The organism is Amycolatopsis sp. NPDC051373 (genome assembly GCF_040689465.1).
GTDB lineage: Bacteria > Actinomycetota > Actinomycetes > Mycobacteriales > Pseudonocardiaceae > Amycolatopsis.
This window is the reverse complement of sequence record NZ_JBFBAE010000002.1, coordinates 286,883-342,145: the sequence shown is the minus strand read 5'-3', so window position 1 is coordinate 342,145 and position 55,263 is coordinate 286,883. Positions and strand designations below refer to the sequence as shown.

At 71.3% G+C, this 55,263-nt stretch carries 58 protein-coding genes and 1 pseudogene (2 of these 59 only partly in view); 35 read left to right on the top strand and 24 right to left on the bottom strand.

The features are described 5' to 3' along the window. Window positions 1–221, bottom strand: the start of a protein-coding gene (locus AB0383_RS05265; protein WP_366185320.1) for a Na+/H+ antiporter NhaA. It extends 1,744 nt beyond the left edge of the window; 221 of the gene's 1,965 nt are visible here — the first part of the coding sequence; its start codon is at window positions 219–221; the stop codon falls past the left edge of the window. A gap of 101 nt (window positions 222–322) precedes the next feature. Here AB0383_RS05265 and AB0383_RS05260 point away from each other — a divergent pair, with 101 nt between their 5' ends. Further along, complete coding sequence (locus tag AB0383_RS05260; RefSeq protein WP_364182430.1) at window positions 323–835, top strand: CGNR zinc finger domain-containing protein; 513 nt, start codon at window positions 323–325, stop codon at window positions 833–835. A 39-nt stretch (window positions 836–874) separates the two neighbouring features. Here AB0383_RS05260 and AB0383_RS05255 read toward each other — a convergent pair whose 3' ends face one another. Further along, the gene (locus tag AB0383_RS05255) at window positions 875–3,208 is read right to left on the bottom strand and encodes an FtsX-like permease family protein (RefSeq protein ID WP_366185317.1); all 2,334 of its coding nucleotides are present in this window, start codon (window positions 3,206–3,208) and stop codon (window positions 875–877) included. Next, window positions 3,205–3,912, bottom strand: a complete 708-nt coding sequence (locus AB0383_RS05250) for an ABC transporter ATP-binding protein (RefSeq protein WP_366185315.1) — start codon at window positions 3,910–3,912, stop codon at window positions 3,205–3,207. Before AB0383_RS05250 ends, AB0383_RS05255 begins: the two co-directional genes overlap by 4 nt. Window positions 3,913–4,041: 129 nt before the next feature. Between AB0383_RS05250 and AB0383_RS05245 the strand changes: the two genes are divergently transcribed. Both AB0383_RS05245 and AB0383_RS05240 read left to right on the top strand, forming a co-directional pair. After that, complete coding sequence (locus tag AB0383_RS05245) at window positions 4,042–4,839, top strand: sensor histidine kinase (protein ID WP_366185313.1); 798 nt, start codon at window positions 4,042–4,044, stop codon at window positions 4,837–4,839. Then, window positions 4,836–5,519, top strand: coding sequence for a response regulator transcription factor (locus tag AB0383_RS05240; RefSeq protein ID WP_366185311.1), 684 nt, complete (start codon window positions 4,836–4,838; stop codon window positions 5,517–5,519). Before AB0383_RS05245 ends, AB0383_RS05240 begins: the two co-directional genes overlap by 4 nt. On the opposite strand, the gene AB0383_RS05235 is transcribed toward AB0383_RS05240, so the two are convergent. From AB0383_RS05235 to AB0383_RS05215, 5 genes are all read right to left on the bottom strand, one after another. After that, a complete protein-coding gene (locus AB0383_RS05235) occupies window positions 5,516–5,755 on the bottom strand; it encodes a hypothetical protein (protein ID WP_364182416.1) in 240 nt (79 codons plus the stop codon). The two genes, AB0383_RS05240 and AB0383_RS05235, sit on opposite strands and share 4 nt — an antisense overlap. A gap of 122 nt (window positions 5,756–5,877) precedes the next feature. Next, complete coding sequence (locus tag AB0383_RS05230; RefSeq protein ID WP_366185309.1) at window positions 5,878–6,411, bottom strand: LLM class flavin-dependent oxidoreductase; 534 nt, start codon at window positions 6,409–6,411, stop codon at window positions 5,878–5,880. An 89-nt stretch (window positions 6,412–6,500) separates the two neighbouring features. Next, complete coding sequence (locus AB0383_RS05225) at window positions 6,501–7,199, bottom strand: cupin domain-containing protein (RefSeq protein WP_366185307.1); 699 nt, start codon at window positions 7,197–7,199, stop codon at window positions 6,501–6,503. A gap of 67 nt (window positions 7,200–7,266) precedes the next feature. Continuing rightward, window positions 7,267–7,953 (bottom strand): GntR family transcriptional regulator, encoded by a 687-nt coding sequence (locus AB0383_RS05220; protein WP_366185305.1) that lies wholly within the window; start codon window positions 7,951–7,953, stop codon window positions 7,267–7,269. Between the two features lie 11 nt (window positions 7,954–7,964). Then, window positions 7,965–8,465, bottom strand: a complete 501-nt coding sequence (locus AB0383_RS05215; protein ID WP_364182408.1) for a VOC family protein — start codon at window positions 8,463–8,465, stop codon at window positions 7,965–7,967. A gap of 105 nt (window positions 8,466–8,570) precedes the next feature. Between AB0383_RS05215 and AB0383_RS05210 the strand changes: the two genes are divergently transcribed. From AB0383_RS05210 to AB0383_RS05200, 3 genes are all read left to right on the top strand, one after another. Then, window positions 8,571–10,733: a thiamine pyrophosphate-dependent enzyme gene (locus AB0383_RS05210; RefSeq protein ID WP_364182405.1), complete on the top strand. Its 2,163-nt coding sequence runs from the start codon at window positions 8,571–8,573 to the stop codon at window positions 10,731–10,733. A gap of 34 nt (window positions 10,734–10,767) precedes the next feature. Then, a complete protein-coding gene (locus AB0383_RS05205) occupies window positions 10,768–12,033 on the top strand; it encodes a dihydrolipoamide acetyltransferase family protein (RefSeq protein ID WP_366185302.1) in 1,266 nt (421 codons plus the stop codon). A gap of 77 nt (window positions 12,034–12,110) precedes the next feature. Continuing rightward, a complete protein-coding gene (locus AB0383_RS05200; protein ID WP_366185300.1) occupies window positions 12,111–12,422 on the top strand; it encodes a hypothetical protein in 312 nt (103 codons plus the stop codon). A 457-nt stretch (window positions 12,423–12,879) separates the two neighbouring features. On the opposite strand, the gene AB0383_RS05195 is transcribed toward AB0383_RS05200, so the two are convergent. Together AB0383_RS05195 and AB0383_RS05190 are read right to left on the bottom strand one after the other, a co-directional pair. Then, complete coding sequence (locus tag AB0383_RS05195) at window positions 12,880–13,968, bottom strand: winged helix DNA-binding domain-containing protein (protein WP_366185298.1); 1,089 nt, start codon at window positions 13,966–13,968, stop codon at window positions 12,880–12,882. Further along, window positions 13,965–14,501 carry a DinB family protein gene (locus AB0383_RS05190; protein ID WP_364182397.1) on the bottom strand — a complete coding sequence of 179 codons (537 nt, stop codon included), beginning with the start codon at window positions 14,499–14,501 and terminating at the stop codon, window positions 13,965–13,967. Before AB0383_RS05190 ends, AB0383_RS05195 begins: the two co-directional genes overlap by 4 nt. Before the next feature lie 61 nt (window positions 14,502–14,562). Here AB0383_RS05190 and AB0383_RS05185 point away from each other — a divergent pair, with 61 nt between their 5' ends. Next, window positions 14,563–15,576 (top strand): WYL domain-containing protein, encoded by a 1,014-nt coding sequence (locus tag AB0383_RS05185; RefSeq protein ID WP_366185296.1) that lies wholly within the window; start codon window positions 14,563–14,565, stop codon window positions 15,574–15,576. 176 nt (window positions 15,577–15,752) lie between these two features. Here AB0383_RS05185 and AB0383_RS05180 read toward each other — a convergent pair whose 3' ends face one another. Next, entirely contained in the window at window positions 15,753–16,634 is an 882-nt protein-coding gene (locus AB0383_RS05180; RefSeq protein WP_366185294.1) for an SDR family oxidoreductase, read from the bottom strand. Between the two features lie 107 nt (window positions 16,635–16,741). On the opposite strand from AB0383_RS05180, the gene AB0383_RS05175 reads away from it, so the two are divergent. After that, the gene (locus AB0383_RS05175; RefSeq protein WP_366185292.1) at window positions 16,742–17,338 is read left to right on the top strand and encodes a TetR/AcrR family transcriptional regulator; all 597 of its coding nucleotides are present in this window, start codon (window positions 16,742–16,744) and stop codon (window positions 17,336–17,338) included. A gap of 163 nt (window positions 17,339–17,501) precedes the next feature. On the opposite strand, the gene AB0383_RS05170 is transcribed toward AB0383_RS05175, so the two are convergent. Then, a complete protein-coding gene (locus AB0383_RS05170) occupies window positions 17,502–18,359 on the bottom strand; it encodes a lysozyme (protein WP_364182386.1) in 858 nt (285 codons plus the stop codon). 234 nt (window positions 18,360–18,593) lie between these two features. Here AB0383_RS05170 and AB0383_RS05165 point away from each other — a divergent pair, with 234 nt between their 5' ends. Continuing rightward, on the top strand, window positions 18,594–19,481 hold the full coding sequence (locus AB0383_RS05165; RefSeq protein WP_364182383.1) for an RNA polymerase sigma-70 factor: 888 nt from the start codon (window positions 18,594–18,596) through the stop codon (window positions 19,479–19,481). A 105-nt stretch (window positions 19,482–19,586) separates the two neighbouring features. Here AB0383_RS05165 and AB0383_RS05160 read toward each other — a convergent pair whose 3' ends face one another. From AB0383_RS05160 to AB0383_RS05150, 3 genes are all read right to left on the bottom strand, one after another. Next, window positions 19,587–21,977 carry an excinuclease ABC subunit UvrA gene (locus AB0383_RS05160; RefSeq protein WP_364182380.1) on the bottom strand — a complete coding sequence of 797 codons (2,391 nt, stop codon included), beginning with the start codon at window positions 21,975–21,977 and terminating at the stop codon, window positions 19,587–19,589. 136 nt (window positions 21,978–22,113) lie between these two features. Further along, window positions 22,114–22,464, bottom strand: a complete 351-nt coding sequence (locus tag AB0383_RS05155) for a VOC family protein (RefSeq protein WP_364182377.1) — start codon at window positions 22,462–22,464, stop codon at window positions 22,114–22,116. Window positions 22,465–22,623: 159 nt separating this feature from the next. Beyond that, the gene (locus AB0383_RS05150) at window positions 22,624–23,082 is read right to left on the bottom strand and encodes an FCD domain-containing protein (RefSeq protein ID WP_366185288.1); all 459 of its coding nucleotides are present in this window, start codon (window positions 23,080–23,082) and stop codon (window positions 22,624–22,626) included. Window positions 23,083–23,160: 78 nt separating this feature from the next. On the opposite strand from AB0383_RS05150, the gene AB0383_RS05145 reads away from it, so the two are divergent. Further along, a complete protein-coding gene (locus tag AB0383_RS05145) occupies window positions 23,161–23,904 on the top strand; it encodes a hypothetical protein (protein ID WP_366185286.1) in 744 nt (247 codons plus the stop codon). A 99-nt stretch (window positions 23,905–24,003) separates the two neighbouring features. After that, window positions 24,004–24,636, top strand: coding sequence for an SDR family oxidoreductase (locus AB0383_RS05140; RefSeq protein ID WP_366185530.1), 633 nt, complete (start codon window positions 24,004–24,006; stop codon window positions 24,634–24,636). Here AB0383_RS05140 and AB0383_RS05135 read toward each other — a convergent pair. Beyond that, on the bottom strand, window positions 24,611–25,150 hold the full coding sequence (locus tag AB0383_RS05135; protein ID WP_366185284.1) for a GNAT family N-acetyltransferase: 540 nt from the start codon (window positions 25,148–25,150) through the stop codon (window positions 24,611–24,613). The two genes, AB0383_RS05140 and AB0383_RS05135, sit on opposite strands and share 26 nt — an antisense overlap. A 109-nt stretch (window positions 25,151–25,259) precedes the next feature. On the opposite strand from AB0383_RS05135, the gene AB0383_RS05130 reads away from it, so the two are divergent. The 3 genes from AB0383_RS05130 to AB0383_RS05120 are packed head-to-tail and all read left to right on the top strand — an operon-like array spanning window position 25,260 to window position 28,108. Then, window positions 25,260–25,901, top strand: a complete 642-nt coding sequence (locus tag AB0383_RS05130; protein WP_366185282.1) for a GntR family transcriptional regulator — start codon at window positions 25,260–25,262, stop codon at window positions 25,899–25,901. 15 nt (window positions 25,902–25,916) lie between these two features. Next, complete coding sequence (locus AB0383_RS05125) at window positions 25,917–26,819, top strand: isocitrate lyase/PEP mutase family protein (RefSeq protein WP_366185280.1); 903 nt, start codon at window positions 25,917–25,919, stop codon at window positions 26,817–26,819. After that, window positions 26,816–28,108 carry an amidohydrolase family protein gene (locus AB0383_RS05120; RefSeq protein WP_366185278.1) on the top strand — a complete coding sequence of 431 codons (1,293 nt, stop codon included), beginning with the start codon at window positions 26,816–26,818 and terminating at the stop codon, window positions 28,106–28,108. The genes AB0383_RS05125 and AB0383_RS05120 overlap by 4 nt, the downstream gene beginning before the upstream one ends. A 95-nt stretch (window positions 28,109–28,203) precedes the next feature. Here the strand turns inward: AB0383_RS05120 and AB0383_RS05115 are convergent, their stop codons facing one another. Then, window positions 28,204–29,826, bottom strand: a complete 1,623-nt coding sequence (locus tag AB0383_RS05115) for an AMP-binding protein (protein WP_366185276.1) — start codon at window positions 29,824–29,826, stop codon at window positions 28,204–28,206. Window positions 29,827–29,935: 109 nt separating this feature from the next. On the opposite strand from AB0383_RS05115, the gene AB0383_RS05110 reads away from it, so the two are divergent. The 10 genes from AB0383_RS05110 to AB0383_RS05065 all read left to right on the top strand — a co-directional run bounded on the left by AB0383_RS05110 (window position 29,936) and on the right by AB0383_RS05065 (window position 39,375). After that, on the top strand, window positions 29,936–30,910 hold the full coding sequence (locus AB0383_RS05110) for an NADPH:quinone oxidoreductase family protein (protein WP_366185274.1): 975 nt from the start codon (window positions 29,936–29,938) through the stop codon (window positions 30,908–30,910). Between the two features lie 295 nt (window positions 30,911–31,205). Next, window positions 31,206–31,934, top strand: coding sequence for a DsbA family protein (locus tag AB0383_RS05105; RefSeq protein WP_366185272.1), 729 nt, complete (start codon window positions 31,206–31,208; stop codon window positions 31,932–31,934). A 106-nt stretch (window positions 31,935–32,040) separates the two neighbouring features. Further along, entirely contained in the window at window positions 32,041–32,619 is a 579-nt protein-coding gene (locus AB0383_RS05100) for a TetR/AcrR family transcriptional regulator (protein WP_366185270.1), read from the top strand. A 137-nt stretch (window positions 32,620–32,756) separates the two neighbouring features. Further along, window positions 32,757–33,935 (top strand): thiolase family protein, encoded by a 1,179-nt coding sequence (locus tag AB0383_RS05095; protein ID WP_366185268.1) that lies wholly within the window; start codon window positions 32,757–32,759, stop codon window positions 33,933–33,935. A gap of 45 nt (window positions 33,936–33,980) precedes the next feature. After that, entirely contained in the window at window positions 33,981–34,715 is a 735-nt protein-coding gene (locus tag AB0383_RS05090) for an SDR family oxidoreductase (RefSeq protein WP_364182340.1), read from the top strand. A gap of 61 nt (window positions 34,716–34,776) precedes the next feature. Next, entirely contained in the window at window positions 34,777–35,934 is a 1,158-nt protein-coding gene (locus AB0383_RS05085; RefSeq protein WP_364182337.1) for an acyl-CoA dehydrogenase family protein, read from the top strand. A 74-nt stretch (window positions 35,935–36,008) separates the two neighbouring features. Next, window positions 36,009–36,431: a nuclear transport factor 2 family protein gene (locus AB0383_RS05080; protein ID WP_364182334.1), complete on the top strand. Its 423-nt coding sequence runs from the start codon at window positions 36,009–36,011 to the stop codon at window positions 36,429–36,431. Between the two features lie 3 nt (window positions 36,432–36,434). Continuing rightward, a complete protein-coding gene (locus tag AB0383_RS05075) occupies window positions 36,435–37,730 on the top strand; it encodes a chloride channel protein (protein ID WP_366185265.1) in 1,296 nt (431 codons plus the stop codon). Window positions 37,731–37,744: 14 nt separating this feature from the next. After that, complete coding sequence (locus AB0383_RS05070) at window positions 37,745–38,323, top strand: TetR/AcrR family transcriptional regulator (RefSeq protein WP_366185263.1); 579 nt, start codon at window positions 37,745–37,747, stop codon at window positions 38,321–38,323. A gap of 626 nt (window positions 38,324–38,949) precedes the next feature. Then, entirely contained in the window at window positions 38,950–39,375 is a 426-nt protein-coding gene (locus AB0383_RS05065) for a hypothetical protein (RefSeq protein WP_366185261.1), read from the top strand. Here AB0383_RS05065 and AB0383_RS05060 read toward each other — a convergent pair. Continuing rightward, window positions 39,341–40,624 carry an MFS transporter gene (locus AB0383_RS05060; RefSeq protein ID WP_366185259.1) on the bottom strand — a complete coding sequence of 428 codons (1,284 nt, stop codon included), beginning with the start codon at window positions 40,622–40,624 and terminating at the stop codon, window positions 39,341–39,343. The two genes, AB0383_RS05065 and AB0383_RS05060, sit on opposite strands and share 35 nt — an antisense overlap. A gap of 228 nt (window positions 40,625–40,852) precedes the next feature. On the opposite strand from AB0383_RS05060, the gene AB0383_RS05055 reads away from it, so the two are divergent. The 4 genes from AB0383_RS05055 (at window position 40,853) to AB0383_RS05040 (ending at window position 45,490) form a co-directional block, all read left to right on the top strand. After that, window positions 40,853–41,746 carry a LysR substrate-binding domain-containing protein gene (locus tag AB0383_RS05055; protein ID WP_366185257.1) on the top strand — a complete coding sequence of 298 codons (894 nt, stop codon included), beginning with the start codon at window positions 40,853–40,855 and terminating at the stop codon, window positions 41,744–41,746. 74 nt (window positions 41,747–41,820) lie between these two features. After that, window positions 41,821–43,152 carry an MmgE/PrpD family protein gene (locus tag AB0383_RS05050; protein WP_364190724.1) on the top strand — a complete coding sequence of 444 codons (1,332 nt, stop codon included), beginning with the start codon at window positions 41,821–41,823 and terminating at the stop codon, window positions 43,150–43,152. After that, a complete protein-coding gene (locus AB0383_RS05045; RefSeq protein WP_366185254.1) occupies window positions 43,149–43,745 on the top strand; it encodes an MmgE/PrpD family protein in 597 nt (198 codons plus the stop codon). The genes AB0383_RS05050 and AB0383_RS05045 overlap by 4 nt, the downstream gene beginning before the upstream one ends. 536 nt (window positions 43,746–44,281) lie before the next feature. Next, window positions 44,282–45,490: a hypothetical protein gene (locus AB0383_RS05040; protein WP_364185986.1), complete on the top strand. Its 1,209-nt coding sequence runs from the start codon at window positions 44,282–44,284 to the stop codon at window positions 45,488–45,490. Between the two features lie 4 nt (window positions 45,491–45,494). Here the strand turns inward: AB0383_RS05040 and AB0383_RS05035 are convergent, their stop codons facing one another. The 4 genes from AB0383_RS05035 to AB0383_RS05020 form a co-directional block, all read right to left on the bottom strand. Next, window positions 45,495–46,220, bottom strand: coding sequence for an alpha/beta fold hydrolase (locus AB0383_RS05035; protein ID WP_220239446.1), 726 nt, complete (start codon window positions 46,218–46,220; stop codon window positions 45,495–45,497). A 102-nt stretch (window positions 46,221–46,322) separates the two neighbouring features. Further along, on the bottom strand, window positions 46,323–46,883 hold the full coding sequence (locus tag AB0383_RS05030; protein ID WP_364185985.1) for a helix-turn-helix domain-containing protein: 561 nt from the start codon (window positions 46,881–46,883) through the stop codon (window positions 46,323–46,325). Between the two features lie 2 nt (window positions 46,884–46,885). Continuing rightward, window positions 46,886–47,227 (bottom strand): hypothetical protein, encoded by a 342-nt coding sequence (locus tag AB0383_RS05025; RefSeq protein WP_364185983.1) that lies wholly within the window; start codon window positions 47,225–47,227, stop codon window positions 46,886–46,888. 102 nt (window positions 47,228–47,329) lie between these two features. After that, on the bottom strand, window positions 47,330–48,121 hold the full coding sequence (locus tag AB0383_RS05020) for a serine protease (protein ID WP_364185982.1): 792 nt from the start codon (window positions 48,119–48,121) through the stop codon (window positions 47,330–47,332). A gap of 137 nt (window positions 48,122–48,258) precedes the next feature. On the opposite strand from AB0383_RS05020, the pseudogene AB0383_RS05015 reads away from it, so the two are divergent. Both AB0383_RS05015 and AB0383_RS05010 read left to right on the top strand, forming a co-directional pair. Then, a pseudogene (locus AB0383_RS05015) lies at window positions 48,259–48,864 on the top strand (extracellular solute-binding protein); the annotation flags it as partial. 54 nt (window positions 48,865–48,918) lie between these two features. Further along, the gene (locus tag AB0383_RS05010; RefSeq protein WP_366185250.1) at window positions 48,919–49,497 is read left to right on the top strand and encodes a hypothetical protein; all 579 of its coding nucleotides are present in this window, start codon (window positions 48,919–48,921) and stop codon (window positions 49,495–49,497) included. A gap of 37 nt (window positions 49,498–49,534) precedes the next feature. Here the strand turns inward: AB0383_RS05010 and AB0383_RS05005 are convergent, their stop codons facing one another. Next, window positions 49,535–50,317 carry a methyltransferase domain-containing protein gene (locus AB0383_RS05005; RefSeq protein ID WP_366185248.1) on the bottom strand — a complete coding sequence of 261 codons (783 nt, stop codon included), beginning with the start codon at window positions 50,315–50,317 and terminating at the stop codon, window positions 49,535–49,537. A 9-nt stretch (window positions 50,318–50,326) separates the two neighbouring features. Continuing rightward, window positions 50,327–50,947: a hypothetical protein gene (locus AB0383_RS05000; protein ID WP_366185246.1), complete on the bottom strand. Its 621-nt coding sequence runs from the start codon at window positions 50,945–50,947 to the stop codon at window positions 50,327–50,329. Between the two features lie 138 nt (window positions 50,948–51,085). On the opposite strand from AB0383_RS05000, the gene AB0383_RS04995 reads away from it, so the two are divergent. The 5 genes in view from AB0383_RS04995 to AB0383_RS04975 are tightly spaced (at most 19 nt apart) and all read left to right on the top strand, a layout consistent with a single transcriptional unit that may run on beyond the window. After that, a complete protein-coding gene (locus AB0383_RS04995; protein ID WP_366185244.1) occupies window positions 51,086–51,805 on the top strand; it encodes an SDR family oxidoreductase in 720 nt (239 codons plus the stop codon). Window positions 51,806–51,824: 19 nt separating this feature from the next. Next, entirely contained in the window at window positions 51,825–53,126 is a 1,302-nt protein-coding gene (locus AB0383_RS04990) for an MFS transporter (RefSeq protein ID WP_364185973.1), read from the top strand. 8 nt (window positions 53,127–53,134) lie between these two features. Beyond that, window positions 53,135–54,283 carry a C45 family peptidase gene (locus AB0383_RS04985; RefSeq protein ID WP_366185241.1) on the top strand — a complete coding sequence of 383 codons (1,149 nt, stop codon included), beginning with the start codon at window positions 53,135–53,137 and terminating at the stop codon, window positions 54,281–54,283. Next, the gene (locus AB0383_RS04980; protein ID WP_366185239.1) at window positions 54,280–55,113 is read left to right on the top strand and encodes a polysaccharide deacetylase; all 834 of its coding nucleotides are present in this window, start codon (window positions 54,280–54,282) and stop codon (window positions 55,111–55,113) included. Before AB0383_RS04985 ends, AB0383_RS04980 begins: the two co-directional genes overlap by 4 nt. 3 nt (window positions 55,114–55,116) lie before the next feature. Then, window positions 55,117–55,263 carry the beginning of an SDR family oxidoreductase gene (locus AB0383_RS04975; RefSeq protein WP_366185237.1) on the top strand. Its footprint extends 555 nt past the window's final position, so the window shows 147 of its 702 coding nt (coding positions 1–147); the start codon lies at window positions 55,117–55,119; the stop codon falls past the right edge of the window.

Genomic DNA, 55,263 nt, shown 5'->3' with positions numbered 1-55,263 from the left:
ACGGCGTCGTACGCGCCGGGCGCCAGGTTCGCCCAGGCCAGGGCCGCCACGATCGCCGCGACGAGGATCCCGGCGCTGCCGGACTCGGTCCGCAGGAACGTCCGCAGCGGGCTCGACGACGGCCCGGACATCGACATCCGGCCCATCGCCATCTCGGACTGGCTCATCTCCGACATCGACATGGCTTCGCTGGTCCGCGGGTGCATCGGCGTCACGTTCATGTCTAACCCTTAAAGTCGCTAGTGGTAGTTAGAACTCAAACATGGTAGAACTAACCTGTCAAGAGGGAATTTGAGGGTTAGGTAAATCGGAGGGCAGTGCGGTGGAGAGAGCGGTACAGAAAGACGAGACCCTGGTCCTCGATCTGCTGAACACCACAGCACTCGTCGACGGCGCACCACACGACGACCTGGAGGCCGCGGACGATGGGTTGCGCTGGCTGTCCGCCCACGGGCAACCCGCGACGGAGGGGGAGTGGCGCACCCTGCTCGACCTGCGCGCGACCCTGCAGGACGTGGTGCGCGGCGACGCGGAACCGTCGTCGGTCGGGCGGTTCGTCGAGGGGGTCGGCTACCTCGCAACCCTCGGCGCGGACGGCATCGGCTGGACCCTGGACGCCCCCGCGGGCCACGCCGCCGCGGCGCGCGCGGTCCTCACCTGGGACGGCCTGCGCGAGTCCGGCCGCCTGCGCCCGTGCGCCAACCCGGAGTGCCGACTGTTCCTCATCGACCACAGCAAGGCCAACACCGCCCGCTGGTGCTCGATGGCCACGTGCGGCAACCGCCTCAAGGCGCGCCGGCACTACCGCCGCACCCAACAGTCCGAAGTGGACTGAAGCGGGCCCTCCCCCGGCGACCGGGCCCGCTCCAGGGCTTCATTCGTTGTGCAGCACCGTCGCGATCGGCAGGCGAGCCGCGCGCCCGGCGGGGATGAGCGCACCCAGCACGGCGATGACGATCCCGGCCAGCCCCAGCGCGACGAGCAACGGCGCGCGGTAGACGTCGATGACGAACCCGAACACGTCCGACTGGGCGGCGCGCAGCATGGCCGGCCCGACCAGCCGGTGCACGAGGAAGCCGAGCGGCAGCCCGAGCAGCCCGCCGACCACGCCCAGCACCCCCATCGAGGTGACCATCATGACCGTCACCTGGCGCGGCGTCATCCCGATCGCCTTGAGCATCCCCAGGTCGCGGCGGCGTTCGTGAGCGTTGAGCACCACGGTGTTGAACACGCCCAGCGCCGCGACGATCGCGAGCACCAGCGTCAGGATCGACGCGCTGCCGACCAGGAGCACGGCCTGCGAAGACGTGCCGTCGCGCGGGGGAGCGGCCTCCAGCCCGGGGTCGCGGGCGTGCACCGCGTTCACGAGCGTCTCGTGGTCGGCGCCGGGAGCAAGCTGCACGTCGTAGGTCTCCGCGCGGGTGCCCGGCGCGAGCACGTCGAGGGTCGCCCAGTCGGCGTAGATCGCCTGGTCGTTGTTGGTCAGCGTGACCCCGACGAACGTCAGCTGCGTGCGGTTTCCGCCCAGCTCCACCGTGATCGTGTCGCCGAGGGCGACCCCGCGCTGGTTGAGGAACCGTGACGGCGCGGCGGCTTCCCCGGCGCGGGCCGCCCACCGGCCGTCGAGGATCTCCGGTCCCAGCGCCGCCGAATCCCCGCGGGAGAAGATGACCGAGGGGTTCTCCTGGCTGCCGAGCAGATGCACGGTGCGCGTCGCCGAAGCGGCGACCCGGGCGGAACCGGGCAGCGACCGCAGCATCGCCTCGTCGGCGGGGTCGGTGAGTGCCGCGTCCGGGTGCGGGCCAGGTACGTCGGCGGGCAGAGTGAGACCGTCGGTCAGGCCGGCGAGGAACTCGACGCGATCGGGGTGCGCGGGCCGCATCGCGGTGTTGTACGCGTTGACCGACAGCGTCACGCCGATCGACAACGTCACCGTCATGACCCCGAGCACGATCGCCGCCAGCGTCAGCACACTGCGTGCCGGGCGGGCGAACGGGACGCCGAGGCCGAGGCTCACCGAGCGTGGCAGCCGGGTGCCGGCGAGCCGGCGCTGGACCGTGAGCGCGCGGCCGAACCGGGGCCCGCTGCCCGCGCTGATCGCCGCGGTCGCCGGCAGTCGGCGGGCCCGCAGTGCGGAAACCAGTGCCGCCAGCACGACAACCAGCGGCAAGCCCACCAGCGCGACGGCGTCGACCCACGAGTCGATCCCGGCGTCGCCCGCGCCGAACGCGCTGAACGCATCGGCGAGCACTGGCTTGGCGACGAGATTGCCGCCGATCGTCCCGACGACGCAGCCGAGGGTGGCGGGTACGAGCACCATCAGCAGATACACGGCCATCACCTGGTTCGGCGTGAACCCGAGCGACTTGAGCACCCCGATGTCGCGGAAACCGGACACCACGGCGCCGCTCACCACGTTGGCGACGATCAGCACGGCCACCGCGAGCCCGAGGATGCCGAACGGGACCAGAAAGGGCACGTACGGGCCGACGTCGGAGTCGAGCCGTTCCTCGACGGTCAGGTAGGACTGCTCGCCGAGCACGGACCTCGCCGGCAACCCGGCTGTCACCGCAGTCAGGCCCGCGTCGACCTCCGCCGCCGTGGCGGCGTGGGTGAAGCGGTAGAGCACCTGCGCGGTGGTCGGCTGCAGCGCTGTCAGCTGCGCCGGTGTCACCCACGCGTCGGCGGAGGCGCTCACCGAATACGCGAACCCGACGACGGTGAGCACCGGCTTGCCCGGGATCTCGATCCGCGAACCCAGCGGCACGAGGTCGTCGGAGCCGCGCGGGAACTTCAGCACGATCTCCCCGGGCGCGGTGGCCCACCGGCCCGCCCACACGTCCAGCCGGTCGACGGCACCTTCGGGGTCCGCGCGCCCGACCGTGGTCAGGCTGCCCGTCCGCGCCGCGACGCTCTTCGCGGTATCCAGCGTGACCTGCCCGAACGGCCCCGCCGACGCCTCGACGCGCGGCCGGGCGGAGGTGGCGGCGAGCTGCTCGCCCGACACCCGCGTGGTGTCGTAGGCGACGACGAGGTGCGCGCCGTTCTGCTCCGCGTGCGCCCGCTGGAACGGCCCCGACGCCGACACCAGCAGCCCGAGTGCGAGCACGATCGTGCCGGTCGACACCGCGACCACGACGGCGATCACGGCCGTCTGCACCCGCCGGCGCCGGACGGCGGCGCGTGCCACCCGCCACACCGCGCTCACGACGAGCGCTCCAGACCCGAGGTCGCGGCGATCCGGCCGTCGACGACCTGGACCACACGCGTGGCGCACTGCTTCACGAGCCGCTCGTCGTGCGTGACGAGCAGCAGCGTCTGCCCGATCTGGTTGAGGTCGAGCAGCAGGTCCATCACCTGCTCGCCGGAGCGGCTGTCGAGCGCGCCCGTGGGTTCGTCGGCCAGCAGCAGGGCGGGCCGGTTCATCAGCGCCCGCGCCACGGCCACGCGCTGGCGTTCGCCGCCGCTGAGCTGCGCGGGGTAGATGTTGCGGCGCCCGGCGATGCCGAGCTCGTCGAGCAGCTCCAGCGCACGGGCGCGGGCCTGCGCGGCCGAAGTCCCGGTCAACTGCGCGGCGAGAGCGACGTTGTCGAGCGCCGGGAGGTCGTCGAGCAGGTTGAAGAACTGGAAGATCATGCCGATGCGCCTGCGGCGGAACAGCGCGAGCCCCGTCTCGCTCAGCTTGCCGAGGTCTTCGCCGTTGACCACGACGGACCCGGACGTCGGACGGTCCAGCCCGGCCACCATGTTCAGCAGCGTCGACTTCCCGCTGCCCGACGGCCCCATCACCGCGACCGCCTCACCCGCGCGGATCCCCAGCGAGACCCCGTCCAGGGCCACCGAATCGCTGTACTCCTTGCGCACGGCGGTCAGCTGCACCACCGGGTTCGCTCTGCTCTCGTCACTGGTCACGGCACGCAATCCTGAAGCAGCGTCGCCGCCGTGGCATCAGTCCGGGGAGGTAACCGCCGAACGTGGTCATCCTGGGGATGTAGCCGCCGGGTTGATGCGGCGGGCGCGGCGGCCTGGGAGAGTCAGGGCGTGTGGGAACTCGGGGTCGCGGCATTGGCGTGCCTGGTCGCGGTGGTGCTGGGCGTGCGGCTGGTTCGCGCGCGGCGCGCGGCCGCCCGTGCGCTGCAGCAGCGCAGATGGCTGCTGGAGCGCGAACGGGAAAGCGCCGCGCAGCAGGCGGTCGACGCCGAACGCGCGCGGATCGCCCGGGAGCTGCACGACATCGTGAGCCACAACGTGAGTGTGATGCTCGTGCAGGCCGGCGCCGCGCGCCTGGTGGTCGAGACCGAGCCCGCGCAGGCGGCCGAGGCGCTGCGGGAGGTCGAGACCGCCGGCCGCGACACGATGACGGAGCTGCGGAACCTGCTCGGCCTGCTCGCGCCGCCCGCCGACGGCGAGGAGCCGCCCGACCTCGCGCCGCAGCCCAGCCTCGCGCGGCTGAGCCCGCTCGTCGACCGGATCGCGTTCGCCGGGCTGCCGGTAGAGGTGCGTGTGTCGGGCGAGCCGCGGTCGCTGCCGTCCGGAGTGGACTTGACGGCGTACCGGATCATCCAGGAGGCCCTGACCAACGCGCTCAAGCACGGTGACGGGGGGAAGGCCGAGGTGACGGTGCGCTACACCGACCACTACCTGCGGGTCGAGGTGGTGAACAGCGGGCCGAGCGTGCTCACGGGCGGTTCGGCCGCCGCGTCCTCCTCGCAGGGGGAAGGGCGCGGCTTGCTCGGGCTGCGGGAACGCGTCGCGGCCTTCGGCGGTGACCTCGACGCGCGGCGCCGCCTCGGGGGCGGATTCCGCGTGCGCGCGCGGATCCCGCTGGAGCGCCCGTGACCGCCCCGCGCGTCGTCATCGCCGACGACCAAGGCCTGGTCCGCACGGGCTTTCGCATGATCCTCACGGCCGGCGGCATCGACGTGGTCGGTGAAGCGGCCGACGGGGTGGCCGCGGTGGAGCTGGTGCGGGAGCTGCACCCGGACGTCGTGCTCATGGACATCCGCATGCCCGCCATGGACGGTCTCGAAGCCGCGCGCCGCGTCCTGGCCGACGACGCGGGCTGCAAGGTGCTGATGCTGACGACGTTCGACCTCGACAGCTACGTCTACCAAGCCCTCGCCGCCGGCGCGAGCGGCTTCCTGCTGAAGGACGTGACGCCCGAACACCTCGTGGCCGCCGTCCGGCTCGTCGACACCGGCGACGCGCTGCTGGCGCCCTCGATCACGCGGCGGCTCGTGGAACGGTTCGCGGCGGCCGCCGCTCCGGCTCCGGCCGCGGCAGTTCCGCCGACGCACCGCGACCTGTCCGCGCTGACCCCGCGCGAGCTCGAGGTCCTGACGCTGCTGGGCCGGGGCCGGTCCAACACCGAGCTGGCCGCCGACCTCACCCTGAGCGAGGCGACGATCAAAACCCACGTCGCGCGCATCTTCGCGAAGCTGTCCCTGCGCGACCGCGCCCAAGCGGTGGTGCTGGCCTACGAAACCGGCCTGGTCTCGCCCGGGGACTCGCCGGTTTAGCCCTCGACCGCCTGCCGGACCGCCGGCACGACGTCTCGCGCGAAGCGCAGCACCTGGTCGATCGTCTGGTGCTCCGGCCAGAAGACGAACGTCGTGAAGGGCAGGTCGGTGGCCGAGCGCGTCAAGAACTCGGCCCACTGTGCCGCGTCGCCGCGCACGGGTTCGGCGCCGGCGGCGACATCGAGGGTGCCGGGCGCGTCGGTGATCGTGCCGACGACCTGGCAGATCCGCCGCACGTCCGACGGCTGCCGGCCGGCGGCCGCCGCGGCCTCGTCCAGGATCGCGTGGGCCGGACCCCACTTCTCGTAGGGCAGGTAGGACGGGATCGGCGCGGCCTAGCCGTCGGCGACTCGGCCGGTCAGGGCCAGCGCCTTCGGTCCCGCGCACCGGTCCAGAGCTCGATCGGGTGCGCGGGCCGGGGCCCGGGCACGAGACCGTCCACTGTGTAGTGAACGCCGCGGTGGTGGAGGGGCCGGCGGTCGGCGCGCCAGATCGCCCGCATGAGCTCGAAGGCCTCCTCGAGCGCGGCGTTGGCCTCGGCTCGCGAGCGCCGTTCGACGCCGAGGCGCTCGATCGCGTCCCAGTAACCGCCCGCGCCGACGGCGAGCTCGAAGCGCCCGGCGGACGTGAGGTCGAGCGAGGCGGCCGCCTTGGCGAGCATCGCGGGCGGGCGCAGCGGCAGGTTCGTCACGTCGGGGAACACGTGGATGCGGCGGGTGGCGGCCAGCAGAGCGCCCGCGAGCACGAAGGTGTCGAGGTACTCCGGCACGTACGGGTGGTCCTGGATGCCCAGGAACTCCAGCCCGTGCTCCTCCGCGGCCACCGCCAGCTCGCGATGCGCGCCGACGTCGAGGGTCGGCACGAGCGAGAACCCGAAAGCCAGGCGAGTCATGACGGTACCTTCCGGTCGAGGTGGTCACGAATTCTGACTATCATCGATAGTGACCACTGTCGAGACGGAGCATTCCGCGGGGAGGGGCTTTACTTCGGCGAGCCGAACGGCGCGTGCACCATCCAGACGCCGACGGCGGGCTCGTCACCCGCGTTGAACAGCCGGTGCGGGGTGGCCGAGTCGAAGTAGACGGAGTCGCCTGGGCCGATCTCGGTGGTGTCGAACCCGACGGTGACGCCGAGGCAGCCGCTGAGGACGTACCCGAACTCGTGTCCGGGGTGCGTCTGGCGCCGGCCCTCGGGGCACGACGCGCCGCCGACGTCGTAGGTGATCTTGAGGAAGTCGGCGCCGGGCACGTCACGCGGCGTGAGCCGCTCCCACGTGATGCCGCCTTCGAGCTTGAGCGTGCCGCGGGTCTCGCCCAGCTGCACCAGCGGCGCGCTGATCAGCTTCTGCGGCACCGAGAACTCGCCGGCCGCCACGGCTGCGCCGTTGCTCGAAGACAGGGCCGGCCGGCCGCGCTTCGGCTCCGGAGCCTCGGCCCGCTCGCCGGCGGGGTCGAACAGCTCGTCCACGGTCAGGTTCAGGTGCTGCACCAGCGCGTACAGCGACGCGACCGAGGGCCGGGCCTTGCCGTTCTCGATCTGGCTCACCAGGCTCACCGACACGCCCGCCTTGCGCGCGAGCTCGCGGGCGCTGATGCCCACCTCGGTGCGCGCCTGCCGCAGCCGCCCCCCTACCCCCGCGAGAACATCCGCCTGATCGCCTGCCGCCTGTGACGGTCGCACAGCATCGCCTCCCTCGAGGTCGAGGCGGTCACCTTCGTTCAATCTTGGTGGACACCAGGCCGGGTGTTCAGTGACCGTTAAACTCGCTTCGGGACGGGACGGGAACCGCGAACACCTCCGGGTGCTTCACCAGCTCCACGCGCGTCCGCCGGATGTGCAGCTCCAGGATGCGCTCGGCCGACGCGTGATCGCGTTGGCGCAGCGCCTCGATGAGCAGCCGGTGCTCCGCGCGGATGATCCAGCTGCGGCGTTCCCCGGCCAGCCGCGTGAAGGCCCGGCGGTAGTGCTGCGTGGTGTCCCACAAGCGGTTGAGGATCGCGGCGAGGTCGTGGGCGTCGTGGTGGCGATAGACCGTCCAGTGCAGCTGCCGGTCGAGCACGAGGAACTCCTCGACGTCGTCGGTCCGCTCGATGCGGTCCTCGAGCGCCTCCAGCTCGTCGATGTCCTCATCGGACAGCCGGGGCGCGGATTCGGCCAGCAGCAAAGGTTCCAGCCGCTCGCGCATCTTGTACGACAGCTCGCACTCGCGCACGTCCATGGACGTGACCCACGCGCCGGAATTGGCGCGCAGGGTCACCAGCCCTCGGGACTCCAGGATGCGCAGGGCTTCGCGGACCGGCAGGCGGCTGGTGCGCAGCTCCTCGGCCAGCTCGTCCTGGATGATGCGCGTGCCCGGGGCGAGGCGGCCGTCGAGGATCCGCGCTCGCAGCTCGTCGGCGACGCGCTGGCTCGCCACGCCCGCGGGTACGGCCACGCCGGTTCCTCTCAATCGAACGCCTCCGGACGGTGGTCGAAGGCCTTTCCGTTCGGATAGGACACTAGCTCACACTGCAGGCCCCACGGTGACAGGAAGTACACCCACCGCTGCCCTTCGCTCGCGCCGCTGCTGGTGGTCGGCTCGCCGAGTACACGCAGGCCGCGGCGGTGCAGGTCGGCGACCGCGGCGTCGAGATCCTCCACGTACAGCGCGATGTGGTGCCCGCCGACGTCGGAGTTGCGCGGCGGCACGGGGTTGCGCTCCGGCGCCTCGTACTGGAACACCTCGAAGATCGCCTTGCCGCCGAGCCGGTAGAAGTGCAGGCGCCGCATCACCGCTTTGTCGTCGACGCCGAGGTGCTCGCTCATCCAGCTGTCGTCGTGCTCGTACGGCCCGAGCCGGTACAGGTATTCGCAGCCCAGCACCTCGGTGAAGAACTCGTGGGCCTGGTCGAGGTCCGGCACTGTGAGGCCGAAGTGGTCGACGCCCGTCACTCCGGGGATCGGCATGAGCACACCTCCAATGGATCCATTCGCTTGCTTTTCATGGCTACTTGACGGCATAGTCTCCGTCAACCCTTTCGCAATGGATCCATTCGAAGATGAGGAGCCCTGATGGCCACTCACGAGTCACTGGTCGCCGGCGCGCCCTGGATCCGCCTGCGCGCCACACCGGAGGACTGGGACGAAGCCGCACCGGACCTGCTGCTGAGCCTGCTCGGGCGAGCGCAGTGGATCCGGTCGTTCGAGGAGTACGTGCTGGAGCTCGCAGGTCAGGGTCTCGTGCACGGCCCGGCGCACTCGAGCATCGGCCAGGAGGGCGGCGCCGTCGGCTCGATCTTCCCGCTGCGCAGCGACGACTTCGTGAACGGCTCGCACCGCGGCCACCACCAGTTCCTCGCCAAGGCCTTCGGCCACGTCGCCCCGGAGCCCACCGGGCTGCCGGCGATCGACGACGAGGTGCGCACGGTGCTGCGCCGCACGCTGGCCGAGATCTGCGGCCTGGCCGAGGGCTACGGCAGCGGGCGTGGCGGGTCGATGCACCTGCAGTGGCGCGAGGCCGGCGCGATGGGCACCAACGCGATCGTCGGCGGGGGAGTGCCGCAAGCCGCGGGCTTCGCGTGGAACCAGCGTCACACCGGCACCGACGCGGTCACCGTCACCTACTTCGGCGACGGTGCCGTGAACATCGGCTCGGTGCTCGAGACGTTCAACCTCGCCGCCGCGTGGAAGCTGCCCGTCTGCTTCTTCATCGAGAACAACCAGTACGCGGTGTCCACGCCCGTCGACACGGTCACGGCCGAGACCCGGCTCTCCGCGCGCGGCCTCGGGTTCCACATCCCGAGCTGGCAGGTGGACGGAATGGATCCACTCGCCGTGCACCTGGCGATGAGCGAGGCCGTGGCCCACATGCGCGCGGGCAACGGCCCGACCATCGTCGAGGCCGAGGTCTACCGCTACTTCCACCAGAACGGCCCGTACCCGGGCAGTGCCTTCGGCTACCGCACGAAGGAAGAAGAGAAGTCCTGGCGCGACCGCGACCCGATCGACCTGCTGCGCCGCCACGTCGTGCGCCGCGGGCTCGCCGACGACGACCAGCTCAAGGCGTTCGACGAAGAGATCACCCGGACGCTGCACGAGATCGGCGACAGCTTCGTCGAAGACGGGCCGGACGGCAAGCGCCGCATCAAGGACTCCGCGTGGCCGGACCCGACCTTCGTCGACGTCGGGGTGCGTGGCGATCTGTCCGAACTGGACGGAAGCCGATACGAGGAAGCCGAGTCCTTCAGCGGGGCGTTGAAGGAGCGCCGGTTCATCGACGCCGTCAGCGATGTCCTCGCCCGGCGGCTGGAGACCGACGAGCGTGTGGTCGTGCTCGGCGAGGACGTCGACCGGCTCAAGGGCGGCACCAACGGCGCCACGAAGAGGGCCATCGAAACGGCACCCGAGCGCGTGCTGGGCACCCCGATCAGCGAGAACGCGTTCACCGGTCTCGCCGGCGGCATGGCCATCGACGGCCGCTCGCGCCCGGTCGTCGAGTTCATGTACGCCGACTTCATGTGGGTCGCCGCCGACCAGTTGTTCAACCAGGTCGCCAAGGCGCGGCACATGTTCGGCGGGGCCGGCAGCGTGCCGTTCGTGCTGCGCAGCAAGCTCGCCGCGGGCACCGGCTACGGCTCGCAGCACTCGATGGACCCGGCCGGGATCCTCACCTCCGCACCCGGGCTGCGGGTCGTGGCGCCGTCGAACCCGTTCGACTACGTCGGCCTGATGAACACCGCGCTGGCCTGCGACGACCCGGTCGTGGTGCTGGAACACGTGGACCTCTACGCCACCACGGGCACCGCGCCGGTCGACGACTTCGACTACCGCATCCCCGTCGGCAAGGCCGCGCTGCGCCGCACCGGCGACGACCTCACCGTGATCAGCTACCTGTCCATGGTCGGGCACTGCCTCGAGGCCCTGGACGAGACCGGTGTGAGCGCCGACCTGATCGACCTGCGCTGGCTCGACCGCGCGAGCCTCGACTGGGACACGATCGAACGCAGCGTCCGCAAGACCAACCGGGTGCTGATCGTCGAGCAAGGCGCCATCGGCACTTCGTACGGCGGGAAGCTCGCCGACGAGATCCAGCGCCGCCTGTTCGACTGGCTCGACGCGCCGATCGAGCGCGTCACCGGCGGCGAGGCGTCGCCCAGCATCAGCAAGGTCCTCGAACGCGCGGCGATCGCGCGGACCGAGGAAGTGACCGCGGCGCTGCGGCGCCTGTCCGACTGACCGCAACTGCGACCGGCAGCGAGGAGTTCCAACGATGGCAACGCTGTTGCGGGTGCCCGAAGTCGCCACGGGGTCGACCGAGGCCGTGCTGAGCGAGTGGCTGGTGCCCGAGAACGAGGCGTTCGACGCCGGCACGGCGCTGGCCGTGCTGGAGACGGACAAAGCGGCCGTGGAGGTCGAGGCCGAAGCCGGCTCGACCGTGCTACGGCAGCTGGTGGACCGCGGGACGACGGTGGAGGTCGGCACGCCGATCGCCGTGCTGGGTGCCGTGGGGGAGGACGTGAGCGGGCTGCTGGCGGAGCTGGGTGCTTCGGCTTCGCCGAACGGTTCGGCTCAGTCCGAGCCGGCCCGGTCCGGGCCGGCACCGGCGGCGTCGAACGGTTCGCGCGAGCGGATTTTCGCGAGTCCCCTGGCGCGCAAGATGTTGAAGGAAGCCGGGATCGGGCTCGAGGAGGTGGCCGGGACCGGGCCGAACGGGCGCATCGTGCGCAAGGACGTGGCGGACGCGATCGCGCGTGCGGACCGGCCGGCACCGGCGACGCCACAGCCTGAACCGACCCCGGCACGCGAAATGCCCGTGGCCGAACCGGCCCCCGCCCGCCGTGAACCCGCGGCAGGCGCGGCGTTCACCGAGATCCCGCACACCCGGATCCGCCGCGCCATCGCGAGCCGGCTCACGGTGAGCAAGCAGACCGTGCCGCACTTCTCGGTGCGGCGCACCGCGCGGATCGACGCGCTGCTGGCTCTGCGCAAGCAGCTCAACGAGGTGTCGCCGGCGCGCATCTCGGTCAACGACCTGATCATCCGGGCCGTGGCCGTCGCGCACACCGAGGTGCCCGACGCCAACGTCATCTGGACCGAGGACGCGCTGCGCAAGTACGACTCGGTCGACGTCGGCGTCGCGATCGCGTCCGAACGGGGCCTGGTCACTCCGGTCGTACGCGGGGTCGAGAAGCTGGCGCCGAGCGCGATTTCGCGCCAGGTCAAGGGTTTCGCGACCCAGGCCGACGAGGGCAAGCTCAAGCAGCAGGACCTCGAAGGCGGCTCGATCGCGGTGAGCAACCTCGGCATGTACGGCGTGGACGACTTCACGGCCATCATCAACCCGCCGCAGTCGTCGATCCTCGCGGTGGGCGCCGGGAAACCCGGTGCGGTCGTGGAGGACGGCGAGCTGACCGTGGCGACGCAGCTCGCGCTCACGCTGGCGGTCGACCACCGCGCGATCGACGGGGCGCTGGCGGCCTCCTGGCTGGGCGTGCTGGTCGACGCGCTCGAACAGCCGCTGCGGCTGGTCGCCTGACCCGGCCCGGTTCCGCCCGCCCGACGTTCCGGCGGGCGGAACCGGGCTCCGGCCACTGGTACTCGCAGACGCCGGGCGTGTTCCTGCACCACGCGGGCCACACCCACCGCAACCACCGCACGATCAGCCCGGCGGCGCCGCGCGTGACGCTGCAGGAAGTGGCCGCGGCCAGGGAATACCCGGGCGGGTTCTCCATCCTGCGCCTGCACACCCACGGCTACGCGCTGAACTTCTACAAGTCCCGCAGCGGGCTCGCCCGCCAGTGGAGCGAGCGCAGCCGCCAGGAGATCATGGGGTACTGGCCGCAGTTCGCCTTCGGCACCACCGTGGGCGACCGCAATACCGTGGTCAAGCGCGACCTGACCGGGCTGAAGCGGCCGCACCACTGACGGGGCCGGTGCCAATGCCGGGGTTCCGGCGGTGGCATTGTCCTGTGTGGATTGTCGGTCAGTGTCGGCCGGACTGCCGTGGCCGCTGTCGCCACCGTGGTCGCCACCGCTGCCGTAGTACCGGTCGCCGGTCGCCTGCGCCCGGGCGTCCCGATCGTCGCCCGGCTCGGTCCCGGTGCCCCGCGTCGATCGCCGGCCATTGCGGCCGTCGTGGTCCGGTCCTCGGGATGCGGACTGTCCTCAGTGGACACGAAAGCGGCCGGCTTGGCCGCGGGCTCCGGCGGCCCTGCCCCCGCGACCGCCGTCACGATCCCGGCGGCCGCCACTGTCGCCGCGGCCACCCCGGCGACCCGGCGGCGGGTCCGCTGCGTGCTGTTCTGCGGTGAGTTCGTCCTGCCCTCAGTCGTCACGCCGCCCCGGGCCGGTCACCATCGTCCGGTGGTCCTGGTACCCCGGGTCACCAGCTTTCGACCCGGACACCCCGGTGCTCCCCATCGGACAGGAACAGCGCCACCGCCTCACCTTCGTCGCAGACGGCCGCGCGCTCCGCGCGAGTCAGCCGACGCAGCGGCGCCACCACCACCACCGTGCCCTCCTCGACGGTCCACGTCGCCGTGACGTGGCCGTCCACGAGGAGGACGCGGGAGCCCGCGACGGAGAGGTTGCGGTGGGCGTCGTCGACGATGCGGGTGCGGTCGGAGTAGCCGAGCAGCGCGTTGTCGAACGCGGGAAGGAAGCGGACGGGCGCCGGGGTGTCCGGGGCGGGGCGCGGGGCGTCGGGGAGGTCCAGCAGTTCGCGGCCACGGTCGTCGCGGAAGGACACCAGTTCGTCGCGCACCGAAGCGACGGCGGCGGGCAGCCCGGCGAGGCCGGACCACGCGCGCAGGTCGGCGGTGGCGGCGGGGCCGTAGGCGGCGAGGTAGCGGCGGACCAGCTCGGCGCCGACGACGTCGTCCGGGCGAGCCGGGACTTCGCGGCCCAGCCAGGCGGACAGCGGCAGGTACCGCACGCCCGCCTTCTGCCGCCACACCCCGCGCGGCGGCAGCTGCACCGCGGGCACGAGCGCGGCGACCAGCATCTCGCCCAGCGCGCGTGGTCCCGGCGCCGGCCAGCGGTCCGCCACGGCCCGCGCGAGCTCGGGCATGGACCGCGGTTCGCCGTCGGCGAGGACCGCGCGGCCCGCCGCGGCGAGCTCCGTGAGGTCGACGCCGTCGAGCTCGCGCCGGTAGACGCCGAGCACGCGCTGGCGCAGCATCGCGTCGTGGCGGGTGCGCCAGGCGAGGGCGTCGTCGGCGGTGACGAGGTGGACGGTGCGGCGCATGAGATGGGTCCGGACCACCTGCCGTCCGACGAGGAGGTCCGAGAGCTCCGCCGGCTCGAAGGCCCGCAACCGCGACCACAAACCCGTGAACGGTTCCTGCGGCTCCTGCGCCTGCAGCCCGCACAGGTGCGCGACGGCGTCGAGCGCGGGCAGGTCGGCGCGCTCCAGCAGGAGCTGGCGGGCGAGCGTCGCGCGGTTGAGCGCGCGACCGTCCAGCACCGTCACGACGCCTCGAGCGTTTCGCGCAGCAGGTCGGCGTGGCCCGCGTGTTGCGCGGTCTCGACGATCACGTGCAGCAGGACCCCGCGCACACTGCGCTCGGCTCCGGCCTCGTGCCACGGCGCTTCCGGCAACGGGTGCGCCGCCGCCAGGTCGGGCACGGCGGCGACGATCTCCTCGGTCCGCGCCGCGACCTCGTCGTAGCGCTTCAAGATGCCGGCGAGCGTGTCGCCGGGCTGCATGCTGAATTCCGCCTGGTGCTCGATCGCCCAGTTCGGATACTCGCGCGCGGTCCCGGCCGCGAAATCGGCCCAGGTCACGTCGTCGGGCAGCTCGTAGCTCATCGCCGACGCGCCTTCGACCGCGAAGCGCAGCCACTGCTCTTCCATCGACGCGACGTGCTTGACGAGCCCGCCGAGGCACAGCTCGCTGACGGTGGGGCGCTCGCCCAGCTGCTCGTCGGTGAGGTCGCGGACGCTCGTCTTCAGCGTCTCCCGAGCGCGGGCCAGCTGCGCGAGGAGTTCGGTCTTTTCGGTCATGACGTCATCGTCGCAAGGGAAGCGGACAGGATGTGGCCGCTTCTTCCATCATGATGAAACCGTGCCGAAGACCTCCGCCCGCCTCCTGGCGTTGCTCTCGCTGCTGCAGGCGCGCCGCGACTGGCCGGGTGCGGCGCTGGCCGAGCGGCTCGCCATCAGCCCGCGCACTGTCCGCCGTGACGTCGATCGCTTGCGGGAGCTGGGATATCCGATCGTCGCGACCAAGGGACCCGACGGCGGCTACCGCCTCGACGCCGGCGCGCAGCTGCCGCCGCTGCTGTTCGACGACGAGCAGGCCGTCGCGCTCGCCGTCGCCCTGCAGCTGGCGACCACCGCCGGCGCGGGCATCGAGGAAGCGGCCGCGCGGGCGCTGACGACGGTGCGCCAGGTGATGCCCGCCCGGCTGCGGCACCGGATCGACAGCGTCCGCGTGACCGCGCTGGCCCGGCCGGGGCCGCAAGTCGGCAGCGAGGTACTAGCGGCGCTGGGCACCGCCGTCCACGCGAGCGAGGTGCTGCGCTTCGACTACCCACCCGGCCCCGCGCCGCGGCGCGTCGAGCCGCACCACCTCGTCGCCCGCGGCGGCCTCTGGTACCTCGTGGCCTGGGACCTCGACCGCGGCGACTGGCGCGTCTTCCGCGCCGACCGCCTCACGCCCCGCACTCCGACCGGCCCGCGGTTCACCCCGCGCGAGCTGCCCGGCGGCAGCGTCGCCGCCTTCGTGACCAGCCGGTTCCAGGGCTCCGGCAGCGGCTGGCCCTGCCGCGGCTCGGTGATCCTCGACCTGCCCGCCGCGGCAGTGTCGCGCTACGCCGGGGACGCCGTCGTCGAGGAGGCCGGCCCGGACCGGTGCCGGCTGGAGCTGGGCTCGTGGTCGTGGGTTTCGCTGGCCGCCGCGTTCGGGCGGTTCGACGCGGACCTGGAGGTCGTCGGCCCGCCCGAGCTGGCGGAGGCGTTCGAGGTGTTGGCGAACCGCTTTCACCGTCATTGCACGAACTCCCCCCGGGGCGCTGAACTCGGTTTTCTTGCCGTTGGGGATGCAGCGGCCGCGATCATGACGCCTACCGATCCTTAAAGGACACCCCGCTGCGGTCGACAATCGATCAACGACAACGACAGCGACAACGAACGTGAACGGCCGCCATCACCCATGAGGAACGCGGCTTCCGGCAACACGGCGGCGCCTGAGAAACAGGTCATGGCTCTGATGCGGAGGGGCGTCGGATCGTTGGCTCCTCCGGTTGCAGGTCGTCAGGCGAAGTAGTGCCCTTCTTCGATGTCATCGATGAGGCCGGGGTGCGTCGGTGTCCACCCGAGCAGTTGCTGGGTGATCGTGCTCGATGCGGGCATGTCGGTGCCCAGGAGTGCCCCGAGGGGCATGCCGAACTCCTCTGCGGGGCGGGATTGCGCGGGCACGCCGACGCCGCGCCCGATCGCTTCGGCGATATCGCGAAAGGCGACTCCCTCGTCGCCCACGGCGTGCAGGACCGATCCCGCGGGTGCCTTCTCGATCGCGAGCCGGTACAGGGTCGCGGCGTCCTTGACGTGCACGGCGGGCCAGCGGTTCATCCCGTCGCCCACGTACGCGGAGACTCCGGTTGTCCTTGCCCGGGTGGTCAGCTGGGGGATGAAGCCGTGCTGCTCGCCCGTGCCATGTGCGGATCGCGGGATCATGACAAGGCTCACGCGGACTCCGCGATCGGCGGCGGCGAGGGCGGCCTGCATGTTCTTGATGCGCGCGGCGATGGGCCCCTCTGGCACCAGTTCGTCGTTCTCGGTGGCGGCTCGGCGCGGCACGGTGATGGTCGCGCCGGTGACGAGCAGCGGCTTGCCGGTGCCTTCGAGCGCGTTCGTGAACACGTCGATGGCGGCGGCGTCGGCCGGGGCGCCGCCGACCTGCCCGAGCTCGTGAGCGTAGGCGAGGTGGATGACGCCGTCGCTCTCTTCCGCCGCATCTCGGAGGATTTTGAGGTCGTCGAGGCCACCGCGGCGGGACTCGGCGCCCAGCTGCTCGATCGCGGCTGCGGCGGTGTCGGAACGAGCCAGGCCGACGACCTCGTGGCCGGCGTCGATGAGTTCGGGGACAACTGAGGATCCGATCCAGCCGGAGGCCCCGGTGACGAAGATGCGCACGTGATGCTCCCTGCAAGTGATGCGACTGTGTCGCATCAAGGCTAGCGATGCGACACAGTCGCGTCAAGGATCTGATGCGATGCCGTCGCATCGTTTATCGTGTGAGCATGAGCAGATGGGCGCCGGATGCGCGTGAGCGACTCGAGGATGCCGCGCTCGAGCTGTTCTCCGCTCAGGGATACGAGAACACGACGGTGGCGCAGATCGCCGAGCGTGCCGGCCTGAATCGCGCGACCTTCTTCCGGCACTTCGCCGACAAACGCGAGATCCTCTTCGGTCAAGAGGACGAGCTCGCCATTCTCTTGACCGACGCGATCCGCTCCGCACCGGCGGAAGCCGATGTGCCCGCTTGTCTCCTGTCCGCCTTGCACGCGGCGGACGCGAGGATGACAGCTGATCAGCGCCCTAGGGCCGTTCAGCGGCGCCGGATTGCCGACGCGAACATGGACGTGCGGGAGCGGGGACTGCTGAAGATCGCACGAACCACGGCAGCGGCGGCCGCCGCACTCACCGACCGCGGCGTCGACGAGCTGACCGCGCGCCTCGCCGCCGAGATGCTGATCCTTGCATTCAGCGTCGGCCTCCGCGAATGGATCAACACCAGCGACCACGCGAAACCGTTCTCGTCACACGCCGCGACAGCCCTCGAAGCAATCCGCGACCGCGCTGGACTGCTTCGAGACCCGGCGACGGCGAAAACGTGACTCTGCTTGGGTCTCGAGGGCGGCGAGTTCGGTGGGCCGGCCACGCCGACCGAAATCTCTGAGAGCCCGACGGCGCGGAGCCGCCTCAACCACGATCTCCGGCGCCTCCACAAGGAGGGCAGAGTTCGGATCGTGTGACCTCAGGCCCGCTTTCACGCCGGGGTCAGGCCGCGGCGGCGGCCGGCCCGCTCGCCAGCGCCTGAACCCGGTTGAACGGCCCGTTGTAGTAGTTCTGGTCGCCCGGCAGGCCGCCGGTGCGGGAGAACTGCCAGATGCTCTGCTTGTCCCAGCCCGCCGGCAGCTCGCCGATCTGCGGGGCGTAGCGCGCGAGCCACAGCGGATCCGTGTCGCCGAAGCGGTTCGTGTTGCCGGTGCAGCGTTTCCACCATGTGGTGGAGGTGTAGATCAGCGCGCTGCGGCCTTCCTTCGCGAGGTAGGTGCGCGTGAAGTCGGCGATCCAGTTGGTCATGTCGGCCGGGCTCTTGCCGTAACAGGCATCGCCGTACGGGTTGTACTCGATGTCGAGCGCGCCGGGCAGCGTTTTGCCGTCTCCGCGCCAGGCCCCGCCGTGCGCGATGAAGTACTCCGCCTGCTCCGCACCGCCGGACACGTCGGGCCGCGCGAAGTGGTAGGCGCCGCGGATGATCCCGGCGGCGTGCGCCCCGTCGTACTGCCCGCCGAACTGCGGGTTGACGAACCCCGTGCCCTCCGTCGCCTTGACGTAGGTGAACCGCGCGCCCGACCCGCTCGCCGCCTTCCAGTCGACGGCGCCCGTGTGGCCGCTCACGTCGTGGCCGAGCGTCTGGTCGACGTCGGCCCGGGCCAGGTCAGGACCCCCGTGCACCCCTTCGTGCGCCGCGATCTGCGCGCCGGCGTAGGTGTCCCCGGCGAGTGAGTAGTCGGCTGCCGGAGCGGCCGACGCGGGCGCCGTCAGCAGCCCTCCCGGCACCAGCACTCCGGCGACGATCAGCAAAGACCGCCGCCACCGGCCGCCACGGTCGTTTCCCGGCACTGTTCGCATTCCGGCTCCGATCCTGTCACGGGCAGGTCCGGTGATCATCGTGCCTCCGGTGTGGACACTTCGCGAGCCTTCTGTCACTCGATCGTGGAATGCTCCACTGTGGACAGACAGCCGGTCCGGCAAAGCAGCACCACGTCACAGCGGTCATCGCGGTGGATGATCACCGGCCGGCCCCGGCCTCGGCGTAAGCTGGCCGCGTCAGTCGCACACGTCGTCGGAAGGGCTGCCGGGGGTATGGAAGAGAGCGCAAGCGCCACTCTCGACGATGCGGCCGAGGTCTTCGCGCAGGTGCGCCCGCGGCTGTTCGGCATCGCGTACCGCATGCTCGGCAGCGCGGCCGACGCGGAGGACGTGCTGCAGGAGGTGTGGCTGCGCTGGCAGAAGGCAGACCGCTCGGTGGTCGAGAACCCGGCTGCCTACCTCGCGACCACGACCACGCGCCTGGCCATCAACGCCACGCGCACCGCCTACGCGCGGCGCGAGACCTACGTCGGGCCCTGGCTGCCCGAGCCCGTCGACACGACGGCCGACCCGCAGCTCGGCGCCGAGCGCGCCGCCGCGCTGGAGGTCGCCGTGCTGATGCTGCTGGAGAAGCTCACGCCGACCGAGCGTGCCGCGTACGTGCTGCGGGAGGCGTTCGACTACCCGTACTCGCAGATCGCCGAGATCATCCAGACCACCGAGGTCACGGCGCGCCAGTACGTGAGCCGCGCCCGCAAGCACCTCGCTGCGGAGAAGCGCAAGCCCGTGAGCGAGGAGGAGCGCAAGAAGCTGCTCACCGCGTTCCTCGCCGCCGCGCAGGCCGGGGACCTGCCGGCGCTGGAGCAGCTCTTCGCCGCCGACGTGGTGAGCTACTCCGACGGCGGCGGCGTCGCCCGGGCCGCACGCTCGGCGATCTTCGGCCCGGCCACGCTCGCGAAGGTCATCCGTGCGTACCAGCCGTTCTTCTGGACGGATGCCGACATCGTCTTCACGCAGGTCAACGGCGAGCTCGCCGCGGTGCTCAGCCGCAACGGCGCCGTGTACGGCGTCATCAGCTTCACCTCCACGGAAGACGGCATCGACAAGATCCTCTGGATGCTCAACCCCGGCAAGCTCACCGCCGCCCTGCCCACGGACTGACGCGCTGCCGTGCGGCGGATTGTCCTCGGTCGCTGACCCGGATCGATCTGGCCGCGCACCGGCTCAGGACCCCCGCGCTGTCGAAGGGTTCCTGAGCCGCGTCGATCACGCGCCGACGTAGTCCGCCAGGTGCTCGCCGGTCAGTGTCGCGCGCTTCGCGACGAGGTCGGCCGGCGTGCCCTCGAACACGACGCGCCCGCCGTCGTGGCCGGCGCCGGGGCCGAGGTCGATGATCCAGTCGGCGTGGGCCATCACGGCCTGGTGGTGCTCGATGACGATCACGGACTTGCCGGCCTCGACGAGCCGGTCCAGCAGGCCCAGCAGCTGTTCGACGTCGGCCAGGTGCAGGCCGGCGGTCGGCTCGTCGAGGACGTAGACGCCGCCGTCGGCGCCCATTTTCGTGGCCAGCTTGATCCGCTGGCGCTCGCCGCCCGAGAGCGTGGTGAGGGGCTGGCCGAGTGTGAGGTAGCCGAGCCCGACATCGGCCAGGCGCCGCAGGATCTTGTGCGCCGCCGGGAGCTTCGCCTCGCCGTCGCCGAAGAACTCCTCGGCCTCGGCCACCGACATCGTGAGCACCTCGCTGATGTCGCGCCCGCCCAGGTGGTACTCCAGCACCTCGGCCTGGAACCGCTTGCCCTCGCACACCTCGCACGGCGTGGCGACGCCGGCCATCATCGCGAGGTCGGTGTAGACGACGCCCGCGCCGTTGCAGTTCGGGCACGCGCCCTCGGAGTTGGCGCTAAACAGGGCCGGCTTCACGCCGTTGGCCTTCGCGAACGCCTTGCGGATCGGCTCCAGCAGGCCGGTGTAGGTGGCCGGGTTGCTGCGCCGCGAGCCGCGGATCGCACCCTGGTCCACGGTCACCACGTCGTCGCCGCCCGAGACCGAGCCGTGGATGAGTGAGCTCTTGCCCGAACCCGCCACGCCCGTGACGACCACGAGCACGCCGAGCGGGATGTCGACGTCGACGTCTTGCAGGTTGTGCGTGTTCGCGCCGCGCACCTCGAGCGCGCCCGACGGCGTGCGCACCGACGGCTTCAGCTTGGCGCGGTCGTCGAGGTGGCGCCCGGTGCGGGTGCCGGACTTGCGCAGGCCCTCGATGCTGCCCTCGTACACGACCTCGCCGCCGCCGCTGCCCGCGTCGGGGCCGAGGTCGACGACGTGGTCGCCGATTGCGATCGTCTCCGGCTTGTGCTCCACGACGAGCACCGTGTTGCCCTTGTCCCGCAGTTGCCGCAGCAGGCCGTTCATCCGCTGGATGTCGTGGGGGTGCAGGCCGATGCTCGGCTCGTCGAACACGTAGGTCACGTCGGTCAGCGACGACCCGAGGTGGCGGATCATCTTGGTGCGCTGCGCCTCGCCGCCCGAGAGCGTGCCCGACGGCCGGTCGAGCGAGAGGTAGCCCAGCCCGATCTCGACGAACGAGTCGAGCGTGTGCCGCAGCGAGGTCAGCAGGGGAGCGACCGACGGTTCCTTCAGCCCGCTCACCCACTCGGCGAGGTCGCTGATCTGCAGGGCGCACGCGTCGGCGATGGAGAGCTCGCCGATCTTCGACGAGCGCGCCTCCGCCGACAGGCGCGTCCCGTCGCACTCGGGACAGATCGTGAAGGTGACCGCTCGCTCGACGAACGCGCGGATGTGCGGCTGCATCGCGTCGACGTCCTTGGACAGGAACGACTTCTGGATCGCGGGCACGAGGCCCGAGTAGGTGAGGTTGATGCCCTCGACCTTGATCTTCGTCGGTTCCTTGTACACCAGGTCGTTCAGCTGTTTTTTCGTGAACTTCTTGATCGGCTTGTCCGGGTCGAAGAAGCCGCTGCCGCGGAAGATGCGGCCGTACCAGCCCTCCATGCTGTAGCCGGGGATGGTGATGGCGCCTTCGTTGAGCGACTTGTTCTCGTCGTAGAGCGCGGTGAGGTCGATGTCGTTGACCTTGCCGCGGCCTTCGCAGCGCGGGCACATGCCGCCGGTGATGCTGAAGGTGCGGCGCTCCTTCACCGTCCGCCCCGCGCGTTCGAACGTCACCGCACCGCCGCCGCTGATCGAGGCGACGTTGAAGGAAAACGCTTGCGGCGAACCGATATACGGCTTGCCGAGGCGGCTGAAGAGGATCCGCAGCATCGCGTTGGCGTCGGTCGCGGTGCCCACAGTGGACCGCGGGTCGGCGCCCATCCGCTCCTGGTCCACGATGATCGCCGTGGTGAGGCCTTCGAGCACGTCGACTTCGGGCCGGGCGAGCGTGGGCATGAAGCCCTGCACGAAGGCGCTGTAGGTCTCGTTGATCAGCCGCTGCGACTCCGCGGCGATCGTGCCGAAGACCAGCGAGCTCTTGCCCGAGCCGGACACGCCGGTGAACACGGTCAGGCGGCGTTTCGGGAGCTCGACGCTGACGTCCTTGAGGTTGTTCACGCGCGCGCCGTGCACACGGATCACGTCGTGGCTGTCGGCGCCCTGCGGCGCGGACGAGGGCCTGGCCTTCGCCGTGGCCTTGGTCATCGGGTCTCCCTCTGCTGGGACGGGGGCCGCGCGTGCGGCGTCGACGGGTCGGTGGAGCGGCTGGCGTCGATTCAACCAGCTCGGCCGGGGTGCTCGTGCCCGGTCGGGTGCGCGCTCACCCGGAGCGGGCGGCGGCTCAGCGGTCCTGGAGCAGGCCCAGCACGTTGCCGTCGGGATCGGTGATGGTGGCGACGAGCCGCCCGCCGCCGACGTTCTTCGGCTCCTCCCGCACCACGGCGCCCGCCGCGGTCACCTCGGCCAGCTTCGCCTCGATGTCGTCGACGTGCCAGTAGGCCACGGGCGAGGGCGTGGCCTGCGGACCGCCGTTCGGCACGAGCCCGATGTGCTGGCCGGCGGTGTCGAAGCCGACGTAGTACTCGCTGTCGGCCTGCGGCGCGATCCCGAGCAGTGCGGTGTAGACCTCCTTGGCCTTGCTCAGATCGGAGACGGAGTGCAGCACGGTCTTGATGCCCTGAGTGGCGGACATGGTGGCTCCCGGGGTTCGTAGGTTCGAGCGGTTCGAGTGCGTGTCTTCGACGCTAACCGCGGAGCCCGCGTGAGCGCTTCTCGATTCCTGCTCGGTTCAGCCCCGCAACGGTGTGTCCCGGGTGTGGACGGTGCGTGGGCCGGCCACAGTGGGCGCGCGTCAGAGGCCCTTCACGAGCACGTCGTGGGTCGCCTTGAGGTGAGCGGCGAGGCGGTCGGCCGCGAGGTCGGCGTCGCGGGCGAGCACGGCGTCGAGCAGGCCGCGGTGCTCGGCGTCGACGTCGCGTGCGCCGGCCGGCTCCGCGACGGACCAGCGGCGGTAGAGCTCGCCCTTGTCGCGCAGCCGGTAGGCCATCGCGAGGATGCGCTGGTTGCGGCTGCCTTCGAGCAGCGCGGTGTGGAACGCGCCGTGGGCCTTGCCGGCGGCCACGGAGGGCTGCGGGTTGTCCGCGCGCCGGGTGACGAGCAGCAGGTGGTGGGCGCCGACCACGTGCGCCTCCCACGCCGCGTCCCCCTCGCGCACCGAATGTTTCAGCGCGAGCGTCTCGATCTCCAGCCGGGCCTCGGTGAGGTCCCGCAGGTCCGCCTCCGACAGGGCCGCGACGCGGAAGCCCTGCATCGGCCGCTCCTGCACCAGGTCGCGCTCGGCGAGGCGCAGCAGGCTCTCGCTCGCGACGCCGACGCTGGACTCGAAGCGTTGGCACAGCTGCTGGGCATCCCGCCGCTGAGCCTGCCGACGTTCGACGCGCCGGAGCTCACCCCGCTGCGCAAACCGCCGGCCGGCGCGACCGTCGGGCTGCTCGTCACGTGCGGCGCCTACTACCCGGACCCGAAGCGGCTGGAGCAGCGCAGCGACCTGTCCTACCGCCTGCTGCCGCGCGAGCGGGACCTGTCGGAGGTGCTGTTCGCGCACATGACGCCGATCCGCGCGTTCGCGCTGGCCGACCCGAACGTCGCGTACCCGCGCGACACGATGCTCGACCTCGAGCGCGCAGGCGTGATCGGCCGCTACGCCGACCACGCCGTGTCCATGGTCGGCTCGATCTCGCAGTACGACGAGCTCGCCACTGGGACCGCGCCGAGGATCGTCGACGAGTTCGCCGCGATGGGGGTGGACCTCGTGCTGGTCGTGCCGTTCTGCCCGCAGTGCCACGTCGCCGGCGGAGTCCTGGCGCACGGATCGAACGTCGTGGCCTGCCGACCACCAGCCTCACCACGCTGCCCCGCGCGGCTTCGGCGGTCAAAGCCCCTCGTGCGACGTTCCTCGACCTCCCGCTCGGCTGCCCGTGCGGCCGGCCCCGCGAGGCCGAGCAGCAACGCGCCATCGTCCGCGCCGCGTTGGAGGCCGGCGCCGCCGTGGACCCGGCCGACGAGTGGTCGCTGCCTCGGCTGCCGTTCTCGTGGGCGCCCGACGGCAGCCGGGACTGGGAAGCGCTGGTGACCGACCTGTACCGCGTCGACAACGAGATCTGGGGGAGCGTGCGGGCGAACCTCAACGCGCACGTCATGACTCTGGAGGGGGCAGGAGAAGGAGTTCACGATCCGCTGCCCCTGGCCCGGGGCGTTCGGGGTCGAGCTGGACGTGTGCGACGAGACGTCGGTGGCGCGCGCCGTCGAGGAGACGTGGTCGCGGCTCGGTGGGATCGACCTGCTGGTGAACAACGCCGGGCTCGGCATGCGCACGGTCAACCCGCGGTTCATGACCGAGCCGCGGGGGTTCTGGGAAGTCCCGGTCGAGGGTTTCCGCCAGGTGGTGGAGACGAATTTGACGGGCTACTTCCTCGTGGCGCGCGAGGTGACGCCGCGGATGCTGGCCGCGGCTGGCGGGCGGATCGTGAACATCGCGGTGAACGAGACGACCATGAGCCGGGCCGGGTTCGTGCCCTACGGCCCGTCGCGCGCGGGCAGCGAGTCGCTGTCGCGCGTGATGGCGGCGGACCTGCACGGCACCGGCGTCACGGTGAACCTGCTGCTGCCCGGTGGCGCGACCGTCACGGGGATGCTGCCGGACGCGCCCGCCGGCCACCGCTTCCTGGAGCCGGAGGTGATGGGGCCGCCCATCGTGTGGCTGGCCTCGGCCGAGGCGGCCGGGGTGCACGACGAGCGCATCGTCGCCGCCGAGTTCGAGCAGTGGCTGAGCGAGCGCGTCAGGCGCGGAACCGCGCCGGAGTGAACGAGAAGACCGCGTACTCCCGGCCCGCGTGGGCGAAGTCGCCGACGTGTTTCATGCCGAGGTGCGTGTGGACGGCCAGCGACTTCTCGTTGGCGCGCTCCACGAACAGCACGCCCGCGGTGTGGTCGGCGAGGTGTTCGGCCACGGCGGCGAGCAGCAGCCGCACCACGCCCTGGCCGCGGTGGGCCGGCGCGACCGTGACGGGGCCGTAGAGGAACACGCCCTCGGTCAGGCCCGCGGTGCGCGCGACCTCGACGGTGCGCCCGGGCGGGCCCTCGCCGGCCGAGTCCGCCGGTGACGTCAGGGCGACGCCGGCCGGTTCGCCGTCGTCCTCGGCGAGGTAGACGCCGGTGGTGGTGTCGAACCCGGAGAGCTTTTCTTCGTCGAAGCTGCCCTGCACGAAGCCCTGCGCGGCGCGTTCCCCAGGGGGCAGGCCGAGTCCGCGGGCGCTGTCGAGCAGCGCGAGGATCGCCGGTCGGTCGGCGGGTCCGGACTTGCGCACCAAGATCGTCACGGCTCCACCCTAACGAGCGTGACCAGAGCCACGCGACAATAGTGTCACTTGCATTGTTGACAATCCAGGCGACAGGCTCGTACCCTGGGTGCAGCACGAAGGGACGGCCATGAAGAGCGAAGAGGTCGAGCTGCACCTGCGGGAGCGGCTGTTGCGCGGGGACTTCACGCCGGGCAGCCGGCTGCCGGAGGTGAAACTGGCGGCCGAGCTCGGCACCACCCGCAACGCCGTCCGGTCGGCCCTGCTGGCGCTCGAGTCGCGCAAGCTGGTGGAGCGGATCCCCAACGTCGGCACGGTCGTGGCGAAGGTCGACTTCGGCCGCCTGGAGGAGATCTACGACGTCCTCGAGGTACTGGAAGGCCTTGCCGCCCGGCTCGCGGCACAGCAGGCCGAACCGCAGGACTGGAAGGCGTTGCAGGAGCTTTTCGCGCCGAGCCGGCTCGACGACGCTGCTGCCAGTGGTGACCTCGAGACGTTCCTCGCGGCCATCGACTCCTATCGCGACACCGTGATCCGCTTGGCGGAGCAGGATTTCCTCGCCGAGACCCTCGCCGGCATCCAGGACCAGGCGCACCTGCTGCGACGCCGAATCCTCATGACCCCGGGCCGGATGGAGGAGAGCCTCGCCGAGCACCGCGACATCATCGAAGCCCTCGTGCGCGGTGACGCCGACCGGGCCGAAGAGCTCAAGCGCCACAACATGAAAACCGCCCGCAAGCGGTTGCGCCGCTACCGCGATTTCCTCGTCTGACGAGAAGGAAGTTCCATGCCGAACACACCGCACGAGCGCAGGAAGGCGTTCAAAGCCCTCCTCACCGGACCCGGGCCGCTGGTGCTGCCCGGAGCGTACGACGCCTTGAGCGCCCGCCTCGTCGAGAAGGCCGGTTACCCCGCGACCTACCTGGGCAGTTTCGCCGCCGCCGCGTCGGCGTTCGGGCTGCCCGACGTCGGGCTCCTCACCTTGAACGAGATCGCCGAGCAGGCGCGCCGCGTCGTCGACGCCGTCGGCATTCCCGTGCTCGCCGACGCGGAGAACGGTTTCTACGACGCCCCGAACGTCTGGCGCGCCGTGAAGGTCTTCGAGGACGCGGGCGTCGCCGGCGTGCACATCGAGGACAACCTAGGTGGCAAGCACACGTCGATGCCCGCCGGGCTGCTTTCGGTGGAGCAGATGGCGAACAAGGTGCGCGCGGCGGTCGACGCCCGCACCGATCCCGACTTTCTTGTGATCGCCCGCTCCGACGCGGCGTGGGTCGAGCACGACTTCGAAGGCTGCGTGCGCCGGCTCGAGGCCTACGCCGCGGCCGGCGCGGACCTGGTGTTCGCGCCCGCCATCCCGGCGACCGACCTCAAGCGCGTGCGGGACCGGATCCCGGTGCCCGTGATGGTGCCCGGGGATCTGCTCGACGTGCCGGGCTCGGACGAGCCGTCGAGCACGATCGCGCAGTACGGCGAGGCCGGCGCCGACGTGGTTCTGTTGTGGTACACGGTGATCGGGGCCGCGTCGAAGAACGTCACGGCGGTGCTCGGCGCGCTGCGGGAAGGCAACGACGTGGCCGCGGTGAAGCACCTCGTCACCGAGCAGCAAGCGTTCGAAGCCGTCATGGGCTACGACGAGTACGAAAAGCGCAGCGCACGGTACGCGAGTGGGCAGGCGGCGCCGGCGTGAGCGACGAGACCGTCTACACGGGAGCGCGCCTGATCACCGGCCAGCAGGTGCTCGACGACGCGGCGCTGGTCGTGCGCGACGGGGTGATCCGGCAGGTCGGCGCGGCGGCGGACATCGTGGGCGAAGGCACCATGGTGGACGGCACCGTGGTTTCCTTGCGCGGCAAGACGGTGATCCCTGCGATTGTGAACCCGCACGGCCACATCGGGTACATGCGCGGCACCACGTCGGACGCGAGCTTCTACTCGCGCGCCAACGTCGTCGACCACCTGCACCGGCTCGCGTACTACGGCATCAGCACGTTCCAGTCGCTCGGCACCGACCGCGACGACACCGAGCTCGCCGTCCGCGACGACCAGCGCGCCGGCGCCCTCGGCGAGCGTGACGTCGCGCAGCTGTTCACCGCGGGCGCCGGAATCGTCGCGCCGACCCCGGGCGACACCAACGGCGGGCCGTTCTTCGCCGCCGACGCTGTGCACGAGGCGACCGGTCCGGACGAGGTGCGCGCGTTCGTGCGCGGCCTGGCCGAGAAGCGGGTCGACGCCGTGAAGTTCTGGCTCGACAGCCGCCACGGCACCAAGGAGAAGCTCGGCCCGGAGATCTACGAGGCCGTGATCGACGAGGCGCACGCCCACGGCATCATCGTCGCCGCGCACATCTACACGCTCGACGAGGCGAAGGCCGTCATCCGCGCGGGAGCCGACATCATCGCGCATCTGCCGCGGACGGGCACCGACGACGAGCTCATCGCGCTGCTCAAGGACAACAACGTCGCGGTGTTCACGTCGATGGCCATCCAGCGCCCGCCGGGTGAGGACTGGCTGGACGAGCCCGCGTTCGCGGACATCCTCCCGCACGACGCGGTCGAGACCTTGCGCGCGACGATCCGCGAGAAGGCACCGGAACCGCTGTTCGACACCGGCGCGGCCTACCGCGGCATGGAGAAAACGCTCGTTGCCCTGGCCGACGCCGGCGTGCGGCTGGTGTTCTCCGCTGACACGGGCCTGCTCGCGCAGATCATCGGCTTCGCCGAGCACCGTGAGCTGGAGGCTCTGGTGGCGGCCGGGTTGTCGCCGCCGGCGGCGCTGCGGCTGGCCACGGAGGTGTCGGCCGAGCTGCTGGGGCTCGCCGACCGCGGTTCGCTCACGGTGGGCAAGCGGGCGGACTTCGTCGTCCTGGACGAGAATCCGCTCTACGACATCACGGCGACCCGCCGCATCGCCGACGTGTACCTCGAAGGCACTCGCGTCGACCGCGAAGGGCTGCGCAAGGGCTGGCAGCAGGGCTGAGCCACACCGCCTGCGGAAGGCCGGTGCCCCGAGGGGTACCGGCCTTCCACTGTATCCCTTGTGGACGGTGGAGACTGGCCACGCGTCCACTGTGGTCAGCCGCCGACCTTGCGGGCGCTGTCCGCCCAGTACCGGTCTCGCAGGCGGCGCCGCATGATCTTGCCCGAACCGGTCTTCGGCAGCTCGTCGACGAACTCGACCGAGCGGGGCTTCTTGTAGCCGGCCAGGTGTTGCGCGCACACGGTGATGACGTCGTCCGCCGTCACGGTGAACCCGGGGCGCACCACCACGATCGCCTTCAGTGCCTCGCCCCACGTCTCGTCGGGCACGCCGACCACGGCGACCTCCGAGACTCCCGCGACGGTCGACACCACGTTCTCGATCTCCGTCGGGTAGACGTTGAACCCGCCGGTGACCACCATGTCCTTCTTGCGGTCCACCAGGTACAGGTAACCCTCGTCGTCGAAGCGGCCGAGGTCGCCGGTGCCGGCCCAGCCGTCCGGGCCGAGGGTCGCGGCCGTCGCGTCGGGCAGGTGCCAGTAGCCCATCATCGTCTGGTCGCCGCGCACGGTGATCTCGCCGATCTCGCCGTGGCCGACTTCGGCGCCGGTGTCGTCGACGAGCTTGACCTCCACGAACGGGCTGACCCGGCCCGCAGAGGCCAGCCGCGCCGGGATCCCGCCGGCCGGGTCGTACGCGTGGTCGCGCGCCGAGAGGCACGCGATCGGGATCGGCAGCTCGCTCAGCCCGTAGAACTGCACGAACACGTCACCGAACACCGCGCGGGCGCGGGCGAGCCGGTCCGGCGCGATCGGCGAACCCGCGTACACCACGGTGTGCAGGGAGGAGTAGTCGCCGGGCCGCTGCTCGGCGGCGAGAACGAGCAGGTTCAGCATCGTCGGCACCATCGGGAGCACGGTCACGTGGTGGGATTCGATCAGGTCCAGTACCACCGCGGGGTCGAACTTGGCGCAGGTGAGGTGTGTGGCGCCGCGCACGAAGTACGCCGGCGCCACGTATCCGCTCAAGTGGCTCAGCGGCGCGACGTGCAGTACGAGATCGTCGTCGGCCGCCGGCGGCAGTTCGAGGAGTTCGTTGCGCACCATGGCGGCCCAGGCGGCGTGGCTGAGCGTGGCGCCTTTCGGCAGGCCGGTCGTGCCGCTCGTGTAGAGGATCGCCGCGGGGTCGCCGGCGTCGGGCTTCGCCGGCCGAGCGGGTTCGGCCGCGCGCAGTTCGTCGAGTGTCGTGTCGCCCGGGCCGCCGGCGACCGTGACGACGTACCGGAGGTGGGGGAGTTCGGCGCGGATCCCGGCGAGCTGCTCGGCCCACGCGGCATCGGCGAACACGACGGACGCGGCGCAGTCGTTGAGGATGTGGACGACTTCGCGCGGGTGCAGGCGGGTGCTGAGCGCGGTGCGCACGAGCCCGCCGGCGAACAGCGCGTGTTCGGATTCGAAGAACTCGTGTCCGTTTCCCAGCAGCAGCACACCGCGGTCACCTCGGCGCAGCCCCAGCGCGGCGAGCCCGCCGACGATGCGATGCACCCGGTCGCCGAGCTCGCCGTAGGTGAGCGCGGTGCGGCCGTCCCGCACGGCGACGCGCGAGCCGAACTGGCGGTAGGCCCGTTCGTAGAGCTCCGCGATCGTGACGCGCGCACAGACGGGCCGGTGCACCAGCCCGTCCGCGCCGGGGATTTCCGTGGCTGTTTCGTCGAGCATCGTCGCCCAACCTCCTCTGCCGATCATGTGTTGGACTGATCGGTCTGAATAAGTCTCTGAAGACGCAATTATGCTTGTACCGATCGGTATAAACAAGTACTGTCCATTCATGGAAACCGGCGAAGTGCGCGCCCTCGTGGTCACGGAACCCACCGGCCCCAGTGCCCTGCGGCTCGGCACACTGCCCGCGCCTGGAGCCCACGCGGAAGTAGTGGTCGACGTGCGCGCCGCGGGCGTGACGTTTCCCGATCTGCTGCTCACCCACGGGCGCTACCAGGTGCGGCCCGACCCGCCGTTCGCGCCGGGACTCGAGGTCGCCGGGACGGTGCGCCGGGCCGCCGCTGGATCGGGCTTCGCGCCGGGCGACCGGGTGGTCGCCTTCACCGGCCACGGAGGCGGCTACGCGGAGGCGGTCGGCGTCCCGGCCGCGAATGTCGTGCCGCTGCCGGGGAACCTCGATTTCACCGACGGTGTCGGGCTGATGGTCAATTATCAAACCGCGTACTTCGGCCTCGCCGAGCGCGGCCGGCTGGAGCCGGGGGAGACGGTGCTCGTCCACGGTGCGGCGGGCGGCGTCGGCACGGCGGCGGTGCAGGTGGCGCTCGCGCTCGGCGCCCGCGTGCTGGCGGTTGTGAGTGACGACGCCAAGGCCGAGGTCGCCCGCCGCGCCGGCGCCACGGAGGTACTCCGCGCCGATGGGTGGGCCGAGCAGGTCCGAGAGCGCACCGGCGGGGTCGACGTGGTGCTCGACCCCGTCGGCGGCGACCGCTTCGACGAAAGCCTGCGGCTGCTGCGCCCCGGCGGCCGGCTGCTCGTCGTCGGCTTCACCGAGGGGCGGATCCCGCAGGTCGCCGTCAACCGCCTGCTCCTGCGCAACATCTCGGCCGTCGGCGTCGCCTGGGGCCACTACGCGGCCCACGATCCCGGCCTGATCCACCGTGTCGGCGCCGCGCTCGCGGTGCTCACGAGCACCGGCCGCGTCCGCCCGGTGCTCGGCCGCACCTATCCCTTCGCCGACGGCGCCCAGGCCCTACTGGACCTCGAATCCCGCCGGACGAAGGGGAAAAGCGTCTTGACGTTCTGACGGGCGTGCTCGGCGCCCAGCGAATTTCGCCTTCCCGGCGCCGTTCTCGAGGAAAGACTTCATCCCGGTCGCGCGGTCCTCGGTGGCGAGCGCTGACGGTCGGTTTCGGCACCGTCGCCAGTGCACCGAGCGCCGCGGAAACTCGGCGAGCGCGTCGTACGTCGCACCTGCTTGTATCAATCGGTACAAGCAGGTGCCGGTCTGGCGAGCGGACTTCGGTTGTGTCTTGGCCCATGGCGCCTCGGCCCGGCGTGGACCGGGTGGTACGGGAGCGTCCGGCGGGTACGCTCGTCCCATGAGCGACCCCGATCTGCACTTCTACTTCGACCCCGTCTGCCCCTTCGCCTGGATGACGAGCAAGTGGGTGCGCACCGTCGCGCGGCTGAAGCAGTACGACGTCGAGTGGCGGTTCATCTCGTTGCGCCTGCTGAACTCGCACATCGACTACGCGGCGCACTTCCCACCGGAGTACGAGGAGTCGCACACGTCGGGGCTGAAGCTGCTGCGCGTGGCCGCGCGCATCCGCCGCGACCACGGACCCGAGCCGATCGGCGCGTTCTACGAGAAGCTGGGGCAGGAGACGTTCGAGCAGGACGCCGTGCCCGGTGGCACGGCCGCGGCGGTGCACCGCGGGGTGCGTGACCTCGCGACCACAGCGCTCGACGCCTGCGGGCTTCCGCACGAGTATGCCGACGCGCTCGAAGACGACACCTGGGACGCCGTGATCCAGGCGGAGACCGACGTCGCCCTGACGCTGACGGGCAAGGACGTCGGCACGCCGATCCTGCACTTCGAGCCGCCGCGCGGCACCGCGCTGTTCGGCCCGGTGATCAGCCGGCTGCCCTCTGACGACGAGGCCGTCGAGCTGTGGGACCACGTCGTGGCGTTGTCGCGTTTCCCGGGTTTCGCCGAGCTCAAGCGCAGCCTGCGCGAGCAGCCGCAGCTGCCGGCGTTCGGCGTGAGCGCCGGCGAGGCCGGCAAGCAGGAGGACTGGCACGGCGGGAGCCGTCGGCAGAAGAAGTGAGACGCCGGTCGACCTGCCGGGACCTCGCCCTTGCGCTGGGGTGGGGCCGCCGGCGGATATCCTTGGAACGTTCGGTCCACGAGGGGTGAAGGCGGGCGTCGGCGAGATGACGGTGACGGGATTCGAGGCGAACCGGGCACGCGTGATCGGCATTGCGGCCGAGCTGTTCGCGCGGAACGGTTACCACGGCACCGGGATCGCCGAGCTCGGCACCGCCGCCGGTCTCGGGCGGGGCGCGCTGTACCACTACATCGGCAGCAAAGAGGCCGTGCTCTACTCGATCAGCAAAGAGCAGGTCGACTCCATGAACGCCTACGCCGAGCAGCTGCTCGACGAGGACCTCGCCGCCGAGGAGCTGCTGCGGCGCATGGCCCGCGGGCTGCTGCGCAACATCGCCGAGCACCGCTCGGAGTGGGCCGTGTTCTTCCGCGAGTACACGGCGCTGACCGGCGAGTGGCGCGACCACGTGATCACCGCGCGCGAGCGCTACGAGGGCTACTGGCGCCAGGCGCTGGACAACGGCGTTCGCGCCAAGGTGCTGCGCCAGACCCCGCGGCTGCTCGTGAAGGGCATCCTCGGCATGCTCAACTACACCTACCTCTGGTACGAGCCCGGGGGCGAGCTGACGCCGGACGAGGTCGCCGACATGTTCCTCGACGCCTTGATCGAGGGAATCCGCGCCTGACCCGGGCGCATTCGGCTCGTTTCTTGTTTTCCTGATCGAATTCCCGGTGCGGGCAGCCGTGTGCCTGAATCCTTGTACCGACCGGTCCATACAGGTATCGTCCCCGGTGATTCCAGCGTCGGACTCCGGGAGGACCCATGACTTCACCACGCGACGCGGTCGTCGTCGACGTGCTGCGCACCCCCGTCGGCAGGGGGAAGCGGGGCGGTGCGCTCTCGCACGTCCACCCCGTACACCTGCTGGCCGACGTCCTCGCCGGGCTGGTCGCGCGCAACGACCTCGACCCCGCGCTCGTCGACGACGTGATCGGCGGCTGCGTGACCAAAGCGGGGGAGCAGGCCGTGAACCCGGCCCGCAGTGCCGTGCTGGCCGCCGGGTTCCCGGAGTCGGTGCCCGCGACCACGGTCGACCGGCAGTGCGGCTCGAGCCAGCAGGCGGTGCACTTCGCCGCTCACGCGATCCAGGCCGGCGCGGCCGACGTCGTGATCGCGTGCGGCGTGGAGTCGATGTCGCGCGTGCCGATGCACTCCGACGCCCAGGGCGCCGACCACCTCGGCTCGCGAGTGGTGCAGCGGTTTCCCGGCGGGCTCGTCGGGCAAGGGATCTCCGCCGAGCTGATCTGCGCGCGGTGGGGGCTGAGCCGTGACGAGCTGGACGCGTTCTCCGCGGAATCCCACCGTCGTGCCGCTGAATCGCGTTCACTCTTCGCCTCGGACCTGGTCACGGTCGCCGAGGCGCCGGAATTCGCGGCCGACGAGACCGTCCGTCCGTCGACCACGGTGGACGGTCTGGCCGGGCTGCGGCCGTCCTTCGTGGACGAAGCCGCCGCGAGCCGGTTTCCCGAGATCGACTGGAAGATCACGCCGGGCAACTCGTCGCCGCTGTCCGACGGCGCGGCCGGCGTGCTGCTGATGAGCGCGGCCAAGGCCGAGGCGCTGGGGCTCACCCCGCGCGCCCGGATCCACACGACGGCCGTGGTGGGCGACGATCCGATCCTCATGCTCATGGGTGTCGTGCCGGCCACGCGCACCGTGCTCGCGCGGGCCGGGCTGACTGTCGACGACATCGACCTGTTCGAGGTCAACGAGGCGTTCGCGCCGGTACCGCTGGCCTGGCAGCGCGAGACCAAGGTGGAGGCCGAACGCCTCAACGTCCACGGGGGAGCGATCGCGCTCGGCCACCCGCTGGGGGCGAGCGGCGCCCGGATCCTGACCACGCTCGTCGGCGCGCTCGAACACCGCGGCGCCCGCTACGGGCTGCAGACGATGTGCGAGTGGGGCGGCATGGCCAACGCCACGATCGTCGAACGGGTCTGATTTTTGTCACACTTATCCGTCTGGACCGATCGGTACAATCAATTCATGAATGCAGAAGAGGCCAGGGTCGCGCTGATCACCGGTGCTTCACGAGGGATCGGCGAGGGCATCGCGCGGCAGCTGCTCGACCGGGGGCTGCGGGTCGCCGGCACGTATCGCTCCGGCGGGGACCGCGTCGTGAAGCTGGCCGCGGACGCGCCCGGCCGGGTGCTGCCGGTGGCGTTCGACCTCGCCGCGCCCGACACGGCCGAGGCGCTCGTCGACCAGGTCGCCCGGCACTGGGGCCGGCTCGACTCGCTCGTGCTCAACGCCGCGGTGTGGCACGGCGGCAAGCTCGCCCGCGCCGACCCCGGCGACTGGTGGCGCGTGATCGAGGAGAACCTGCGCAGCACGGCCGCGCTGGTGCGCGCCGCGATCCCGTGGCTGGCCGAGGGCGCAAACCCCAGCGTCGTGCTCGTCGGGTCAGCCGTCGGAACGGTCGGCTTCCCCGGTGACACCGCGTACGCGAGCGTGAAGGCCGCGGCGGTGGGCTTCGCCCGGTCGCTGGCGAAAGAGCTTGCGCCCCAAGGGGTGCGCGTGAACGTGCTGGCGCCCGGATTCGTCGAGACCGACATGACCGCCGCGATTCCCGACGGGGCGCGGCAGAAGATCGCCGACGCCACCGTGCTCGGCCGCTTCGGCACTGTCGAGGAGATCGCCCGCGCTGCGGTGTTCCTCGCCGAGGACGCCACCTTCTGCACGGGCGCGGTACTCGCCGCCGACGGCGGCTGGACGCTGTGAATTCCGAGACCGTGAATTCCGAGACCGTGAAACCCGAGACTGCGAACTCAAGGAGGAACCGATGACCACTGGCCTGCCCGAAGACGACTACCGCAAGCTGCGCGACGCCGTCTTCGCCACGATCTGGGACGAGCTCGACCCGCTGGAACACCAGATCGAGGACACTGAGAAGATCCCCTACGACGTGGTGCTGCCGGCGCTGCGCGCGTGCGGCGCGTTCGGCCTGATCGTGCCGCGCGAGTACGGCGGCTCCGGCCTGTCGATCGCGCAGTACCTGCCGATCCTCGCCGAGTTCGCCAAGATCCAGGGCGGGATCCGGGCGATCGTGCACGTCCACAACTCGTTCGCCCACGCGTTGTCGGAGATCGGGAACGCCGCGCAGAAGAACGAGATCCTGCCGGGTGCGGCGACGGGTGAGAAGTCCCTGGCATTCGCACTCACCGAGCCCGGCAACGGGACGGGCGCCGATCTGTCCACTGTGGCTCGTCGCGAAGGTGACGAGTACGTGCTGAACGGGCGCAAGTGGCTCATCACCAACTCCGACATCGCGTCACACTTCCTGGTGTTCGCGAAGACGTCCGAAGTGGACGTCTCCGCGCTCATCGTGCCCCGGGACGCGCCTGGGTTCACCATCGCGCCGCTGCCGGAGACCATGGGCTGCAAGGGCGCCGAGCACGGCGAGCTGACGTTCACCGACGTGCGGGTGCCCGCGTCTTCGCTGGTCGGGGCCGAGGGTGAGGGCGGTGCGCACCTGGAGCGGGCGCTTGAGGTCAGCCGGGTGTTCATCGCGGCGTCTTCGCTCGGTACGGCGACGCGGGCGCTCGAGCTTTCGGTGAAGTACTCGCAGGAGCGGGTGACGTTCGGCAAGCCGATCGCGTCGCGGCAGGCGATCCAGCGCTACCTCGCCGAGATGGCGGCGGACGTGTACGCGCTGCGCGGCATGCTGGCGGACGCCGCGGCCAAGTGGGACGCCGGCAAGCGGATCCCGGCCGAGTCTTCGCTGCTGAAGCAGTTCGGGCTGGAGGCCGTCGGGCGCGTCACCGACCGGGCACTGCTGGTGCACGGCGGCATCGGCTACACCCGCAAGTACCCGATCGAGCGGTTGTACCGCGACGCGCGCCTCAACTGGCTGGAGGAGGGCACTCCCACGATCCAGTACCTGGTTGCCGCGCGGGAGCTGCTGGAGGGCTACCGGTTCGCCGACGCGTTCGCCGGCTAGCCGTTGGTGTGGTGCTGCTCGCAAACAGGCGCGACCGGCACGTCCCGGAGCTATCTTTGACAGCAATGTCAAACATGACTTTGGAGGTCACTGTGCCGAACTCGGCGGAGCTGGTCGAATCGTTCTGGAACGAGGTCTGGAACGGGCACAACCCGGACGCGGCCGACGATTTCGTGGTCGAGGACTTCGTGATCACCAACGCGGGCGTGCGCATCGAGGGCCGCGAGAACTTCAAGGCCTGGATCGGCGCGTTCCTCGAGCAGGTGCACGACCTGGAGCTGGAGATCGTCGAAACGTTCGAGAACCACGACGGCAGCCGCGTCGCCTCGCGGTGGCACGTGCACGGGCGCAACAACGGCGTGCTCGGGTCCGAACCGGACGGTCGCCCCATCTCCTTCAGCGGCACCGCCGTGTGGGAGATCGAGGACGGCAAGCTGGTTCACAACCACGTCGAGCGGGCTTCGTACGAGCTGCACCAGCGACTGTTCGCGGCCTGACGCGTGCGCTCGGGCCTGCTACTCGCGGCCGCCCTGGCCGGCGCGGTCGCCGGGGTCGCGGCTGTCGCGTTCGGACAGACGGTGGGCGCGCTCCGGTCGCTGGTGGCCGGTGCGCCGCCCGCCGTCGTCGTGCTCGCGCCGGTCGCCGGGGCGCTGCTGTGCGTGGCGGTGGTGCGCTTCGTACCGGATGCCGGTGGCGGCGGGATTCCCCAGGTGCGCCAGGGGTTCGCGGGCTCACCCCTGCGCGGACGGGTCGCGGGCGCCAAGGCGCTGGCGTCGGGCGTGCTGCTCGGCTCCGGCGGTTCGGGTGGCGCGGAAGGCCCGGTCGTCCACATCTCGGCGGCGCTGGGGTCCGCTTTGGCCCGCGCGGTGCGGCTGCCTCCTGCTTCGGTGCGTCCCGTCGCGGCTGCCGCCGTGGCGGGCGGGGTGGCGGCTTCGTTCGGCGCCCCGCTGGCGGGCGTGGTGCTCGTGGCGGAGGTGCTCGTCGAGGGCCTCGGCGGGGCGGAGCTCGTCGCGGTGGCGATCGGCTCGGCCGCGGGCGCGCTGACGGGCTGGGCACTGCCGGGTGAACCGCTGCGGCTGCCGGATGTCGCGGTGGGCGGGTCTGCGTTCGGTGGTGTGGTGGCGGGGTTGTTCGGTGTGGTGCTGGCGTGGTCGTTGTACGTCGGTGGGGCGTGGTCCGGGTGGGTTCGCGGCGTGGCCGGCTCGCGGCGTTTCGTTGCCGACGAGGACTGGATGGGCGAGGCTGATGGCCCGGGCCGACCTGGGGTTGTCGCCGGTGGCTCTGGCGATGCTCGTGCCGCGGTGGGTGCTGCTCGGCCGGACCGGCCCAGGGCTCTCGTTCGCTGGGCCTGCTCAGGCTGGGTCCGCGCTGTTGTCGGCGGGGTGGCCGTCGGGCTGATCGTGTTCGCGGTGCCCGGTGTCGCCGGCGTCGGCCAGCCGGGGGCCGCGGCGGGCGGGCTGAGTGTGTTGCTGGTGCTGGCGGTGGTGAAGGTCGTGACGACGGGGGTGACCGTCGGGGCGGGCGGGGTGGTCGGGACGATCGGGCCGGCGTTGTTCGTCGGGGCGACGGTGGGCTCGGCGTTGCCCATCGCGGGCGGCGCGGCGGCGGGGATGGCCGCGTGCCTGGCCGCGGCGTCGAAGGCACCGGCGACGGCCGTCGTGCTCGCGGTCGAGCTCAGCGGGCTCGACCTGCTGCCGCCGATCGTGCTGGCGACGGCGCTGGGCTGGCTGACCGGGCTGCTCACGAGGCACGGCGTCTTCGATCTTCCGGAGCCGACTAGGCTGGCCGGCGAGTAGGGGAAAGGGGTTCCATGGCGGGCGTACGCCAGTTCGACGAGCGCGCGGCCCTCTCGCGCGCCCTCGACGTCTTCACCGACCGCGGCTTTCGCGCCACGTCGATGCTCGACCTGGCCACCGGCACCGGCGTCCAGCGCGGCTCCCTCTACAACGCCTACGGCGGCAAGGAAGAAATCTTCCTGCGCGCCTTCGGCGAATACACAGCCGACTTCCTCGCCGGCGCCTCCGCGGCCCTCGACCGGCCGACGAAACGCGCGGCCCTCCTGTCGTTCTTCGACTACTGCATCGAGACCTTCACCGCCGGCACCCCGCCCCACGGCTGCCTTTCCACCCGCACCGCCATCGAAGCGGCCACGGAGTCGCCCCGCGCGGAGTCCGCCGTGCGGACGCTGCTGCACGAGCTGGAAACTCTGGTGCACGCCAAGCTGTCCACTCTGGACGACGGCGTCGAGTCCCCCGTGGACCTCCACGGCGCCGCCCGGCTCGTCGTCAGCACCACACGCGGTCTCGCGGTGATGGAACGGGTGCGCTACGAGCCGGACGAGCTGCGGGCGATCGCGGAAACCCTGGTGACGTCACTGTTCGGTGGCTGAGGCCTGTCTCATGGTCTGCCCGTCACGGCGGAGCAGAGGGCCGAGAGTCCCGCGGTTCAACTCGGTGGCCGCCGGCACGGCGGCCTCACCGAAGAAACACAGGCTCTCCTCGTGGTGGTTGCCGACGATGCCGAACGACAGGTCCTTTCGACACGAAGATCAGGTAGTCCCCGTTGGGGTAGTGGGTGTACTCCCAGCCGTCGAGATCCGTGATGTCCGTGACGCGGTGCGGCCGGTACTGGGCCGACTCGTGCACGGCCCGAAGCCGAATTCGGTGGCGAACTCGGCCCACAGCTCGCGCTGGAGCTCCCCATCGAGTTCGACCCAAGCGAATTCCGGCACGTCCCGGAGCCTACCGGGCATCGCGAGGGGCGTTGCCGTTTCGGCAATGAAGCTTGCCGAGAAGGTCGCCCACTCGGCAGATTGGTGCCCGGCGGACAGACGAAGGCGAGGCACATGAACACGCAGTCCTGGGACGAGATGTACCGCGGTCGCCCGCAGGTGTTCAGCGGCGAGCCCAACGAGGTGCTCGTGGCGGAGGCCGCGGGGCTGGCGCCGGGGGAGGCGCTGGACGTCGGGTGCGGGGAGGGGGCCGACGCGGTGTGGCTGGCGCGCCGGGAGTGGCGGTGGACGTCGCGGAGACGGCGTTGCGCCGGGGTGCGGCAGCGGGGGCCGACGTGGCCGGGCGGGTGGCGTGGACGCGGGCCGATTTGAGCACCGTCGGGTTGCCGGCCGGGGTGTTCGATCTCGTGTCGGCGCAGTACTTTCCGTTGCCGCACCGGCCGCAGCACGAGGCGCTGCACCGGTTGCTCGCGGCGGTCGCGCCCGGGGGCACGCTGCTCGTCGCCGGACACGATCCCGGCGACGAGGGCGTGGACTACGGCGGCTACTACCGGCCCGACGAGATCGCGCGGCTCCTCGGCGAGGAGTGGACGATCCTGGTCCACGAGTCGCGGCCCCGGAATCGGCCGGGGCCGGAGGGCACTCACCACACCCGCGACGTCGTCCTGCGCGCGGTCAATTCCGGCGGGGGGCCAGCAGCAGAGCGGTGAACGTGATCGCGCACGCCACCACGATGTACAGCGCGATCACCCACGACCCGCCGAACCCCGCGAACAACGCGGCCGCGATGAACGGCGCCGGGCCGCTCGTGATCAAGCCACCGACCTGGTACGCGACCGAAACGCCCGTGTAGCGGTGTTCCGCGCCGAACAGTTCGGCGAGGAAGCCGGCCATCGCGCTGTAGGTGGTGGCGTGGCCCAGGGTTGCGAGCAGGAACATCGCGAGCAGCACCGCGGCCGGCGCGCCTGTGTCGAGGAGCCAGAAGAAGGGGAACGCGACGGCGGCCGAGTACACCGCGCCGGCGAGGAGGACCTTGCGGCGGCCGATGCGGTCGGCGAGGACGGCGACCAAGGGCACGGCCGCGATGTCGACCAGTGAAGCCACGATGAGGCAGGTCAGCACCGTGCCCCGGGACACCCCCGCGGAGTTCGGCCCGTACGACAGCACGAAAACGCTCGCGATGTAGAACGGGATGTTCGTGCCCGCCTGCGCGAAAATCCCGACGAGCACCGCGCGCAGTGATCGTCGCAGGGTGTCCCTCAACGGAAACGTGGGCGCGTCGGGGCGCTTGAACTCCGGGGACTCCTCGAGTCGCGACCGCACGTACAGCCCGACGAGGATGAGCACCGCGCTCGCCAGGAACGGCAGGCGCCAGCCCCAGCTCAGCAGCTGGTCCTTCGGCAGCTGCTGCACCGCGAGGAACGCCGACGCCGACAGCACGAGACCCGCGGGCACCCCGGCCTGCGGCCAGCTGCCGTAGAACGCGCGCCGGTGCGGCGGGGCGTGCTCGACGGCCATCAGCACCGCGCCGCCCCACTCGCCGCCGACGGCGAAGCCCTGCAGCAGCCGCACGAGCACCAGCAGGATCGGTGCGGCGACGCCGATCTGGCCGTATGTCGGCAACAGGCCGATGGCGACCGTGCCGCCGCCCATCAGCAGCAGCGACAGGAAGAGCATCCGCTTGCGGCCGATCCGGTCGCCGAAGTGACCGAACACGATGCCGCCGAGCGGGCGCGCCACGAAGGCGACCCCGAACGTCGCGAAGGCCGCCAGGGTGCCGGCCAGCGGGTTGAGCGTGGGGAAGAACTGGGCGTTGAAGACGAGTGTGGCCGCCGAGCCGAAGATGAAGAAGTCGTACCACTCGACGGCGGTGCCGACGAAACTCGCGAACGCCACGCGCGCGGGTCTGACCCGCGTCGCCTGCTGCTGCTCGACAACCACAACTACCTCCGACGTCATTGGGGAGACGGCACGCGAACGGCGTGCCGGTGGTGGCCGCCACGGGTCCCGGACCAGCGGCGGACGGACCAGGCCGGCGATCTTCAAGCCCGTGACCTGGGATGTTGCGCGGAACTATAGCCGTACCGACCGATCGGTACAAGCCCTTGCGGGCTGTGAGGCAACGCTCCTGCCCCGCCCGGCGCGGCCTGCTGCCCGCGCCGGTGCGCAACGAGTAGAACAACGGTGGTGAGCGACGAAGTGTCCTTTCGCGACTTCGAGGTTTTCCTCGCGTTCGCCCGGAACGAGCACTTCGTCCGCGCGGCGGAGGAGCTCGGCGTCAACGCGACGACGGTGCAGCGCAGCGTCCGCGCGCTGGAGCGCAAGCTCGGGGTCGACCTCGTCGAGCAGCACGGGCGCCGCGTCCGGCTGCGCGAAGCCGGCCGGGTGCTCGCGCGCGAGGCGAGCTCGGTGCTGCGCACGCGCGCCGACGCGATCGTCACCACCCGCGCCGCTTCAGGGGATCTGCGGCAGGTGCTGCGGATCGCGCACACGTTTTCCCTCGGGCTCGGCTTCGTGCCCGAGGTGCTGGCCGGCCTCCTCGAACGCCACCCCGACCTGCGGTTCCGCTGCCACCAGAGCTCCGCGACGGACGCGGTCACCCACCTGCTGCGCGGCGACGCCGACGTGGTGCTCGGCTCAGCCGCCCCGGCCGACCCCGACGTGGTGGTGCTGCCGCTGTTCACCGAACCCCTGCTGCTCGCGGTGCCGATCGGGGATCCGCTGACCCGCCGTGATGTGGTGCACCTGCGCGAAGCGAAGGACCGGTCGTTCGTCGCCATGGCGCCGGGCGCGAGCAGCCGCGCGCACCTGACTGGTGCGTGCGCCCGTGCCGGGTTCGTGCCGCGCGTGACGGTGGAGGGCAGCGACCCGTTCGTCGTCGAGTCGATGGTCGGCGCGGGGCTCGGCGTTTCCGTGGTGCCGGGCCGGATGGCCGATCACCACCACCCGCGCGTCGTGCGGATCCCGATCGCCGACGAGGGCTGTCACCGCACGATTTTCCTGTCGCACCGCAAAAAGTCCGCTGCGACGCCGATGGTGCGGGCGCTCACGAGCGTCGCGGTGGCGCGGGGCGGCGACTGACCGTTGCGATTTTCGCAACGGACCGGCGCGGGGTTGTCGTTGTTCGCGGCGGGCGGCGTTGAAATGATCTTCGGATGGCTTCCGACTCGACCCGGCTCTTCTGCGCGCACGCGCGGAAAGCAGCCGAAACGCCGCTGCCCGACGCGGTGGCCCGGGCCGCGCGGCGCAGTCTGCTCAACGTGCTCGGCGCGGCGATCGGTGCGGCTCGCACCCCGGCGGTCGAGGCGGTGCTCGCCACCGCGGCCGAGCTCGGGGCCACCGGTGTCGTCCCGATTCCCGGCCGCGGTGAACGGCTCGACCCCGAGTGGGCCGCGATCGTCACCGGCACGGCCGGGCACCTCGACGACTTCGACGACACCCACCTGCACACCGTGATCCACCCCGGCGCCACCGCCCTTGCCGCCGTGCTGGCGCTCGCCCCCGAAACCGCTCCCGACGGCGCCACGGCGCTCACCGCGTTCGCCCTCGGGTGCGAGGCGCAGCTGCGGATCGGGGTTGCCATTTCGCCCAGCCACTACGACCGCGGCTGGCACATCACCGGCACGTGCGGCGTGTTCGGCGCGGCCGTCGCCGCCGGCCACCTGCTCGGCCTCGACGCGACACAGCTCGGCCACGCGCTCGGCATCGCCGCGACGGGCACGCTCGGCCAGCGTGAAGCGTTCGGCTCCATGACCAAACCGCTGCACGCGGGAAAAGCCGCCGCCACGGGGGTGTTCGCGGCGCGGCTGGCGGCCGCCGGACTGCCGGCACCCGACGATCCGCTCGGCCCCGGCGGCGTGCTGCCGGTGTTCGCCGAGCCTCGCTACGAACAGCTGCGGCGCGCCTGGACCGGCGCGTGGGAGCTGGAGCGCAACACGTTCAAGCCCTACCCGTGCGGGATCGTGGCGCACCCCGCGATCGACGCCGCCGTCGCCGCGTCCGCGCTGATCGAGCAGCCGCGTTCGATCACGGCCGTCGAGATCCGGTGCCACCCGCTGGTGCCCGAGCTGATGGGCCGCGCCCAGCCCGTCGACGGCCTGCAGGCGCGCTTCAGCGCCCGGCACGCGGCGGCCGTCGGCCTGCTCGACGGCGAGGCCGGGCTGCGCCAGTTCTCCGACGAGCGCGCGGCCGCCGCCGACGTGACCCGGCTGCGCGAGATGACGAAGCTCGTGCCGGTCGCCGAGTGCCCGCGGGACGCGGCGACAGTGCGCGTCGAACGGGAAGGGGAGGATCCGGTGGAGGTCCACGTCGAGCACGCGCGCGGCAGCGAGGCCCGACCGCTCACCGACGAGGAATTGTTGAGGAAGGTCGACAGCCTGGTCGAACCGGTGCTCGGCGCCGGCGCGGCCCGCAAGCTGGCGGCGGCCGTCGACGGGCTCGCCACCGCACCCGGGCTCGGCGCGCTGCTCGACGCGGTGGTCGCGTGACCGAGGAGATCCTGTCCCTCGTCCACGCCCCGGTGGCCGACTCCCCGGAGGTCGCCATCGCGCTCGCGCTCGTACGGGCCGCCGAACCGGCCGGCGCGGTGCGGGAAGCGCTGGGCCCGGTGGCCGGCCGGTCGACCGCCCGCGCCCGCCTTTTCGGGACGGCGGCGGCGAAACTGCACCTCGAGTGGGCCGCGGTGGTCGCCGCCGTCGCCGCGCTGGACGGCGCGACCGACGCCGTCGTCGCCGGCTACGCGGTCGCCCGCGCGGTGGCCGACGGCCTCGGCCCGGACCACGCCGCTGCGGGCTGGTGCCTCGAAACCACGGCGGGCACGGTCGCCGCGGCCGCGGCGGCGGCCCGCGTCCTCGACCTGCGCGGCCCCGCCCTGCGCCACGCCATCGGAATTGCGGCGACCCAGGCCTCCGGGCTGTCCGCGGTGAAGGGCACACCGCTCGGCGCGGCGCAGCTCGGGCACGCCGCCGCCACGGGCGTGGAGGCGGCTTTGCTGGCGCGCAACGGGGTAACGGCGGCTGAGGATCCGTTGTCGGGTCGGCGGGGTTTGTTCGCGTTGATGGGGCCGAGGGGTGAGTCTTGAGCCGTGCGGCGGGAGTCGGTGCCGGGTGATGCGGGTCCGCCGCGGCTACGAGTGTGGGAGCAGCTTTGCCGGGTACGACGGTTGGTTGCGGCGGAGGATCTGTTGTCGGGTCGGCGGGGTTTGTTCGCGTTGATGCGGCCGACGGATGAGCCGTGACCCGCGCGGCGAGAATCGGTGCGGGGTGTCGGGCCTGCTGCGGATACGAGCGTCGAAGTGGCTCTGCTGTGAACAAACGGCTTCACCACCGGTGAAAACCGGTTGTCGGGATCGCGGCGCGGCAGGCAGCCGGAGCGTGCCACGGCCACCACGGTGGTGGCGGCTGCGCCGACGCGCAACAGTGTCACAGCCGCCGAATACGCGGCCGCGGTGTCGGCGCGCTGAGGCAGCCGGCAGATGAGTACTGAGTGGACAGTCGGCGACCGGCGGGTGTACCCCTGACTCGCTGTGAACCCAAGCGCGGCATTAGGGGTATTGCGGAACCCCGCCACCCAGGCCTAGCGTGGCCGCGAACGTAGCTTCGAGTCCTGGGGGGTCTCATGTCGGTGCGTCGTCGTGTTCTGGTTGCTTCGCGGGCGGTTGTCGCCGCCGCGGTGCTCGTCGGGGGAGCGGTGGTGGCGTCGCCGCAGGCGTTCGCGGCGACGGCGCCCACGAATCTGCCCACGAGTCAGTACACCCTGAGCGCGGATTACCACCAGTTCGACACCGTGAACACCGCGCTGGTCTCGACCTTGGGCACCGCCGCCGTGCACACGGTGATGGACAACGCGAACCACGACCGCACGGCGCTTCCGTCGTCGGTGTCGGTCGCCGGGCTGTCCGACGGGTTCCGCTTCGACAGCGCGGACAACTCCGACTGCGCCAACTACCCGCAGGGCATCACCACCAGCCGCGACGCCGTCGGCACCGCGAACAGCGGCAACTACGACGGCCACCAGCTCGTGCTCGTGAGCTGGTACACCAAGGACGGCTGCGACGGCGATCAGGCGCGCAGCCGCATCACGCTCGTCGACTGGGACGCGACGTACCCGAACAAGTACCGCAAGATCCTCCTCGTCGAGCCGACCGGCACCGCGGCCGCGCCGGACTTCAAGGACATCCCGATCCACGCCGGCGGGGTGTCCTGGTACGGCGACTATCTCTACGTCGCCGACACCGGGCACGGCATGCGCGTGTTCGACCTGCGCAAGATCCTCAAGACCGACACCGGCGGCACGGCCGGGCAGATCGGCCACCAGACCGGCAGTGTGTACTACGCCCACAACTACGCCTACGTGCTGCCGCAGGTCGGCACGATCACCTCGAAGACCACTTCGGGCACCAACCTCGCGTGGTCGTCGATCTCGCTCGACCGCGTGAGCAAGTCGATCGTGATGGCGGAGTACACCTGCCAGTCCGGGTGCACCGCGTACCCGAACCGCGCCCCGCGCGCGATCCGGTTCCCGTTCGCCGCGGGCGCGACGACGTTCGCCGCCACGACCACGGCGAGCGAGGCCCTGCAGCTGCCCTGGTACAACCTCAACGGCGTCGCCTCGCACAACAGCCGCTGGTGGTTCAACTCCTCGGGCCAGAAGAAGCTCTACTACTGGACCCCGGCGACCGGCCCGGCGACGCACACGTGGATCTCCAGCGGCGAAAGCCTGTCGTACTGGGAAGACGCGACGAACGCGGATCTACTGTGGACGTTGCAGGAAGGCGCGGGCAACCGCAACGTGTTCGCGGTGACTCAGGCGACGTACGGCGCCTGACCTGTCAGTCGCGGGCGGCTTCCTCGATCGCGGTGGCGAGCCGGTCCGGTGCGGTGAACATGACCTCGTGGCTGCCGCGCAGCTGCACGAGGCGGTACAGCCCGAGCCGGCCCGACATCCGCGGGTGCCAGCCCCATTCGCCCGGCGGCAGTGCGGTGTCCTCGGTGGCGTTGATGTAGCTCTTGGGAATGTCGCTTGCGTAGAAGCGCGTGAGGTCGAGCTTGTCCAGGAACGGCTGGTACGGCTCGGTGGACAGCTCCTTGTGCGTCGACGCGGCCAGCTCGGCGTCGGCGTCCTGGATGAACGCCTCGCGCCACAGGGGGAACGGCATGGCGACCGAGTTGTCGTCGCTCGCGGCGGCGGTCTGGGCGAACATCTCGCGGTAGTGGGGCGGGAGCTCGTCGTTGAGGCTGTTGCCCGGCGCCGGGACGAAGGCGTTCCAGAAGATCAGCCGCTTGAGCCGCTCGGGGATCTCCTCGGCGACGCGGGCGATCACGGTGCCGCCGAAGCTGTGGCCGAGCAGGACCACGTCGTGCAGGTCGGCGGCGGTGATGGCGTCGACGATCGACTGCGTGCAATCGTTGTGGTCGACGTTCTTGGGCACGCCGTTGCCGTGGCCCGCGACCGTCGGAGTGTGCACTTCGTGGCCGCGGTCGCGCAGGTGCTTCGCGACGGGTTCCCAGAGCGGACCGTCGTGCCAGGATCCGTGGACGAGGACGAGAGTGGCCATGGCGTCTTCCCTTCGCAGGCGGTGGTGCGCTGGCGGGGAAGGTAATCCGGGCGCCTGGCCGCGGCTGTCCGGAATCCGCGGTTCGGCCGGAACGCGCGGCGCTCAGGCCCGGCGCAGATCGTCGGACGGGGTGGTGCCGAAAGTCCGGCGGTAGTCGGCGGCGAAGCGCCCGAGGTTGCCGAAGCCCCAGCGCGTCGCGACTTCGGTCACGGACTTTCCGGCGCCGGCCAGGAGACCGGCGTGCACGCGTTCGAGGCGGACCTGCCGCAGCCGGGCCGTCGGGGACGTGCCGAGCTGTTCGCGGAAGTGGTCCTGCAGGGTGCGTGGGGCGACGTCGACCGCGGCGGCGATGTCGAGCAGGCCGACGGCGGCGCCGGCGTGGGCGTCGATGTACTCGCAGGCCCGGCGGACCACCTCGGCCGCGTTGCTGTGCCGGCGGGTGGGGGCGGAGCCGCCGAACGAGTCGAGCGCCGCGACGGCGACGAGCTGCGCCACCGACGTGCCGAACGGTGCTTTCAGCAGACCGTGGGGGAGCACCTCGCGGACGACGAACCGGGTGACCGCGTCCCACGGAGCGGGGTCGAGCGCAGGGCCGGTGCGGATGTCGGCGGCCCGGCCGGACACGGCCGCCGCGCGGGCGAGCAGCTTGCCGGGGAGCTTCACGGTCAGGAGCGGCAGCCGGGGCCGAACGTGAGGGCGTGCGCGGACCGCGCGTCGAGAGCGACGGTCTGCCCGGCGGCGACGCGGGTGTCGTCGCCGACGGTGAGCTCGCCGGCGAGCGGACGGGAGAAGAGCACGAAGTCACCGAACGGCACGGGATCGACCTGCACGCGATCGCCGCCGTAGGACAGGGAGAAGACGCCGAGCTCGTCGCCGGACGCTTCGGCGTGGCGGGCGTGGAACGCCGGGCCGCACGGGGTGAGGTCGTGGGGGCAGTAAGAGCCGGCCACCTGGGCGCGGGCCAGGTCGACGTCGCGGGTGTCCAGCCGGACGGTCATGCCCTCCATCACGCCTCCTCCGCCCGGCCGCCGCGTCGGTGGGGCCGGTCGGGTGGTGGCACACGCTACCCCGCGGGCGGGCTCGTTCGCAGCCCGCCGGCGGGGCGGTGGTCAGCCGATGTGGGAGCTGATGACCTGGTAGTCGTTGCCCACGTTGGTGTACACGCCGGGGAACCCTTCGCGCGCGCAGCCCTGGCCCCAGGACACGATGCCGGCCAGCTTGCCGTCGACGTAGGCCGGGCCGCCCGAGTCGCCCTGACACGAGTCCTTGCCGCCTTCCGGCACGCCCGCGCAGAACATCGACGCCTTGTCGAAGTTGTCGCCGATCTTCTCGTAGGCCGCAGCGCACGTGGCGTTGTCGGCCACCGGCACGTTGACCTTCAGCAGCCCGTCCGAGACGTCGCCGTTCTCCGACGTGGTGCCCCAGCCGACCACCGTGACGTCCGCACCGGTCTGGTAGGCCGGGTCGTCAGCCGACTGCACCAGCGTGGCGGGCTTGAAGGAGAGATCCTTGTCCAGCGTCAGCACGGAGTTGTCGTGCTGCATGCCCTGCATGGTGAAGTCGGGGTTCTGCCAGACGTCCGTGACGCCGGCCTTTTCGCCGGTGGTGTCGGAGAAGTCGGTCTGCCCGCCGATGATCTCCATCTGCGAGGGTTTCACGCCGTCGGTGCAGTGCGCGGCCGTCAGCACCTTGTTCGGTGCCACCAGGCTGCCCGCGCAGTGCTGCGCGCCGTCCACGTTGAAGATCACCGTGGCGGGGAACTCGTCGATCGTGGTGGGCGTCCCGCCCACGATCAGCGGCTCCTGCCCGGCGGACGCCGCGGGCGCCCCCGCCGCGGCCACCACGCCCGCCGCCACCACGCCGGCCAGCGCGGCCACCACGCGCCTCACGTCTGCCCTCATTCGCCTTCTCCCTTCGGGGACCTGCAGGATCTCGACCCTGAGAAGACCAGACGGCGCCGGGCGTGGGTTAGCTACGAAAGTCGTGACCTGAAAATTCGCACAGATGGTTGGTTTTTGTCTGACTCACGAAAACGCCGCCGAAGTCGTGGAAAGACCTGTGGGACCCGAAGTATCGCGGCAAGGTCGCGATCTCGAATGTCAGCGGCACCGCCGGCTACCACTTCCTCGCCATGGCCGCGCGGCTCAACGGTGGCAGCGAGACCGCGATCGACCCCGGTTTCGCCGCGATCGCGTCCCTGAAACCGAGTCTCGCGGCCATCTACAGCACTCCGGACGAGATGAGCAAGCTCCTCACGAGCGGCGAGGCCGACATCGGCGTCTGGTACGCCGACCGCACGAGTGCCCTGAAATCCAGCGGCGCGCCCGTTGCCTTCGTCCGGCCTCAGGAGGGCGCCACCGCGATCCTGTCCGCGATGTGCCTGCCCGCGGCCACCAGCCGTGCGAAGGACGCTCACGCATACCTGGATTTCCAGATCTCCTCGGCCGTCAACGGCAAGTTCGTGCAGGCGATCGCGGAAGGCCCCACCAACAGCAAGGTCACGCTGCCCCAGCCGTTCCTCAGCGCGAACTACGTGCCTTACGGACAGCAGGAGATCTCGGCGCTGATCCAGCTCGACAGCGAAGCGATCTCCCAGAACCTCTCCGCCTGGATCACGCGGTGGCAGCAGGAGATCGCGAGCTGAGCCGCGCCCGGAACCGGCTTGTCCTGCCCGGCACGGGCCCCGTAATTTGGGAAAATGGGGCGGATTCCGGCGGTGGCACAGGCGGGGGTCGTCGGCAGCCCTCAGGGGTGGCTGCTGGTGGCGGGCAGCGCCGCCACCGTGCTCGGGTTCGTGGTGAGCACGGTGTGCTACCGGGCGGCCTGCCGGTGGGGTTCCCGTGGCTTCGAATCGAGCAGCCTGTTCGTGGGCTTCGCCGGGGTGGCGGGCATGGTCGCGGCCCTGTGGGGCGCGCTCGAGATCGTCTCCGAGGCGCCGGACGGGCCGTCCGCCGCGACGGGGGCGTTCCTCCTGCTGCTCGCTGCGGCGCTGGTGGCCGGCGTGGTACTGGCGGGGATGATCGCGCTGGAGCGCACCGCGCGGGTTCCGGCGGAGCTGCTCTCGATCGTGCCGCTGAACCCGGTGCCGGTGGTGCCGATCGCCCTCACCGTCGTCGCGGCGACGGGGCTGGCCGTGCTCGCGGCACTGGGCGCGTTCGGCGTCCTGCACCTGAGCGTCGTCATGGCCGTGGCGTGGGTGTACGTCGGGCTCCTGGCGGTCGCCGGACTCGTTGTCTTCGCTCTGGTTTGGATCGTGGCCCTGATCTTCGGCGCGTGAGCACCCGGCTCGCGGCCGCCCGCGGGAACCGCGCCGGTCACTGCGCTTCGGCGGTGAAGAGGTACCGGTTGAGGCAGTAGAAGTACTCGCCTCGATCGGCGCGCTCTCGCAGGTCGGCGAGCCACGCCTCGGCGTCGGCGTCGGTGACGCCGCCGCGGCCGGGCACGAACTCGGCGATGATGTGCATCTGCGTCGCGCTGAACGAATCGGGCGTCAGCTCCGGGTTCAGGATCGGGTGCACGTGGTGCCCGGTCACGCGGAAGCCCGCGCGCCGCAGCAGCGCTGGCAGGATGCGTGGCAGCCGGGGGTGCGCGAGGTGCTCGTCCCAGGCGTCGAGAATCCGGCGGTGGCGGGCGCGGTCGGCGGTGTGCCAGACGAGCGCGTCGGCGTCGGTGTCGAGGATCAGCACGCGCCCACCGGGGCGAAGCACTCGGCGCAGCTCCGCCAACGCGCCGGGCACGTCGGGCACGTACTCGTAGACCTGCGTGGACACAGCCGCGTCGAACGCATCGTCCGGGTAGGGCAGCGCGGTCGCTTCGCCCTCGTCGAGGCGCACCCAGGGCAGCTCACACGTGCGCGCGGTGGCGAGCTCGTTCATCGCGTCACTCGGGTCCAGCCCGTGCGCGGCGCCTGACGCGCCCACGGCCCGTGCGATGGACTCCAGCAGGTACCCCGGCCCCGACCCGACGTCCAGCACCCGCTCGCCCGGCCGCGGCGCCAGCCGCGCCAGCACCGTGTCCCGCTGCGCCACGACGTCGGGGCTCGCGTAAAGCCGCTCGGTGAGCTTCGCGCCTTCGTCGTCGAACCGCAGCATCGCCATGGCCCGACCCTACGACGAGAGCAGGTCCAGCGAGAACCCGAAGACGAAGATGACCAGGCCGATCCATTTCAGCCGCGATTCGAGACCTTCGCGGGTCTTGAGCTGGCCCAGCGTCGTCACCACGAAGGCCTCGACCAGCAGCAGGCCCAGCACGTACCCGCCGCCACCCAGCACGAAGCCGCCGATCGTGGGGGCGATGAGCGCGACGAACATCACCAAGATGGGCAACGGCATCAGGTCGTCGGTGGGCGCCTGCCCGAAGCGCTCGACCGTGAAGAGCAGCAAGGCAAGCACCGCCGTGCCGAGGAACCAGGCGACGCGCAGCCCCTTTTCGTGGGCGTCCGGGCGGGGCTGCTCCACCGGCGGCGGCTCGGGCGCCGGCCGGCGCAGCACGGTCCGCACCCACCGCGGTATCCAACGGCCGAGCCGCCGACGTCGGCGGCGCAAGGAAGCGTGGAAGGTCTCCATCCGCTGCCGTCCCAGCAGGTCGATGACCACCGTCAGCCCGCCGACGAACTCCAGCGTCTTCCCGATCCGCCCCCACCACAGCACGGCGATGCCGAACACGCGCAGCTGCGCCGTGTCGTGGCCGGCGAACCATTCGCGCCACGCGTGCAGCAGATCCCACATCCCGGCCCCCCAGTGGTCGCTGCGATCTTCGCAGCCGAGTCAACTCCCGCGGCGCCGCACATCGGTCGAACGACCGATGCCGAGCCGGGCCCGCCCGCCTACCTTCCCCGGCACCGTCGTCGATCGGGAGGAGAGGCAGTGGACACGCTGGCGGTGGTGACCGGTGCGGCCGGAGGGCTCGGGGCCGGCTTCGCGGACCGCTTGGCCCGCATGGGGGCGACCGTCGTCGGCGCTGACCTGCGGTTCGACGGCGCCGACAAGGACCGGGTGCACCTCGACGTGACCGACCCGGTGTCGTGGGAGCGGCTGCGCGACCACGTGCACGAGCACTTCGGGACGGTCGGCGTGCTGGTGAACAACGCGGGCGTCAGCGCGCGCGACGACTTGCTCTCCACCTCCGACGACGACTTCGCCCGCGTGCTGGCCGTGAACGCGTTCGGCCCGTGGCGCGGCATCAAGACCTTCGCCGACGACCTCGCCGCCACCCGGGGCGCGGTCGTGAACGTGGGCTCCATCTACGGCGTCACCACGCCGCCCGGGGGCGAGGGGACCGTGCCGTCGTCCGTGGCCTACCAGATGAGCAAGGCGGCGGTGCACCAGCTGACCAAGATCGCCGCCGTGGAGCTCGCGCCGCGGGGGATCCGCGTGAACGCGGTGCTGCCCGGGGTGTTCCGCACGGCGCTGCTCGAACACCTGCCGCCCGACGCGTTGCGCGCCCGCGTCGACGGTGCCCCGATGGCGCGTGCGGGTGAGATCGGCGAGCTCGCCGACGTGCTCGCCTTCCTCGCCGGCCCGGAGTCCTCGTTCGTCACGGGCGCGCTGGTGCCCGTCGACGGCGGGTACCTGGCGGCGTCCTGACCCTTCCCGAGGAGGAACCATGACCGTGCACCCCGCGCACGCCGCCACCGAGGCGGACGCCCCGAGACTCCAGCTGAGGGCCGTCGTCTCGAGCAGCATCGGCAATCTTCTGGAGCAGTACGACAACCTCGTCTACGCGTACTCGGCCGTCTACCTGTCCGCGCAGTTCTTCGCCGGCGACTCGTTCTCGTCGCTGCTCTCGACGTTCGCTGTGTTCGCGGTCGGCTTCCTGGCCCGCCCGGTGGGCACGGTGGTGTTCGGCCACATCGGCGACAAGGTCGGCCGCCGGCCCGCGCTGATCCTGAGCGTGATCCTCATGGGCGCCGCGACCGTGCTGGTCGGCCTGCTGCCCGGCTACGCGACGATCGGCCTCGCCGCCCCGATCCTGCTGGTGGTCCTGCGGCTGTTCCAGGGCTTCGCGGTGGCGGGCGAGTGGGCGGGGTCGGCGACGATGCTCGTCGAGTACGCCCCGCCGAAGGCCCGCGGCCGCTACGGCAGCCTCAACCAGGTCAGCACCGCCGCCGGGTTCCTCGTGGCCGCCGGGGTCGTCGCGCTCAACTCGCTGTTCTGGACCGAGCAGAGCATGAAGGACTTCGGCTGGCGCATCCCGTTCCTGGTCGGCGCGCTGACGGCCGTCGTGGCGCTCGTGCTGCGCTTCGGCCTCGAAGACACGCCGCTCTACCGCGCGGAGAAGGCCGCGGGGGAGGTGAGCGCGAGCCCGCTGCGGCTGGCCTTGCGCACGCAGAAGTCCGCCATGGCGCTGGGGTTCTTCTTCACCGTGAGCTGGACCGTCGCCTACTTCTTCTTCCTCACCTACCTGCCGACGCACCTGAAAACGCAGGTGAAGCTCGACTCCGGCACGGTCGAGGCGTCGAACCTCGTCGCGCTCGTGGTGCTGACCGTCGCCATCTATTTCTTCGGTGTGCTGTCCGACCGGATCGGGCGCAAACCGTTGCTGCTCATCGGGTCGGGCGGGTTCATCGTGCTGACGTTCCCGGTGATGTGGCTGTTCCAGACCGGCAGCACGGCCGGCGCCTACCTCGGCCAGATCCTCATCGCGCTCGTCCTCGCCGCGTTCTCCGGGCCCGGGCCCGCGGCGCTGGCCGAGCTGTTCCCCACCAACGTCCGCTACTCGGCGCTGGGCATCGGCTACAACTTCTCCGTCATGGCCTTCGGCGGCACCGCCGGCTTCATCGCCACGGCGCTGATCGACGCCACGGGGGACGCCCTCGTGGTGGCCGCGCTGCCGACCGCCGCGGCGATCATCACCTTCGTGGCCGTCTGCCGGATGCCCGAGACCTACCGGACCGAGCTGAAATGAGCACCGCCATGACCACCCCGCGCCTGATCGTCGTGCAGGGCAGCTACCGCCAGATGGGCGAGCAGCTCGGCGCGCAGACCGCCGAGCTCATCGAACGCAGCCTCGCCACCTACCTCGGCCGCTTCCACGACGACGCCGGCCTGTCGGACGCCGACATCGACCGCTGGGGCCGGATCTATCTCGACGTCGCCGAGTCCTACGTCCCCGAGATCGCCGCGATGCTCCACGGCATGGCCGACGGTTCTGGCCACCCGGCGCACCGCCTGGCTGCCCTCAACGCGCGCACCGAAATGCTCTACGGCACCGGCTACCGCGACGAAGGCTGCACGTCGGTGTCCGTGCTCCCGCGCTACACCGCCGACGGCCACACGCTGCTCGCGCAGAACTGGGACTGGCACCCGGAGCAGGCCGAGGTCACGTTCCTGCTGGCCACGCGCGACGAGTCCGGGTTCTCGGTGCTGTCGCTGACCGAGGCGGGCATGTTCGCCAAGAGCGGGCTCAACTCGGCGGGCCTGGGCGTGTGCGCGAACCTGCTGATCTCCGACCTCGACCACGGCGGGCGTGGCGTGCCGTACCACTACCTGCTGCGCGGGGTGCTGCAGTCGCCGACGATGTCCGTGGCGCACAAACGGTTGCTGCCCGTCGAGCGCATTTCCTCGGGCAACGTGCTGCTCGCCGACGCGGGCGGCGAGTCCATCGATTTCGAGCTCGCGCCCGGCGTCTTCGGCACCCTCCTGCCTGAGCAAGGGTTGATCACGCACTCCAACCACTTCCAGGCGAGCCTTCCGTTGCAGGACAAGAAAGCCGCCACGAGCGCGTTGACCCAGCTGCGCCCGGCCCGGGCCCGCCACCTGCTGGAGCCCGCGCTGGCCGAGCGGCGCGTGCGGGTGGCCGACGTCGTGGCGACGCTGCGCGACGAGTGGTCGTTCCCGGACGGCATCTGCCGCCACCCCGACCCGGACGTGCCCGCGTCCGAGAAGTTCTGCACGGTGTACTCGCTGGTCATGGACCTGACCGATCGCGTGCTGTGGATCGCGCCCGGCCCGCCGAGCCGGCACGCCTACACCCGCTGGGACCTCGACCGGCTCTTCGACGGGAACCCTGCCGATCTCCCTGTCCGCACCGAGTTCGAGCCCGAGGAGGCCGTCGTCGCATGAGCCCGACCGTCTGCTTGACGTTCGACTTCGATGCCATCTCCCTGTGGATCGCGCGCGGTCAGGTGACGCCCGGGCCGGTGTCGCGCGGGGAGTTCGGCGCGTACGCGATCGGCCGCATCCTGGATCTGCTGCACCGCCACTCGGTGCCGTCGACGTTCTTCATTCCCGGGCATACTCTGGAGACGTATCCGGCGCAGTGCGCGGCGATCGCCGAGGCGGGGCATGAGATCGCGTTGCACGGCTACGCGCACGAACCGGTGTCCACTTTGGATCGTGCGGCCGAGCTGGCCGTGAACCGGCGCTCGGCGGCGTTGATCGAGAAGCTCACGGGCGCGCCGCCCGCCGGGCACCGGACGCCGAGCTGGGACTTCACCGACAACACGATCGAGATCCTCGGTGAGCTCGGCGTGGAGTACGACTCTTCCTTGATGGGCACGGATTTCGAACCGTACTTCGCGCGCTCGGGGGACGTCTGCGACCCCGGCGGTCCCTATCGGTTCGGGGCCGCTACTTCCCTCGTCGAGCTGCCCGTGTCGTGGACGCTCGACGACTACCCGCACCTGGAGTACCTGCGTCTGCCGCAGGGTGTGATGCCGGGGCTGCAGGACGCCGACGCGATGTTCGAGCGGTTCCTGCGAGACGTGCGCTACATGACGGAGACCGTGCCCGGTGGCGTGACCACGGTGACGCTGCACCCGCAGGTCGTCGGGCGTGGTGCGCGGATGGCGGCGCTGGAGCGGTTCGTCGTCGGCTGCCGGGAGTTCGGCGTGGGGTTCGAGCGCTGCGTGGACGTCGCACGGCGGTTCCGGCCGGTCCTCGAAGGACGGTGACCCGTGCCGAAATCGGTGCTACTGCTGGGTTCTCGCGGTGGGCTCGGCCGGGCCATCGGCTCGAGGCTGACCACGGACGGGTGGACGGTCGTCGGTGCGGACCTGCCTGAGCTGGATCTCGCGCGGCCGGATGTCGCTTCGGCGGTAGCG

Bases quoted from the DNA above. Each gene is read 5' to 3' on its own strand.
- AB0383_RS05230 (WP_366185309.1), bottom strand. From the start codon at position 6,411: ATGACTCGCCTGGCTTTCGGGTTCTCGCTCGTGCCGACCCTCGACGTC.
- AB0383_RS05215 (WP_364182408.1), bottom strand. From the start codon at position 8,465: ATGCCGATCCCCGGAGTGACGGGCGTCGACCACTTCGGCCTCACAGTG.
- AB0383_RS05210 (WP_364182405.1), top strand. From the start codon at position 8,571: ATGGCCACTCACGAGTCACTGGTCGCCGGCGCGCCCTGGATCCGCCTG.
- AB0383_RS05205 (WP_366185302.1), top strand. From the start codon at position 10,768: ATGGCAACGCTGTTGCGGGTGCCCGAAGTCGCCACGGGGTCGACCGAG.
- AB0383_RS05190 (WP_364182397.1), bottom strand. From the start codon at position 14,501: ATGACCGAAAAGACCGAACTCCTCGCGCAGCTGGCCCGCGCTCGGGAG.
- AB0383_RS05175 (WP_366185292.1), top strand. From the start codon at position 16,742: ATGAGCAGATGGGCGCCGGATGCGCGTGAGCGACTCGAGGATGCCGCG.
- AB0383_RS05170 (WP_364182386.1), bottom strand. From the start codon at position 18,359: ATGCGAACAGTGCCGGGAAACGACCGTGGCGGCCGGTGGCGGCGGTCT.
- AB0383_RS05165 (WP_364182383.1), top strand. From the start codon at position 18,594: ATGGAAGAGAGCGCAAGCGCCACTCTCGACGATGCGGCCGAGGTCTTC.
- AB0383_RS05160 (WP_364182380.1), bottom strand. From the start codon at position 21,977: ATGACCAAGGCCACGGCGAAGGCCAGGCCCTCGTCCGCGCCGCAGGGC.
- AB0383_RS05155 (WP_364182377.1), bottom strand. From the start codon at position 22,464: ATGTCCGCCACTCAGGGCATCAAGACCGTGCTGCACTCCGTCTCCGAT.
- AB0383_RS05150 (WP_366185288.1), bottom strand. From the start codon at position 23,082: ATGCAGGGCTTCCGCGTCGCGGCCCTGTCGGAGGCGGACCTGCGGGAC.
- AB0383_RS05130 (WP_366185282.1), top strand. From the start codon at position 25,260: ATGAAGAGCGAAGAGGTCGAGCTGCACCTGCGGGAGCGGCTGTTGCGC.
- AB0383_RS05125 (WP_366185280.1), top strand. From the start codon at position 25,917: ATGCCGAACACACCGCACGAGCGCAGGAAGGCGTTCAAAGCCCTCCTC.
- AB0383_RS05115 (WP_366185276.1), bottom strand. From the start codon at position 29,826: ATGCTCGACGAAACAGCCACGGAAATCCCCGGCGCGGACGGGCTGGTG.
- AB0383_RS05110 (WP_366185274.1), top strand. From the start codon at position 29,936: ATGGAAACCGGCGAAGTGCGCGCCCTCGTGGTCACGGAACCCACCGGC.
- AB0383_RS05105 (WP_366185272.1), top strand. From the start codon at position 31,206: ATGAGCGACCCCGATCTGCACTTCTACTTCGACCCCGTCTGCCCCTTC.
- AB0383_RS05100 (WP_366185270.1), top strand. From the start codon at position 32,041: ATGACGGTGACGGGATTCGAGGCGAACCGGGCACGCGTGATCGGCATT.
- AB0383_RS05095 (WP_366185268.1), top strand. From the start codon at position 32,757: ATGACTTCACCACGCGACGCGGTCGTCGTCGACGTGCTGCGCACCCCC.
- AB0383_RS05090 (WP_364182340.1), top strand. From the start codon at position 33,981: ATGAATGCAGAAGAGGCCAGGGTCGCGCTGATCACCGGTGCTTCACGA.
- AB0383_RS05085 (WP_364182337.1), top strand. From the start codon at position 34,777: ATGACCACTGGCCTGCCCGAAGACGACTACCGCAAGCTGCGCGACGCC.
- AB0383_RS05080 (WP_364182334.1), top strand. From the start codon at position 36,009: ATGACTTTGGAGGTCACTGTGCCGAACTCGGCGGAGCTGGTCGAATCG.
- AB0383_RS05070 (WP_366185263.1), top strand. From the start codon at position 37,745: ATGGCGGGCGTACGCCAGTTCGACGAGCGCGCGGCCCTCTCGCGCGCC.
- AB0383_RS05060 (WP_366185259.1), bottom strand. From the start codon at position 40,624: ATGACGTCGGAGGTAGTTGTGGTTGTCGAGCAGCAGCAGGCGACGCGG.
- AB0383_RS05050 (WP_364190724.1), top strand. From the start codon at position 41,821: ATGGCTTCCGACTCGACCCGGCTCTTCTGCGCGCACGCGCGGAAAGCA.
- AB0383_RS05040 (WP_364185986.1), top strand. From the start codon at position 44,282: ATGTCGGTGCGTCGTCGTGTTCTGGTTGCTTCGCGGGCGGTTGTCGCC.
- AB0383_RS05035 (WP_220239446.1), bottom strand. From the start codon at position 46,220: ATGGCCACTCTCGTCCTCGTCCACGGATCCTGGCACGACGGTCCGCTC.
- AB0383_RS05025 (WP_364185983.1), bottom strand. From the start codon at position 47,227: ATGGAGGGCATGACCGTCCGGCTGGACACCCGCGACGTCGACCTGGCC.
- AB0383_RS05020 (WP_364185982.1), bottom strand. From the start codon at position 48,121: ATGAGGGCAGACGTGAGGCGCGTGGTGGCCGCGCTGGCCGGCGTGGTG.
- AB0383_RS05010 (WP_366185250.1), top strand. From the start codon at position 48,919: ATGGGGCGGATTCCGGCGGTGGCACAGGCGGGGGTCGTCGGCAGCCCT.
- AB0383_RS05005 (WP_366185248.1), bottom strand. From the start codon at position 50,317: ATGGCGATGCTGCGGTTCGACGACGAAGGCGCGAAGCTCACCGAGCGG.
- AB0383_RS05000 (WP_366185246.1), bottom strand. From the start codon at position 50,947: ATGTGGGATCTGCTGCACGCGTGGCGCGAATGGTTCGCCGGCCACGAC.
- AB0383_RS04990 (WP_364185973.1), top strand. From the start codon at position 51,825: ATGACCGTGCACCCCGCGCACGCCGCCACCGAGGCGGACGCCCCGAGA.
- AB0383_RS04985 (WP_366185241.1), top strand. From the start codon at position 53,135: ATGACCACCCCGCGCCTGATCGTCGTGCAGGGCAGCTACCGCCAGATG.
- AB0383_RS04980 (WP_366185239.1), top strand. From the start codon at position 54,280: ATGAGCCCGACCGTCTGCTTGACGTTCGACTTCGATGCCATCTCCCTG.